This is a genomic window from Pseudomonas sp. GW821-FHT03C07, assembly GCF_059420925.1.
In genome coordinates this window covers 76,795-131,081 of record NZ_JBWKUQ010000018.1, presented here as the reverse complement: position 1 = coordinate 131,081, position 54,287 = coordinate 76,795, and the positions used below count along the sequence as shown (strand labels likewise).

Below are 54,287 nucleotides of genomic sequence, written 5' to 3'. Positions count from 1 at the left end.
TGCAGGTAGGGGTTTTGTTTTTGTGCTGCGCAAATGTCCGGCGCCAGGTCCGGCCTCCTGTGGCGACTGTTCGATCGCCATCGCCAGCAAGCTGGCTCCTACAGGGGGCGGGTGTTCCAGCGCAGGGATGGCGTTGTGCCCGGCCTTTGTAGGAGCCGGCTTGCCGGCGATGGCGGCCGCATAGCCACCGCAAGGCTCAAGGGCCCCATCGCCAGCAAGCTGGCTCCCACAGGGGGCAAGTGTTCCAGCACAGAGATAGCGTCGTGCCCGGTCTTTGTAGGAGCCGGCTTGCCGGCGATGGCGGCCGCATAGGCGCTGCAAGGCTCAAGGGGATTGGCCGCGCCGGAGGTGTTAAAGTCCTGCCTTCGTTTTGAATTCTCCAAGGAAGTCGGCATGCCGGACGCGACCTCACTCAACCCCGCCTTCATGGTGGTGCAGAGCAACAGCCCCGAGGAACTGCGCAGCCTGGTGATCAACGTCATGCGACGTTATCCCCTGGCACCCCTGGAGAACGAAATCGCCCTGGTGCAGAGCAATGGTATCGCCCAGTGGCTGAAACTCGCCCTGGCCGAAGACCCGGAAGACGACGACCAGGGCGGCTGCGGCATCGCCGCCGCCATCGATGTGCAACTGCCCGGCAGCTTTATGTGGCAGCTCTATCGCATGGTCCTGGGCCGCGACGAGATCCCGGCCAAATCCCTGCTCGACAAAGGCCCGTTGACCTGGCGCCTGATGCGCCTGCTGCCGGAGCTGATCGACCAACCGCACTTCGAACCACTGCAGCGCTTCCTCACCCACGACACCGACCTGCGCAAACGCTACCAACTGGCCGAGCGTCTTGCCGATCTGTTCGACCAATATCAGGTCTACCGCGCCGACTGGTTGGAAGACTGGGCCGCCGGCCGCCATCAACTGCGCAGCGGTCGTGGCGAGATCAAGCCGCTACCACCGGCCAATTGCTGGCAGGCCGAGTTATGGCGCGCCTTGCTGATGGATGTCGGCGCATCCGGCATGGCCCAGAGCCGGGCCGGCGTGCACCAGCGCTTTATCGAGCGGATCAACCAGCTAGAAAGCGCGCCACCGGGCCTGCCGCCGCGAGTCATCGTCTTCGGCATCTCCTCGCTACCGGCCCAGGCCCTCGAAGCCCTTGCCGGACTGGCTCGTTTCAGCCAGGTGCTGCTCTGTGTGCACAACCCCTGCCGCCATCACTGGTCCGATATCGTCGCCGACAAGGACCTGCTGCGTAATCAGTACAAACGCCAGAGCCGCAAAGCCGGGATGCCGCTGGCCCTCGACCCGCAAACCCTGCACCAGCACGCGCATCCGCTGCTGGCCGCCTGGGGCAAGCAGGGGCGCGACTACATCAACCTGCTGGACAGCTACGACGATCCCGCCAGCTACCGCGCGGCTTTCCGCGACGGCCGTATCGACCTGTTCAGTGACAGCACGCCGACGACCCTGCTCAATCAATTGCAGGACGATATCCTCGAACTGCGCCCGCTCAACGAAACCCGCGAACACTGGCCGGCCATCCATCTGGCGCAGGACTCATCGATCCGTTTCCACATCGCCCACAGCGCCCAGCGCGAAGTGGAAATCCTCCACGACCAACTGCTCGAACGCTTCAGTGCCGAGCCGGACCTGCGACCGCGTGACATCATTGTCATGGTCCCGGATATCGACAGCTACGCCCCGCATATCCGCGCGGTGTTCGGCCAGCTCGAACGCAACGACCCACGCTTTATCCCCTTCACCCTGGCCGACCAGGGCCAGCGTGGTCGCGATCCATTGCTGATTGCCGTCGAGCACCTGCTCAAGCTGCCTGACAGCCGCTTCCCGGTCAGCGAGATCCTCGACTTGCTGGACGTCCCGGCCTTGCGCGCCCGCTTCAATATGCAAGAGCGTGACCTGCCGACCTTGCATCGCTGGATCGAAGGCGCCGGCGTGCGCTGGGGCATGAACGCCGAACAACGCGCCGGCCTCGGCCTGCCCGACGCGCTGGAGCAGAACAGCTGGCAGTTCGGCCTGCGGCGCATGCTGTTGGGCTACGCGGTCGGCAGCGGCGAGGCTTGCGAAGGCATCGAGCCCTACGACGAGATCGGCGGCCTCGACGCGGCCTTGATTGGTCCGCTGGTGGCCCTGCTCGACGCCTTGGAAATCGCCCACCAGGAACTCTCCGAGCCGGCCCTCCCGCAGCAATGGGGCGAGCGCCTGCACGCACTGATCCAGCTGTTTTTCCTCGCCAGCACCGAGCACGACGACTACCTGCTGATCCAGCTCGAACAACTGCGCGCCGACTGGCTGGAAACCTGCGCGGCGGTGAACCTGGAGGAAGTCCTGCCACTGACCGTGGTCCGCGAAGCCTGGTTGGCCGGTCTCGATCAGGGCCGCCTGTCCCAGCGCTTCCTCGCCGGCGCGGTGAATTTCTGCACCCTGATGCCGATGCGTGCCATTCCGTTCAAGCTGGTCTGCCTGCTGGGTATGAACGACGGCGATTATCCCCGTGCCCAGCCGCCATTGGACTTCGACCTGATGGGCAGCGACTACCGTCCCGGCGACCGTTCACGGCGTGAAGACGACCGCTACCTGTTGCTCGAAGCCCTGCTCTCGGCCCGCAGTCAGCTCTATATCAGCTGGGTCGGTCACAGCATCCGTGACAACAGCGAGCGCCCGGCCTCGGTCCTGATCGGTCAGTTGCGCGACCACCTCGCCGCTGGCTGGCGACTGCCGGACGGTGACGGCGAGCAACTGCTCAACGGCCTGACCCAGGCGCATCCGCTGCAACCCTTCAGCGCCCGTTACTTCCATGACAGCCATGCCGAGCTGTTCAGCTATGCCCGCGAGTGGCAGCAACTGCATGAGGCTCAGAGCCCGAACGAAACGATCAGCGAGCTCGACGCCTATCAGCAGGACGAACCGCTGACCCTGGCCCAGCTCCAGGATTTCCTGCGCAACCCGGTCCGGCACTTTTTCAGCCAGCGTCTGAAGGTCTTCTTCGAAGCGGCCCAGGCTCCACTGGCCGACGAGGAACCGTTCGTGCTCGACGCCCTGCAACGCTACAGCCTCAGTGACAGCTTGCTGCAAGCGGCGCTGCTCCAGGCGGACAACCCGGACCAGGCCCTGCAGCACCAAGCCCAGCGCTTGCAAGCCAGCGGCCTGTTGCCCATGGCCGGCTTCGGTGAATTGTTGCAACATGAACTGATCGAACCGCTGCCGGATTTGCTGCAACGTTATCAACAACTGCTCAGCCTCTGGCCGACCCCACTGACCAGTGCCGTGCCCGTCGCCTTCGACAGCGGCGCCACCCGGGTGGAAGGCTGGCTGAGCGGCCTGCATCAACGCAGTGACGGCGGCCTGCTCGCGGTGACAACCATTCCCAACAGCATCGGCTCGATCAAGACGCGCAAATGGCATCGCCTGACCAAACCTTGGGTCGACCACCTGCTGGCCTGTGCCTGCGAACTGCCGATGACCACCGCGCTGGTAGCCAGCGACGACACCCTGCTGCTGCCACCATTCGAACCGCAGCAAGCCGCCAAGATTCTCGGCAATCTGCTGCTGGCCTGGCAGTCCGGGATGCGCCGTCCGCTACCGGTCGCGGTAAAGACCGCCTTTGCCTGGCTTTCCCAATCGGACCCGCTCAAGGCCCAGGACGCGGCGCGCAAGGCCTATGACGGCGATGGCGTGAACAGCGAGGGCGAGCGTCGGGAAAGCGCGGCCCTGGCCCGCCAGTTCGCCGACTACAACGCGCTGATTGCCAGCGAGGAATTCGAAGGTTGGTGCGATGCGCTCTATCGGCCGCTGTTCGAAGCGCCGTGGCGTTCTCTCGCTGCCGAGGAGGCGCGCTCATGACCGACAACAAGACCCCCCTGGCGCTGGCCTTCCCGCTACGCGGCAGCCAACTGATCGAAGCCAGTGCCGGCACCGGCAAGACCTTCACCATCTCCGCGCTCTACCTGCGCCTGGTCCTTGGCCATGGTGGCGAGGACTCGGGGTTCGGCCGCGAATTGCTGCCGCCGCAGATTCTCGTGGTGACCTTTACCGATGCCGCCACCCAGGAACTGCGCGACCGTATCCGCACCCGCCTGGCGGAAGCCGCGCGGTTCTTTCGCGATGAGATAGCGGCCACCGATGCGCTGATTGCCCAACTGCGCGATGAATACCCGCCTGAACACTGGTCGGCGTGCGCCAACCGCCTGGATATCGCCGCCCAGTGGATGGACGAAGCGGCGGTATCGACGATCCACGGCTGGTGCCAGCGCATGTTGCGTGAACACGCCTTCGACAGCGGCAGCCTGTTTACCCAGACCCTGGAAACCGACCACAGCGAACTGCTTGGCGAAGTGCTGCGCGATTACTGGCGGCTGTTTTGCTACAAGCTGCACGGCGATGCGCTGAACTGGGTCCGGGCCAACTGGGGCGGGCCGGCGGCACTGCTGCCGCGGGTGCGGGCGTTGTTCGGCAGCGAACGGCGCGACGACAACCTGGAGGAACCGGCCGAGTTGATCGAAGCCTGCATCCAGGAGCGTCGCCAGGCCCTGGTGCAGCTCAAGACACCTTGGCGGCAATGGGCCGCCGAACTGCGCGATATCTGCCTGCAAGGCGTGGCGAACAAGAGCGTCGACGGGCGCAAGATGCAGGCGCGCTACTTCGAGCCCTGGTTCGAGAAACTCAGCGCCTGGGCCGTGGACGAGACCCAGGAGCAACTGGATATCGGTACCGGCTTCAGTCGCCTGACCGCCGCCGGCCTGGCCGAAGCCTGGAAGGGCGAGCCACCAAGCCACCCGGCCCTCGACGCCATGTCCGGCTTGAAAGCCAGCCTCGATGCCTTGCCCACGCCGGACGCCGCCGTGCTCGAACACGCCGCCCGCTGGGTCGGCGCGCGCTTCGAGGAAGAGAAACGCCGGCGGGCCGAGATGGGGTTCGACGATATGCTCCTGCGTCTCGACGCGGCGCTCCAGAGCGACGGCGGCGAACGCCTGGCGAGCCTGATCCGCGAACAATTCCCGGTGGCCCTGATCGACGAATTCCAGGACACCGACCCGGTTCAGTACCGGATCTTCGAAAGTATCTACCGCATCGAAGACAACAGTCCCGAGTGCGGCCTGTTCCTGATCGGCGACCCGAAGCAGGCGATCTACGCTTTCCGTGGCGCCGATATCTACACCTACCTGCGAGCGCGCCAGGCCACCCTTGGTCGGCTGCATACCCTGGGTACCAACTTCCGCTCCAGCCAGGCGATGGTCACGGCGGTCAACCACGTCTTCGAGCGCGCCGAGCAACGCGAGCAGGGGCGTGGCGCGTTCCTGTTTCGTCAGGGTGATGAGAACCCGGTACCATTTCTGCCGGTGGCCGCCCAGGGGCGTAAGGAGGTCTTGCAGATCGACGGCCAGCCCGTGGCGGCGCTCAACCTCTGGCAACTGGCGACCGAGCAACCGGTGTCCGGCGCGCTGTATCGCCAGCAGTTGGCTGCGGCCTGCGCCACTCGCATTGTCGAGTTGCTCAACGGTGGCCAACAGCAGCGAACCGGCTTTGTCCGCGACGGCGTGCTCAAGGGCGTGTTGCCCTCCGATATCGCGATCCTGGTGCGTGACGGCAAGGAAGCCCAGGCGGTCCGTGGTGAGCTGGCGAGCCGTGGCGTACGTAGCGTTTACCTCTCGGACAAGGACTCGGTATTCGCCGCCCAGGAGGCCCATGATCTGCTGGCCTGGCTCAAGGCCTGCGCCGAGCCGGATGTCGAGCGCCCGTTGCGGGCAGCCCTGGCCTGCATCACCCTGAACCTGCCACTGGCTGAACTGGAGCGTCTCAACCAGGACGAGTTGGCCTGGGAACAGCGGGTCATGCAGTTCCGTAGATACCGTGAGATCTGGCGCAAGCAGGGCGTGCTGCCGATGCTGCGTCGGCTGATCCATGACTTCCACTTGCCCCAGGCACTGATGACCCGCAGTGACGGCGAGCGGGTGCTGACCAACTTGCTGCACCTGTCCGAACTGCTGCAACAGGCGGCCGCTGAACTCGACGGCGAACAGGCGCTGATCCGCCATCTCGGCGAGCACCTGGCGTCCTCCGGCCAGGCGGGCGAAGAACAGATCCTGCGTCTGGAAAGTGACGAGCAACTGGTCAAGGTGGTGACCATCCACAAGTCCAAGGGCCTGGAATACCCCCTGGTGTTCCTGCCTTTCATCTGCTCGGTCAAACCGGTGGATGGCAGTCGCCTGCCACTGCATTACCACGATGCCGAGCGCAAGGCCCAGGTCAGCCTGAAACCCACTGCCGAGTTGATCGTCCAGGCCGACGACGAGCGCCTGGCCGAAGACCTGCGCCTGCTCTACGTCGCCCTGACCCGGGCCCGACATGCTTGCTGGCTGGGGGTGGCCGATCTCAAGCGCGGTAACCACAACGCTTCAGTACTGCATCTGTCCGCCCTCGGTTATCTGCTCGGTGGTGGTACTGTGTTGGGCGAGTCCGCCGGCCTTGAACGCTGGTTGTTGGACTTGCAGGAAGGTTGCCCGGCATTGGCCAATGAGTCACTGCCAGCGGCCACCGCCGAAACCTTCCAGCCGCCGCGCAATGAAGCGCTCTTGCTTGCCCCACGCCTGCCCAAGCGCAGTGCTTCCGAGTACTGGTGGATCGCCTCCTACAGCGCCTTGCGCATCGGCGAGGCGCAGAGTGCCGATACTGACGAAGCGCCGGAAAGCCCCCAGGCGCAAAAACTCTTCGACGACGAACGCCTCGACCCGGCCGCGCCCCGCGACCTGGTGCCGAGCGGCAGCGATATTCACCGCTTCCCCCGTGGTCCGAACCCCGGCACCTTTCTCCATGGCCTGCTCGAATGGGCCGGTGACGAAGGCTTTAATGCCGACCGCATGCTGATCGAAAAAGCCGTCGCGCCACGCTGCAACCTGCGTGGCTGGAAAGGCTGGATCACGGCCCTGTGCGACTGGCTCGCCGACCTGCTGCAAACCCCTTTAAGCCTGGGCAACGATCAGCCGCCGGTGGTCTTCAGGGAACTGAAGGCCTACCGGGTGGAAATGGAGTTCTGGTTCGCCAGCCACACGGTCGATGTGCTCAAGGTCGACGAACTGGTACGTCGCCACACCCACGGCGGCGTCGCCCGAGCCAAGGCCGAGCCGATCTTGCTCAATGGCATGTTCAAGGGCTTTATCGACCTGACGTTCGAACACCAGGGGCGCTACTACGTGGCGGACTACAAATCCAACTGGCTGGGCGTCGATGACGCGGCTTATACCGAGCAGGCGATGAGCCTGTCGATCCTGGATAACCGTTACGACCTGCAATACGTGCTTTACCTGCTGGCCCTGCATCGCCAGCTCAAGGTGCGGTTGCCGGATTACGACTACGACCGGCATATGGGCGGCGCCTTGTACCTGTTCCTGCGCGGTACCCGGGCGCCGAGCCAGGGGGTGTTTTTCACCCGGCCGCCGCGTGAACTGATCGAGCACCTGGACCTGCTGTTCCAGGGTAAACCAGTACCCCACGGCGAGCCCGTCTGGGAGCAGGGGAGTCTGTTATGAAGCGTTCCTTTTCGGAAATCCTGCCGACCGCGCAGGGCGACGACAGCCTGGCTGAACTGACGCCCCTGAGCCGCGCGGCGGACTTGCTGTTGCTGTTGGAACGCTGGGTTGAACGGGGTTGGTTGCGGGCGCTGGACAAGGCTTTCGTGGCCTTTCTCCACGAGCTTGATCCCGAGGCTGATCCGCTGGTGTTGCTGGCGGCGGCGTTGACCAGCCACCAACTGGGACACGGGCATGTCTGCCTTGATCTGTTCGCCACCTTGCAGGAACCGGACTTCGCCCTGTCGCTGCCGCCGGAAGGCGATGTGCAGGACGGGGCGTTGTTGCTGCCGTCGCAACTGCTGGTGGCCCTGGACGGCGGGCGCTGGTGTCGATCGCTGCAAACCAGCCCGTTGGTGGCGCTGGCGGACGAACCGGGCATCGAGGCCGCGCAGCGTCCGCTGGTGCTCAGCGGACGACGCCTGTACCTGCGCCGTTACTGGGCTTACGAGCGACGTATCGACGAGGCCCTGCGTCGGCGTCTGGCCGAACAGGAAGAAACCCCGGACGACCTGGCGCAACGCCTGACCGCGTTGTTCGGCGCAGCGATGCCCGGCGCCCGCATCGACTGGCAGAAACTCGCCTGTGCCCTGGCCACGCGCGGCGCGTTCAGCATCGTCACCGGTGGCCCCGGTACGGGTAAGACCACCACCGTGGTGCGTTTGCTGGCCTTGCTCCAGGCACCCGCGGTGGCGGCGGGAAAACCCTTGCGTATTCGCCTGGCGGCGCCCACCGGCAAGGCTGCCGCGCGGCTGACCGAGTCCATCAGCGCGCAGGTGCGCTCGCTGGATATCGACGCTGGCGTGCGCGGCAAGATCCCCAGCGACGTCACCACCGTGCACCGCTTATTGGGCAGTCGGCCCGGTACCCGGCACTTCCGCCACCACGCCGGCAACCGCCTGCCGCTGGACGTGCTGGTGGTGGACGAGGCGTCGATGATTGACCTGGAGATGATGGCCAACCTGCTCGACGCCTTGCCTGAGCATGCGCGGTTGGTGCTGTTGGGCGACAAGGACCAACTGGCCTCGGTGGAAGCCGGTGCGGTATTGGGCGACCTCTGCCGGGATGCCGAGGACGGCTGGTACAGCGCACGGACCCGTGGCTGGCTGCAGGCCGTCAGTGGCGAACAACTGGGCGACGGTGGTTTGCAGGAGGACCTCGATGACAGCCATCCGCTGGCCCAGCAGGTGGTGATGTTGCGTCACTCGCGGCGCTTCGGCGAAGGCAGCGGCATCGGCCAGTTGGCCCGTCTGGTCAACCGCCAGGCGGCGGACGAGGCGAGGGAGTTGCTGGCGGCGGGCAGTCACGCGGACCTGTTTGCGTTGGCGCTCAAGGGCGAGCAGGACAGGAAATTCGAACGCCTGGTGCTGGACGGCCAAGGCTCCGGTCCGAAAGGCTACCGGCACTACCTCGGGGTGTTGCACAGCCAGCGTCCCGCCGCCGGCAGCGACCTGGCGGATGCGTGCTGGACCGATTGGGCGCGCACGGTGCTCCAGGCTTTCGACGAGTTCCAGTTGCTCTGTGCCGTGCGCAAGGGTGCCTGGGGCGTCGAAGGTTTGAATCAGCGGATTACCGCGGCGTTGTTCGCCCATCGGCTGATCGACAGCGACCAGCATTGGTACGAAGGCCGCCCAGTGCTGATGACTCGTAACGACTACGGCCTGGGTCTGATGAACGGCGATATCGGCATCGCCTTGAAACTGCCCGAGCGCGACGGGCCCGAGGCCGGCCAGCCGGTGCTGCGCGTGGCCTTCCCGCGCAATGACGGGCAGGGCGGGGTGCGCTTTGTCCTGCCCAGTCGCTTGAACGATGTGGAAACGGTGTACGCCATGACGGTGCACAAGTCCCAGGGCTCGGAGTTCGCGCATACCGCGCTGATCTTGCCGCAGGCGCTGAACCCGGTGCTGACCAAGGAATTGATCTACACCGGGATCACCCGGGCCAAGGACTGGTTCAGCCTGATCGAGCCCCGCAGCGGGGTGTTCGAAGAGGCGGTGGCGCGCAAGGTCAAGCGGCTCAGCGGATTGATGCTGGAGTTGAGTTAGTGGTGTCAGTGCCGGCCTCTTCGCGGGCAAGCTCCGCTCCCACAGTGTCCGTGTCGAGCTCAAGACTTGTGTACGACACAACGCCTGTGGGAGCGGAGCTTGCCCGCGAAGAGGCCCGTGAGGTCACGCGGCATCTCTCAGACTGCCCCTGATGCCAAGGCTTCCAACCCACCCTGCTGCGCGGATCCCTCAATCCCCATGAACCGCCGCACCCGCTCGCCCTGCGACTCCTCGCGAATCGCCCGTGGGCTGGCGTCCAACTGCACCACACCGTTCTCCATGAACACCACCCGATCGGAAATCGACATGGCGAAATCCATTTCATGGGTAACGATCAGCATCGTCATCCCCTCATCCGCCAACTCGCGAATCACCTTCAGTACTTCCCCGACCAGCTCCGGGTCGAGTGCCGAGGTCGGTTCGTCGAACAGCATGATCTGCGGTTCCATCGCCAGCGCCCGGGCAATCGCCACCCGCTGCTGCTGACCCCCGGACAACTGATGCGGGTACTTGCGGGCATGGGCCAGCAGGCCGACCTTGTCGAGCAAGGCGAGGGCCCGCTGTTCGCTCACTTCGCGGGCCACACCGTGGTAGCGCGCCGCGAGGGTGATGTTGTCGAGGATGCAGCGATGGGGGAACAGGTTGAAGTTCTGGAACACCATGCCGATGCGCCGCACACCCTGGCGAATCCGCGGGTTGTTGGGGTGATTGGCGGCAGTGATAAAGCCCTCGCCGAAGAGCACGATCTTGCCCTGGTCGATGCTTTCCAGGCCGTTGATGGTGCGGATCAGCGAGGTTTTGCCCGAGCCGGATGGGCCGATGATGGAAATCACCTGGCCACTGCCGACCGCCAGATCAATGCCCTTGAGTACGGCATGGTTGCCATAGCACTTGTGGATATTCTGCAGGTCCAGCGCCAGCGGGGCACCGCTGAGCGACTGTGCGCGTGGCGATTGGGCCAACGCTGGCTGCGCCGCCCGGAGCCCGGCGAGGGTGCTCTCGTCGAGGGTTTGCGGCTTGCGCTGGCCCAGGTCGAGATGCTGTTCCAGACGCTGCAAGAGCCAACCGAACAGGCTCACGATCAGCACGTAGTACACCGCCACCGCGCCGAGGGTTTCCATCACCAGGAAGTTCTGCGCATAGAGACGCTGACCGACGGTGAGCAGCTCGGTGAGGGAAATCACCGAGACCAGCGAGGTCAGTTTCACCACCGTGATGTATTCGTTGATCAGGGTCGGCAACGAGATACGAAAGGCCTGGGGAATCACGATCAAGCGTTGCAGCCCGAGCACGCCGATGCCCAGGGCGCGGCCGGCTTCCTTCTGGCCCCTGGCGACCGAAATCAGCCCGCCGCGATGGATCTCGGCCATGTACGCAGCTTCCGTGACCACCAACGCGAACAACCCGGAGTAGAACGGGTCGGACAGCACGCCGCCGGTTGCCGGGAACAGCTGTGGCAGGTTGTAGACGAATACCACCAGCACCAGCAGCGGGATGCTGCGAAAGAACCAGACATAGGCCGCTGCCGGGAGGCGCAGCCAGGCCGAGGCGGACAGCTTGGCCGAGGCCAGGAAGAAGCCCAGCAGCATGCCGATAAACCAGGCCAGGGCGCTGAGTTCGACCACCGTGACGCAGGCTTGCCAGAACGCCGGCATCGAGAACAGCGAAAAGAAATAGGGCCAATCGAATTGCATAGATACCTCGGTGTTGCAATGGAGCGATTACTGAGCGATGACATCCTTGTGGGAACGGAGCTTGCCCGCGAAGCTTTTGGCGATCTCACTGGCCTTTTCGCGGGCAAGCTCCGCTCCCACATTAACCACACAGGACTCAAGCCCTGTGGTGGACCTTACTCCGCCGCTTCCAGGCTGTACTTGCTCAGGATGGCCGCGTACTCGCCGCTCTTCTTGGTTTCCTCGAAGGCCTTGAGCAACGCCTGGTACGTCGCGTCATTGCCCTTCTTCACAAAGATCCCGAGGGTCTGCGCATAGATCAGGTGTTCGCTGCTCACCACTACCCGGCCCTTGGTCTTCTCGGCGATCAACTTCGCCGCACCGGCAATTTCCACCTGCGCCTGGACGTTGTTGGACAGCAGCGCCTGGGTGACTTCCGGGGCCGAGGGGTACTCGTTCACGGTGATCGCGCCCTTGCCCTTGGGCACGCAGTAATCAGTCGACAGCTTCTGGAACTGCGCGACCCAGGTGGTGCCCTGTTCCAGGCCGATCTTCAAGCCGCAGAGGTCCTCCGGCGTGCCCGGTTTCAGCGTGCTGTTGCTGGGTACCATGATCGCCGCGCCGGTCTTGGCGTAGGGGATGGTCATGGCCTGGGTCTGGCGTTCCGGCGTGATGTACATGCCGGAAATGATCGCGTCGTAGTGCCCGGCATTGAGGCCGAGGATCAGGCTCGGGAACTTGGTGTCAACGAACTGGGCCTTGGCCTCCAGGTGCTTGGCCAGGGCTTGGGACAACTCCGGATCGGAGCCGACCACGTTCTTGTCGGTGTCATAGGACTCGAATGGCGGGTAGGTGATTTCCATCCCGACTTTCAATTGGCCGGGGGTGGCCGTCGAGGCGAAGGCGGCGCTGGCGCAGAGCAGGCTGGCGGCGATCAGGGTCAGGCGCGTTGTGTTTTTGTGCATGTTCGGTGACTCCGATGGGAAGGCTGGGGTGTGAGGGCTGGGTTCAGGACGGCTGCGACTGGTTTTTCAAATGGCCGAAACTCGACGGCTTGCGCGCTTTTTCCGGCAGGGCGATTTCGCCGTTCGCCACGCGCTTGCGCAGGTACTGGTAGGTCTGCAAGGCCTGGCCGTACATGTGTTCGCCAATGGCGATCGGTTCATAGTCCTGGCTGGCCTGGGTGAAACCCGGCAGCGGCTGGATCAGGGTGTGGAAGTCGCAGGCATAGAACAGCGGGAAGGAATAACGCTCCTCGCTCACCGTGCGCACTCGGTGGGCCGTGGCGACAAAGGCCCCGGCGCTCATGACTTCGAGCATGTCGCCGATATTCACCACGAAGGCTCCGGGCACGGGCGGCGCGTCGATCCACTGGCCCTGGTCGTTCATCACTTCCAGGCCCGGCTTGTCCGCCAGCAGGATGGTGAAGCACTCGTAGTCGGTGTGGGCGCCGATGCCGGGGGCATCCTGGGCGGCATTGTCGAAGGGGTAGTGGATCAGCCGCAGCTTCGACGGCGGTCGGGTGACCAGGGCATCGAAGGTGTTCTCGGCCAGGCCCAGGGCCAGGGCAAAACCGCCGAACAGCTTGCGCCCGAGGGCGAAGACCGCCGCGTAATAGGCTTGCACCGCGTCCTTGAAGCCCGGCAGCGTTGGCCAGTCATTCGGTCCCAGCAGCGGCGTGCCGGCCAGTACCAGTGGATCGTCCGCCGGCACTTCGAAGCCGATGTCGAACGCTTCCTTGTGGTCCGGCTTGCCCTTGGCGTACACCTCTTCGCCTTCCGGGACAAAGCCCTTGTGGGAGGCCGACGTGCCGATGTAATGCTGCATCTTGGTTTCGAACGGCTGGGCGAAATAATCCTTGGCCGCCTGGCGCAGGTTGTCGATCAACCGCGGGTCGATGCCGTGCTCGGTGATGTAGAGGAAGCCCACTTCGCTGGCGGCGGCGCCCAATTGTTCGGCCACCGCCAGGCGGTGTTCGAGCTCGACGCTGAACAGCCCGGCGATATTCACCCGCGGAATACTCTGGAAGTTGGCTTGGACCGGGCGGTTGGGGTTGTTCTCAGGCATGACGCAAGCACCTCACGGATGGGTTGATTGGCTGAAACGCTGGAAATGCTCACGCTCGGTCCGGGCCATCCAGACATTCAGCGACCACAGGTCGGCGACCGGCACATTGGTGAAGGGCAGGTGATGCAGGTAGCCGTCCGCGCCGAATTCCGGGGTCAAGGTGGTGACCGTGTAGCCGCGGGCCTGCTGGGCCCGCCAGATGCTTTCCCAGTGGGCCTGGTGGAAGGCCAGCTCACGGGCGTATTCCGGGGCCGCGGGGTGCGGCACCTGCGGGCCCTGGTCGTAGCCGACCCGGGCCTGGATATGGTGAACGCGCTCGACGAAGGCGCTGAGGTCGTCGGCGGGATCGTCCAGCAGGCGTTCGCAAGTGACGATCCAATGGCTGATGTCACTGGTGAACCGCAGATCGGGCAGTTGCCGGATCAGTTCCAGGGTCAACCAGGGGTTGAACAGCGAGCGCGAGCGGTGGGTTTCGAAGCTGCAGAACTGACCGTGACGTTGCGCCAGGGCCATGGCCTGGCCGAAGAACTCCACCTGCTGTGCCAGAGGCCAGCGGTCGTTGCCGGCCAGCACATTGACGAAGCGTGGTTGCAGCTCGGCGGCCCAGGCCAGTTTACGATCCAGGTCCTGCAGGTGTTCGGCGGGGGCGGCGGCTTGTTCGGGGAGCACGTCGTAGGCGCTGAAGAGCGTGCAGATATAGCCCAACTGGTTGGCCCGTAGAAAGGCGCCGAACTCGCTGCGCGCAGCCGCTTGCAGGGGCAGGCGCGCCTCCATGCCATCAAAGCCGGCGGCCAGCAACTCGTCGAGTGCCTGGGCCTTGCTTGCGGTATAGCCCCAAAGGGTACGGAAAATCTCCAGTTTCATCGGTGCGCCTCAACGAAGCCTTGAACGGTTCGATGCGCGTCACGGTGTCGGGCCGGGACGAGCGGTTACGGCAGTAACAGAGGGCGTTCGTCTAGCCAGTTCTCTGTGGAGCCGGTCTGACATCAGGTCAGGGGAGAGTCTTCCCCCCTGCAGGAGCGTGGTGTCGATCTTAGGCAGCCCATGGCGCGCAGAAGAATAGGAAAGCTCAAATCCATACTTCAGAGATTTATGAACCAATAGCTGGCTATCTAGTACTGCAGATCCATCCTGGCGATCCAAGGGTTGTGCTATCGTTGCGGCATTATTCCTACGTTGTTTTAAGAGAATTCCTTCATGGGCGTGGCTGTCTCGACGACAGAGCGATTTTGGGGTTGGAGACAGTTGTGCCTGTCTGCCCTTCTCTGTTTGTTGACGCACATCGGCTTTGCCCGGGACGCCGCGCCCAGCGACGCTGCCGACCAGCGTGCCCGGGCGGTCACCCAGGTGGTGCTGGGGATTCTCAGCTATGCGCGTTGGCCAGTGGAGCCGACGCAACTGCGCCTGTGCATTGTCGGCCCGACCGAATACACCGACGACCTGGTCAAAGGCACCACCCAGGCCTCCGGGCGACCGGTGCTGGTCCAACGGCTGCTGGCGAGCAGTCCGAGCCTCGGCAGTGCCTGTGATGCCGTCTATATCGGCCAGCTGAGCAGCGAAGAACGCAGCCAACTCTTCAATACCCTGAACGGCCACGCGGTGCTGAGCATCAGTGAGGGCGGCGACCAATGCACCGTCGGCAGCCTCTTCTGCCTGCGGGTCGCGGATAGCCAGGTGTCGTTCGAGGTCAACCTCGACTCGGTCGCGCGCAGTGGCGTGCGCATCCATCCCAGCGTCTTGCAACTCTCGCGGCGCCGGAGCGCCCAGCCATGATCGGCTGGATCCGCTCTGGCACGCGCCCCAGCCTGCGTGCGGTATTGGGGCGCGGACACCTGCTGGCGGCCATGGCCGCGGTGGGCCTGGTGAGTGTCTCGCTGACCTTTCTCGGCGTGCTGGCCCTGCGGGTCTATGCCGACCATAACCTGCAACTGATCGCCCGCTCCATCAGCTACACCGTGGAAGCGGCGGTGGTCTTCAATGACAGCAGCGCGGCCACCGAGGCCCTGGCCCTGATCGCCGAGACCGAAGAGGTGGCCGATGCCGAGGTCTTCGACGCCCATGGCCAACTGTTGGCGCGCTGGCAGCGGCCGGAAACCGGTTTACTCTCCGAGGTGGAGATGCAACTGGCGCGAGTCCTGCTCGAACAACCGATCCGCCTGGCGATTGTGCATCAGGACCGCGAGGTCGGCAGTATCCGCCTGACCGGGCATGGTGGCAGCCTGCTGCGTTTCCTGATCAGTGGACTGCTCGGCATCGTGGTGTGCAGTGCCCTGGCGGCCTGGCTCGGGTTGCACCTGGCCCGGCGTCTGCTGCGGGGCATTATCGGCCCGTTGCGCAGCCTCGCCGACGTGGCTCATGCCGCCCGGATCGAGCGGGCCTTCGACCGGCGCGTGCCGCCAGCGCAAATTGCCGAGCTGGACAACCTGGGCAGCGACTTCAACGCCCTGCTCGACGAGCTGGAGTCCTGGCAGACCCACCTGCGCAGAGAAAACGAATCCCTGGCCCACCAGGCCAGCCACGACAGCCTGACCGGTCTGCCGAACCGGGCCTTTTTCGAAGGCCGGCTGATGCGTGCCCTGCGCAATGCCGCCAAGCAGGGCGAGCGGGTCGGCGTACTGTTTCTCGACAGCGATCGCTTCAAGCAGATCAACGACAACTTCGGTCATGCTGCGGGCGATGCGGTGCTGGTCGCCGTGGCGACGCGGGTGCGTGCGCAACTGCGCGAAGAGGACCTGGTGGCGCGCCTGGGCGGTGACGAGTTCGCCGTACTGCTCACGCCGCTGCACAGGATCGAAGACGCCGAGCGCATTGCCGACAAGATCATTGCCAGCATGGATACTCCCATCGCGGTTCCTGGCGAGGCCCAGGTACTGACCTCGTTGAGTATCGGCATCGCGGTTTATCCCGAGCATGGCGCTACCCCGGGCAGCCTGCTCAGCGCCGCCGACGCGGCGATGTACCATGCCAAACGCCTGGCCCGAGGCGGGCAACACACGGCGGAGTCGGAGCACTCCGCCGCCATTGTTCAAACCAGGAGTTGACCCCTTGCACATCTTGACCCGCCTGACCCTACGCTTTTTCTGCCTGGCCCTGTTCAGCGCGCTGCTGGCGCTGGCTGGTTGCCAGACCGCGCCGCCCAAAGGCCTGAGCAGCGCGCAGATCACCGTGCTCAAGCAACAGGGCTTCAAGCTGACGGACGAGGGCTGGGCCTTCGGTCTGTCGGGCAAGGTGCTGTTCGGTAGCGACCTGGAAGTGTTGAACAAGGAAAGCCACGATATCGTCGAGCGGATCGCCAAGGCGCTGTTGGGCGTGGGGATCGAGCGGGTGCGGGTGGACGGGCATACCGATGCCTCGGGCAAGGACACCTACAACGAGCAACTTTCCGTGCGTCGGGCCAACAGCGTGGCGACGGTGCTGGAGCAGACGGGTATGAAACAGCAGAACATCCAGCTGCGTGGTTTCGGCAGCCGCGTACCGGTGGCCAGCAACAGCACGGCAGAAGGGCGTACCGAGAACCGTCGGGTATCGATTGTGGTGATTGCCGACTGAGTGATGCGCGTCGCGTGAGCGCTGTCCGAGCGCAGCCTTTAGCGACGTGGCGAACCCTGTGATAGTGGTTGAGATAACTGGCTTCCGTCTTTTCTCGGTGCACCTGCATGCGGGTATAAGGATGGGCCCTCTCAGGAGGGAGTCGACTGAGAGGATGCTTCAATGCTGCAAGTTCAATGGGCCAGTCACGCGGCGTCTGTTCCCGCCACACTGTGGGAAAACTGTTTTGGCGGTGTTGAAGGTCGTTGGTGGTACGAGGCCCTGGAAGACGCCGGGCTTGAAGATCAGTTCGAATTTGCCTATGCCATTCTGGAGAAAGACGGTCAGCCCATCGGGCTGGCTCCCACGTTCATCATGAACGTGCCCATGGAGTTGGTCGTCCCGCCCTTGATTGCCAAGGCGCTGAGGGTGATCCCGGCGCTGCGTTACCAGCGCACCCTGTTCGTTGGCTCACCTTGTTCCGACGAGGGCACTATCGGTCTGCTGCCCGGTCATTCGCTGGCGGATGTCGTGGTGCCGCTGCAAGACGCGCTGAGCCAGCGGGCGAAAGCCAAAAATGCCTCGATGACCGTCTGGAAGGACTTTGGCGAAGCGCAGAAACCGGCGTTTGCAGGGCTGTGCGAAGCGCGCGGGCTGTTTCCCATGGTGAGTTTTCCGGGCACCGCGGTCGAACTGGCCCCCGGTGGTTTCGAGGGCTATCTCAAGACGCTCAAGAGCCGCCATCGCTATCTGCTGAAAAAGAAACTCAAGCACGGCCTGGTGCCAGGTGCCTTGAGCGTACGGATCGTGCAGCAGCCGGATGAGGAAACCTTGCAAACCTTGTTCAGCCTCTTTCTGCAAACCTACGAGAAGGGCAAGACCAAGTTCGAAAAGCTCACCTATGAGTTTTTCCAACAGATCGCCCTCAAGCCCGAGTCGCATTTCATTCTGCTGAGCGATGGAACGACCGGCAAGATGGTGGCGTTCATGCTGTGCTTTCTGCTCGGTGACAAGGCGATCAACAAGTTCATCGGCATCGACTACCAGGTGGGCAAACAGGCGCACCTGTATTTCCAGCTATGGGAACAGGCGGTGACGTGGTCCTACAGTGTTGGGGCCACGCGCCTGGACAGCGGCCAAACCGGTTATCGGGTCAAGCGCGAACTCGGTCATCAACTGGTCGCGCTGGACTGCTATTGCCGTCATCGCAACCCGTTGCTGCATCGCGTCTTCGGCGCGGTGGCCAGGGGCATTACCCTGCAAAGCCTGGACCCGGATCTGCAGACCAGCGCCGAGGAACAGTAGGCGCGACGAGTGTCACGCCCGTTCAGGCCGCTCGCAACGGTGTGGTCCAGCGTTCCGAGAGGATCACCCCGCCGAGGGTCAGCGCCCCGCCCAGCAGGTGATACAGCGCCAACGCTTCGTGCAGGACCACGGCGGCGATCAGCGCGGTGATCAGCGGCAGCAGGTTGAAGAACAGGGTGGTCCGGCTCGGCCCGAGGGTCGCCACCGAACGCATCCACGCCAGCGGCGCGAGCATCGAGGCCAGCAGGCAGGCATATAGCACCAGCCCGACGTTGTGCAAGTTCGGCCCGGTCTTCGGCGACAGCCAGAACAGCGGGAACAGCACCAGCACCGCCACCAGCACCTGCAGGTACAGCAGCACCAGGGGCGGTAGGCGCAGCTGCCATTTTTTCAGCAGGGTGCTGTAGATCGCATAGGCCAGGGTGGCGATCAGCATCATCGCGTCGCCCAGATTCACGCCATGGCTCAGCAGCGCCGTCAGGCTGCCGGTTGACACCACCACCAGCACCCCGGCAAACGACAGCAGCGCCCCGGCCAGCGCCCCGGCGGTCAGGCGCTGGCCAAGGCTGAGGATGGCCAGGGTCAACGACATCAAGGGCATCAACGACAGGATGATGCCCATGTTGGTGGCCGAGGTCAGGGTCGCGGCGAAGTACGCCAGGCTTTGGTAGACCGCCATGCCGAGCACCCCGAGCACGAAGACCTTGCCCAGGTTCGGGCGGATCTGGCGCCAGTGGGCCATTACCGGCCTGAGCATGAACGGAGTGAACAACAGGCCCGCCAGCAACCAGCGGTAGAAGCCGATCTCCGCCGGGAAGATCGCGCCGACGGCCATCTTGTTGACCACGGTATTGCCGGCCCAGATAAGGATCGCCAGCAGGGGGAAAGCGTATTGCATGGGGGTTGCAACCAGAATCGTCAATGAGGAGGGATTATCCTCGTGTCTGGATGAGAGCCTATACTTCGATCCGGTCAATCTGCGTTGGAATCCGGACAGCATGGGCAAGCGCTACATCGATATCCCCGATTTTCCTTCTTTGCCGGCCCCGGTGTACTTCCGTTATGCCGAGTTCGGTCCCGATCGCCATGCGGCGGCCCATTGTCATCCCTGGGGTTCCCTCGACTATGTGTCCCACGGGGTCATCCACTACGAAGTGGCCGGCCGGCGCTTTATGTCGCCGTCGCGCTATGCGCTGTGGATACCGCCGAACACCGTGCACAGCTCCCACAACGCCCAGGCGATTGTCTACCGCTCGGTGTACCTGGCCGAGGAGCATTGTCGCGATCTGCCCGCCGAGGCGAGCACCCTGGCCATCAGCGATATTCTCAAGTCGATCCTCAATGACTTCGCTCGGCGCGACGTGAAAATTCCCGACACGCCTGCGGATGTGCGCCTGGCGCAAGTGTTGGTGGACCAATTGCACCAGGCCAAGGTGCAGCATGGTTACCTGCCGTACTCCGACGACCCGGCCTTGCTCAGGGTGTTGGAAGGATTGCAACAGGACCCGGCGGACAATCGCCCGCTGGCGCAGTGGGCCGCGCAGCTGCACGTCAGCGAGAGAACCCTGGCCCGGCTGTTTGTTCGCGAGCTGGGGGTCAGTTTCGGTGAATGGCGCCAACGCCTGCGCTTTATCGGCGCGCTGCAGGCCCTGGAAAGCAGTCGCAGCGTGCAGGAAATGGCCTTCGACCTGGGTTACAGCACGGCCTCTGCGTTTATTGCGATGTTCCAGCGCCAGGCCGGGTGTTCGCCGGAGCAGTACCGGCGTCAGGTGCGCACGGCCTAGCCTGGCGCTGCTGGATGTGTAACAGCGTTTGTCTACACTGAAGGCATGCCGTGCCCTTCGGTACGGTAACAAGGAGAAAACTCCATGAAGATGCTTCGTATCCCATTGTTGTTGATCGGCTTGTTACTTTGCTCGCAGGGCTTTGCGGCAACGGCTCAGCAAAGCAAGATGGCCACTTGCAACGCGGACGCCAAGACCCAGAACCTTGCGGGTGATGCGCGTAAGGCCTTTATGAGTAATTGCCTGAAAGCCGCGCCCGCGGCCGCGGCGGCTACACCCTCCGCCACTCCGGCGGTCATGCCGGCGACCAAGCCGGCGACCGCGGCTGCGCCGGCCAAGGCGCTGACCCCGCAGCAACAAAAGATGAAGGACTGCAACGCCAACCGGCCCCAAGGGCTCAAGGGCGATGCGTACAAGACCTACATCAGTAATTGCCTGAAGAAAAAGTAGTTTCGAACCTGTGCCTGAGCAAGGCTTGCTCGTGATCCGGGCAAGCCCAGCCCCCGCGAAATTTCATGAAGCGGCGATACCTGGCTGTCATAACCGTCCATTAAAATGTCAGGCCGCCGTCCTTCTGGCGTCTGCCGCTGGTCCTCCCAGGCGAACGCTGGCAGACTGCCTGTCTTTTCGCGCCGTTCTTTTTGAGGCTGTATGTCAGCGTTTTCCCAGCGTTACGTAGTCCTGGCCAGTTTGATCCTTGTTTTCGGTGGGTTGTTGCTGGCATTGCCGTTGCGGCTGCTGCCCAGTCTGTTGGCCGGTTTGTTGGTCTTCGAGCTGGTCAACATGCTCACGCCCAAGCTTGAGCACCTGATTGCCGGGCGGCGTGCGCGCTGGCTGGCGGTGGCATTGCTGGGCACCCTGATCGTCAGTGTGTTGAGCCTGATCTTTGCCGGGGCCATCAGTTTCCTGCTGCACGAAGCGGAAAATCCCGGAGCCTCCCTCGGCAAGTTCATGGTGGTGGTGGACAAGGCGCGTGGACAGTTGCCGCCGTTTATCGACGCCTATCTACCGGCCAGTGCGGCCGAGTTCCAGGTCGCGATCGGCGAGTGGCTGAGCAAGCACCTGAGCGATCTGCAACTGGTGGGCAAGGACGCGGCGCATATGTTCGTGACCTTGCTGATCGGCATGGTGCTGGGGGCCATCGTCGCCTTGCAGCATGTGTCGGATATCACCCTGCGCAAACCCCTGGCGGCGGCGCTGTTCGACCGCCTGCGGCTGCTGGTGCAGGCGTTTCGCAATATCGTCTTCGCGCAGATCAAGATCTCGGCGCTGAACACCGCGTTCACCTCGATCTTCCTGGCGGTGATCCTGCCGCTGTTCGGGATCAAGCTGCCGCTGACCAAGACCCTGATCGTGCTGACCTTCCTGCTGGGGCTGTTGCCGGTGATCGGCAACCTGATGTCCAACACCCTGATCACCATCGTCGGCCTGTCGCTGTCGATCTGGGTCGCGGCGGCGGCGTTGGGCTACCTGATGTTTATCCACAAGCTGGAATACTTCCTCAACGCGCGGATCGTCGGCGGGCAGATCAGTGCCAAGTCCTGGGAACTGCTCATGGCCATGCTGGTGTTCGAGGCGGCGTTCGGCCTACCGGGCGTGGTGGCGGGGCCGATCTATTATGCGTACATCAAGAGCGAGCTGAAGCTGGCGGAGTTGGTCTGAGCGACTGGCATCACTTCCCAAGGGCCGGCTTGCCGGCGATGCGGCCGACGGGGCGCGCATCGCCTGTCCGGGCTGTTCAAAGCGGTTTAAGACGAAATATGTCCTACTGCGGCCCACGCAATAAGGTCGGAAAGTAAGGGCTGTATCCGACGCACTCTGTTTAATTTCGCCGAGTTCCCCCACCGCCCTTTTTCCGTAGCATTCCATTCTGAATTGAGCTGTCCGCCGCGCATTTTTCATTCATGCCTACGAAGACGTGTGCGTGCAGGAAAAGTGTCTCTGGACTTGTGCTCAGCCTTTAATCCTCAGATGGAGCTGTTGTTTCCCATGCTTACTCAACTGATTAGCACGTCTGCCGCCGTTGCCTTGATTGCAATGCCCCTGTTGGCAACGGCTGCGCCATCCAGTGAGCCGATCTCGCAATTCGGTGTCCTCGGCACCTATAACCGCTTCAACCTCAAAGGGGCGGGTTTGTCCGAGAAGGACTCGCTGGCCGAGGGCGGTCTGTTCTATAACTTCGGCAACAAGATGAGCGCCGGGGTCGGCTTGATCTATCAGGCCGGTATTGACCTGAAGTCCGGCAAGGACAAGGACGACCAGCTCAAGGATTTCCAGGGGGATGTGGATATAGGCTGGCGTATGGCCCTGGGGGATCGTGACGCCCTCGATGTGATCGGCGGAGGTGGATACGGTCGTACCCGCTACTCGTCAAAAATCGACCGTCACGAGATTGCCCTGGTCGGCCGCTCGCCGTTCCTCAAGGCGGCGATGGGTTATACCCACCACTTTGATTCCACCACCGTGCGCCTGGAGGCGGGCGTGCGTCGGAGCACCGAAAGCGATCTGAAACTCAAGATCAATGGTATGGATGTCGTGACCGCGGACCTGAAGGACCGGACCAATCCCTACGCGGAAGCGAACTTTCTGTTCAACACCCAAGGTTCGTTGCCGATCACGGCGGGGGTTTATTACAGCCAGACCGGGTATCAGTTGAATATCAATAACGACGTGGCCAAGAAGGTCAAACTCCAGCGTGACGAGTTTGGTGCCAAGGTTGGTATCGCGTTCTGAGAAAATACTGAAAACAGCACAAAACCCGGTAGGAGCCAGCTTGCTGGCGATGAGGCCAGTGAGCCTTGCATCGCCTGATCGGCCGCTATCGCCAGCAAGCTGGCTCCTACCGGGGCCGCGTTTTAATTCAGGTCCCAGGGGGTGTCAGCCGTAGCGCTTCTTCGCCTCGATAGCCAGGCCGCTGCCGATGCTGCCGAAGATATTGCCTTCCACATGCCGGGCATTGGGCAACATCGCCGAGACGCTCTGGCGCAGCGCCGGAATAGCGCTGGAACCGCCGGTGAAGAACACCGTATCGACCTGTGCGACACCCACCCCGGCATCGCCGAGCAGTTGGCTGACACTGTTGCGGATCCGCTCCAGCAGGTTGTCGATAGCCGACTCGAACAGGGCCCGGCTCAACTCCACGCTCAAACCCGGCTCGATACGATCCAGCGGCACATGGCGCTGTGCGGCATGGGTCAACTCGATCTTGGTTTCCTCGATTTCCATCGCCAGCCAGTGGCCGGCGCGCTGTTCGATCAGCTTGAACAGGCGATCGATACCGCCGGTGTCCTCGATGTCGTAGCGCATGCTGCCCAGGGCCAGGTGGGTTTTCTGCGAGTACACCGAGTTGATGGTGTGCCAGGTCGCCAGGCTCATGTGATGGCTGGTGGGCATATAGGCGCCACTCTTCATCCGGCTGCCGTAGCCGAACAGTGGCATCACGCCTTGCAAGCTCAGTTGCTTGTCGAAGTCGGTCCCGCCGATGTGCACGCCGCCGGTGGCGAGGATATCGTCGTGACGGTTGTCCAGGTCCCGACGCTCCGGCGACAGGCGCACCAGGGAGAAGTCCGAGGTACCGCCGCCGATGTCGACGATCAGCACCAGTTCTTCACGGTCCAGGGTCGACTCGTAGTCGAAGGCCGCGGCGATCGGCTCGTACTGGAAGGACACTTCCTTGAAACCGAGTTTCTTCGCCACTTCGGCCAGGGTGTCTTCGGCTTCCTGGTCGGCGGCGGGGTCTTCGTCGACGAAGAACACCGGACGACCCAGCACCACCTGCTCGAACTCGCGCCCGGCGGCGGTTTCGGCGCGCAGCTTCAACTGGCCGATAAACAGCCCCAGCAGGTCTTTGAACGGCATTGCGGTGCCGAGCACGCTGGTGTCGTGCTTGATCAGCTTGGAGCCGAGCAGGCTCTTGAGCGAGCGCATCAGCCGGCCTTCGTAGCCTTCCAGGTACTCGTGCAGGGCCAGCCGGCCATAGACCGGGCGGCGCTCCTCGAAATTGAAGAAGACCACCGACGGCAGGGTGATCTTGTCGTCCTCCAGCGCGATCAGCGTTTCCATGCCGGGACGTATCCAGCCGACGGTGGAGTTGGAGGTGCCGAAGTCGATGCCGCAGGCACGAGCCCCAGAGGCGTTGTTCATGGTGTTCGGGTTCCGGTTGCAAAACGGCCGCGCAGTGTATGCCAGTCGCGCCCGGATTCGAAGGCCGGTGATCCGTTAAATAGCGGTTCTTGTAACGTATTGGACTTGAAAGGCGGGCAATCGTCCCCAAACTTGCAGTCATTGGTTCGGTTTGTATCTGTCGATGACAAGAAATGGCAGTGACCGCCGATAAACTTCTGCAGCGCCCCTGAGTCACAGCCTTGAGATCGGTCAATCTTTGTCGCGCCGATGCGCGCATGCTGTGTCTTGCCGAGCGGCGCGATATCGATAACGGATGGTGATCCTTAGATGGACTTCAAAGACTATTACAAGATCCTGGGTGTGGAGCCGACGGCGGACGACAAGACCATCAAGGCCGCGTACCGCAAGCTGGCGCGCAAGTACCACCCGGATGTCAGCAAGGAAAAGGACGCCGAGGCGAAATTCAAGGATGCCTCCGAAGCCTATGAAGCGCTGAAAAGCGCCGACAAGCGCGCCGAGTACGACGACCTGCGTAAATACGGCCAGCACGGCCAGCCGTTCCAGGGCCCGCCGGGTTGGCAGGGCCGTGGCGGTTTTGGTGGCGGCGGCGCGGACACCGGCGACTTCTCGGACTTCTTCAGTTCGATCTTCGGCTCGCGCGGCAATGGTTTTGGTGGTGGACAACCGGGCCGCAGCGCCGGCCGGCGAGGGCAGGACGTGGAACTGGAATTACCGATTTTCCTGGAAGAAAGCCTCTCCAACGAATCGAAGAAGGTCAGTTTCCAGATCCCGCAGCACAATGCCGCCGGGCAGCATGTCAGCAACACCAGCAAGAGCCTGAACGTGAAGATTCCGGCCGGTGTCACCGACGGCGAGCGTATCCGCCTCAAGGGTCAGGGTGCGCCGGGTGTCGGCGGCGGGGCGAATGGCGACCTGTATCTGACGATTCGTTTCGCACCTCACCCCAAATTTGATGTCGAAGGAGAGAACCTGATCATTACCCTGCCGCTGGCCCCCTGGGAGCTGGCGTTGGGCGCCGAGGTCGCGGTGCCGACCCTGACCGGCAAGATCAACCTCAAGGTCCCGGCGGGTAGCCAGAACGGCCAGCGCATGCGGGCCAAGGGCCATGGGTTGTTGAACAAGGCCGGGCAGCGCGGTTATCTGTTCGTGCAACTCAAGGCGGTCATGCCCCGGCAGAACGACGATGCCGTCAAGGCGTTGTGGCAGGAACTGGCGAAAAAGGCCGCCTTCGACCCGAGAGAGCAATGGAGTAGCTAATCATGAGCAGCCCCTTGACCGTTCAACTGGATATGCAGGCTTTTTGTGAGGTGACCCAATTGCCGGTTGCCTACGTGATCGAAATCGTCGAACACGGCATTCTTGAACCTCAGGGGCGTTCGCCCGAGGCTTGGCGTTTTGGCGATGAAGCGCCGGCGATTGCGCGCCGCGCGGTGAAGCTGCATCGGGACCTGGAGCTGGAGTGGGAGGGTGTCGCGCTGGCGCTGGACCTGCTGGCGGAAGTGCAGTTGCTGCGGGCGGAGAACCAGATGTTGCGCCAGCGCCTGGGGCGCTTTGTGCACGAGTGAATGGGGTCTGTATCCAGTAGCCGGGTGAATGGCCGCCTACGGCGGATCGCTGGCAAGCCAGCTCCCACAGGGGGCGGTGTCGGACAAGGAATTTGTGGAGGGCACAAATTCCTCCCACAGGGGGCGGTGTCGGACAAGGGATTTGTGGAGGGCACAAATCCCTCCCACAGGGGGCGGTGTCGGACAAGGAATTTGTGGAGGGCACAAATTCCTCCCACAGGGGGGCGGTGTCGGACGAGGAATTTGTGGTGGGTACAAATCCCTTGTGGGAGCCGGCTTGCCGGCGATGAACGATGACGCGGTGTACCTGATGGATCGCGTCGCTAGGCCCGCGAGATCCTGGGCAGGACCACGGTAAAGCGTGTCCCGTCTGCGGCGCTGGAGCTGACCTCTATCGTGCCCTGATGGGCGGTCACCACTTCCTTGGCGATATACAGCCCCAAGCCCAGGCTGGTGGCGGTACCCGGCTGGCCGATCTCTTCGCTGGCGCTACGCACCAACGGGTCGAAGATCGTTGCCAGGGCTTCCGGCGGAATCGGGGTGCCGAAGTTGTGCATGGTCAGGCTGACGGCCTCCGCCCCCCCTTCCAGGCTCAGGGTCAGCGGCCGATGGCTGGCACCATGTTGCAAGGCATTGCCGATCAGGTTCTGCAGCAGTTGCTCGATGCGTCCCCGATCCCACACCCCGTGTACATCGCCTTCCACTTTCAGCAGCGGCAGGCAATCCGGCTGTCCGGCCCAGGCTTCATTGATCACGGCCTTCGCCGCACTGCTCAGGTCCATCGGCGCCGGGTCGATGGGCAGGCTGCTGCCCAGGCGGCTGCGAACGAACTCCAGCAGGTCGCTGATCATGCTGCCCATATGTTGGGTGCCGCGCTTGATGCTGGCGACATACACCAGGCCGTCGGCATCCAGGCGGGTCTTGCGCACCAGCATTTCGGTGGACATGCTCACGGCCTGCAAGGGCGCGCGCAGGTCATGGCCGAGAATGGCGAGGAAAATATCCCGTGAACGGTTCACCTGTTCGGCGTAGGCGGCGGTGGATTCGGTCAGGGCTTCGTCGATGGCTTCGTTGAAGCGAATCATCTCCTGGAAATGCTCCAGTTCCGGCGAGGCCAGGCTGTTGACCCAGCGGCGAATCACGCAGGCGCGCAGGTGCCGGAACTCCGAGGTCATCTGCATCAGGTCGAAACCGGCGGTGTGGCGCAGTTCACCATGGCTGGCGGCAGCGATGTCCAGGCTCGGGCTGCTGTCCGGGCTGTCGCCCTTGGACTTGGCGGTCTGTTCGCTGGCGCTCTGCTGGGTTTGCATGTCCCGGGCGGCGGCCAGCAGGATCGATTTGGCGTGGTCGCGCAAGTCGCCCCGGCCCATGGCCGCCGCCGCTGGGGTCAGGGTTTTGGCGAACTGTTCCCACTCATCGACGATGCTGTCGACCTGCTGCACGATAAAGGTGGATAGGTGCATGCTCGTTATCTCGAAAGGGTACTCGCCAGGTTAACGGCTAGCTTAGCGCCTTTGCGTCCCATTGGCGGGTAGAAAAGGCATTCTGGCCGTGCCTGGCTCCCGCGAGGCTCAGAACAGGAAGTAGCGTTGTGCCATTGGCAGCACGTCCGCCGGCTCGCACCACAGCAGCACACCATCGGCCTTGACCTGGTAGGTCTGCGGGTCGACGTCGATGTGCGGCAGGTAGTCGTTGTGGATCAGGTCGGTTTTCTGCACGTCGCGGCAACCTTTGACCACGGCGATCTTTTTCTTCAAGCCCAGGCTCTGGGGAATACCCGCGGCCTGCGCCGCCTGGCTGATAAAGGTCAGGCTGGTGGCGTGCAATGAGCCGCCGTAGCTGGCGAACATCGGCCGGTAGTGCACCGGCTGCGGCGTCGGGATCGAGGCGTTGGCATCGCCCATGAGGCTGGCGGCAATCGCCCCGCCTTTGAGGATCAGCGTCGGTTTCACACCGAAGAACGCCGGGCGCCAGAGCACCAGGTCGGCCCATTTGCCCACTTCGATCGAACCCACTTCATGGCTGATGCCGTGGGTGATCGCCGGGTTGATGGTGTATTTGGCGATATAGCGCTTGACCCGGAAGTTGCTGTTGCCGTCACCGTCGCCCGGCAGCGGGCCGCGTTGTTTCTTCATTTTGTCGGCGGTCTGCCAGGTCCGTGTGATGACTTCCCCGACCCGGCCCATGGCCTGGCTGTCGGAGCTGATCATCGAGAACGCGCCGAGGTCGTGGAGGATGTCTTCGGCGGCGATGGTCTCCCGGCGGATGCGGCTCTCGGCAAACGCCACGTCCTCGGCGATGCTCGGGTCGAGGTGATGGCAGACCATCAGCATGTCGAGGTGTTCGTCGATGGTGTTGCGGGTAAATGGCCGGGTCGGGTTGGTCGAGCTGGGCAGTACGTTGGGGAAGCCGCAGGCCTTGATGATGTCTGGCGCATGGCCGCCGCCCGCGCCTTCGGTGTGATAGGTGTGGATGGTGCGGCCCTTGAACGCGGCGAGGGTGGTTTCGACAAAGCCGGACTCGTTGAGGGTGTCGGTGTGGATCGCCACCTGCACGTCGTACTGGTCGGCCACGCTCAGGCAGTTGTCGATGGCGGCCGGCGTGGTACCCCAGTCTTCATGGAGCTTGAGGCCGATGGCGCCGGCCTCGACCTGCTCGATCAGCGGCTGCGGCAGGCTGGCGTTGCCCTTGCCGGTGAAGCCGATGTTCATCGGGAAGGCGTCGGCGGCCTGGAGCATGCGTGCCAGGTGCCAGGGCCCGGAGGTGCAGGTGGTGGCGTTGGTGCCGGTGGCCGGTCCGGTGCCGCCACCGATCATGGTGGTGACGCCGCTCATCAGCGCTTCTTCGATCTGCTGCGGGCAGATGAAGTGGATATGGGTGTCGATGCCACCGGCGGTGAGGATCATGCCTTCGCCGGCAATGACTTCGGTGCTGGCGCCGACGGCGATGGTCACGTCGGGCTGGATGTCCGGGTTGCCGGCCTTGCCGATGGCGGCGATGCGACCGTCCTTGAGGCCGACGTCGGCCTTGACGATGCCCCAGTGGTCGATGATCAGGGCGTTGGTGATCAGGGTGTCGACGACTTCGGCGGCCAGCAACTGGCCCTGGCCCATGCCGTCGCGGATGACCTTGCCGCCGCCGAATTTTACTTCTTCACCGTAGGTGGTGAAGTCCTTTTCCACTTCGATCCACAGTTCGGTGTCGGCCAGGCGCACCTTGTCGCCGACGGTGGGGCCGAACATGTCGGCGTAGGCTTGTCTGGAAATCTTCATCGTGGATCCTTGTAGAAAGGGCGAGCGTTCATCCGGGTGTCAGGTGTTCGACGTGTCGGCGAGGGCGAACTTGAGTCCGTCTTCGCGGGCAAGCTCCGCTCCCACACTGCCCGTGTTGAACTCAAGACTCGGGTACGACATAACACTTGTGGGAGCGGAGCTTGCCCGCGAAGACGTCAGTGCGGGCAACACCTCAGTCAAGGTCGCCCATGACCCGCCCGGCAAACCCGAACACCCGCCGCAACCCCGCCAGCTCCACCAACTCGACATCCCGGCTCTGCCCCGGTTCGAAACGCACGGCGGTGCCGGCCGGGATATTCAGGCGCATGCCGCGGCTGGCGGGGCGATCGAAGCTCAAGGCGTCGTTGGTCTCGAAAAAATGATAGTGCGAGCCGACCTGGATCGGTCGGTCGCCGCTGTTCGCCACAGTCAGGCTGAGGGTCCGGCGCCCGACATTGAGTTCGATGTCGCCGGGCTGGATCTGATATTCGCCAGGAATCATTCGGGTTGTCCCAGGGTCTTGAAGTAAATGGCGGTGGCCTTGTAGCGACCATCCGGTGTGGCGCAGTAGTTCGGCAGTTCGCCGACCCGGGTGTAACCCAGGGCGCTGTAGAAGGCTTCGGCCTCGGAGCCGGCCTCGGTGTCGAGATGCAGCAGGCCGCGCTTGTGTTGTTTCGCTGTCTGCTCCAGGGCCTGGATCAGTTGCTGGCCGAGGCCGCGATGGCGGGCTTCGCTGTACACCAGCAGTTTTTGCACCTCGGCGCGGTTCAGGCCATTGGCCTTCTGGCACAGGCTCAGTTGCACGCTGGCCAGTACCTGTTCGTCACGCACCACCACCCAGAGCAGCAGGCTGCCATCCTGCAACGCGGTTTGCACCGTGTCGAAGTAGTCGCGGGCCTGGCCGGCGTCGAGATCGGCCATGAAACCCACGCTGGCGCCGTGGCGAACGGCGTCCAGCAGCAAATCGATCAAACCCTGGCGGTAGTGCGCAAAGCTTTCGTTATTCACACGACGCAGTTGGGCGGCGTTCATGGCGGGTTACTCCTGGTTGACGGCAGGCGGCAGGGCGCCCGGATTCAGGGTCAGTTGCATGAAGGTCAGGTCCAGCCAACGGCCGAACTTCACCCCCACCTGGGGCATTTGTCCGGTAATGGCAAAGCCCTGGCGTTCATGCAAACGAATGGAAGCACGGTTGCCGCTTTCGATGGCGGCGACCATCACATGTTTATCACAGCCACGGGCGCGCTCGATCAGCGCCGTCATCAGCTGCGGGCCGAGGCCATTGCCACGCTGGTCGCTGCGCACGTAGACCGAGTGTTCGACGGTGTGGCGGAAGCCCTCGAAGGGCCGCCAGTCGCCGAAGGAGGCATAGCCGAGCACGGTGTTGCTGCTGTCGACGATCACCAGGATCGGATAACCCTGGCCTTGACGGGCGCTGAACCAGGCCTGGCGATTGCCCAGGTCCACCGGTTGTTCGTTCCAGATGGCCGTGGTGCTCAGCACCGCATCGTTGTAGATGTCGCGGATCGCCGGCAGGTCGGCGTGGGCGGCATCACGAATAACGTAAGACATGGGCGGCCTCAGGCAATGGGTTGGTGGACGGTGACCAGCTTGGTGCCATCGGGGAAGGTGGCTTCGACCTGGATCTCCGGGATCATTTCCGGGATGCCCTCCATCACGTGTTCACGGCTGAGCAGGGTGGTGCCGTAGTGCATCAGTTCGGCCACGGTCCGGCCGTCGCGGGCACCTTCGAGCAGGGCCGCGGAGATGTAGGCCATGGCTTCCGGATAGTTCAGTTTCACCCCGCGGGCCAGGCGCCGTTCGGCCACCAGACCAGCGGTGAAAATCAGCAGTTTGTCTTTTTCGCGGGGTGTCAGGTCCATGGTTCGGGGTCCGTTGGCAGGCAGTCAAAGAGGGTTGGCATATTCAGGTGTTCCAGATCCTTGGTGGCACGGCTGTGCGCCCCAGCAGAGCCGGGCGCAACAGCCGCCACAGCTCGATCAGCCAGGCGCGGGCCTGCAGCGCCTCACTGGCCAGGCAACGTGCCATCAGCAGGCCAGGCAACTGGGTCAGATCACCGCGTACTCGCGTGGGGACTGAACGGCAGCGTTCGAGCAATTCGTTGTCGATCTCGCCGGTCACCAACAAAGTGGCGAAGACCGGCTGGCCGTCGAGGCCGATGGGGGAATCGAGCAGGCCATCACCGCCCTGGATACGTTGGCGTTCGTGCCAGAGCAGCTTACCGTCGCGGCGGATATCCAACTGCGACTGGTAATGCCCGAGGTCGAAACGTTCGCCGCTGGCGGGACGACCGAGGGCGACCATGTCCCAGTAGAACAACCGGGCGTCGCCTTCAAGGTCAATGCCGGTACGCAGTTCAGCCTGGGCGGCGCTGAACACGATGGTTTCCTGGGGCAGCCATTCCAGGGTCGCGCCGGCGGCGACCTTCAGCTCCAGGGTCTGGTAGGCCGGCCCGGCGGCGCGGTACCACTTGGCTGCGCCGGGGCTGGTCAGTTGCGCCCAGGCATCGGCTTCGACGCGGGCACTGATCGCCAGCCGGTCGCCGCCGGCAATGCCGCCCGGCGGGTGGACGATGATGTGCTGGCAGACTTGCGGACCTTCGGCGTACAGGTGTTTCTGCACCCGCAACGGCCCCAGGTGGCGCCGTGTGACCGGTCGCGTGCAATCGCCGAAGCGGGCGTAGCCGAGTTCCAGCTCGGCGTGCCAGCTGGGGGTGAACAGGGCGTGAGTGGCAGCTGAATTCATGGTTTCTAATTATCGTCGGGACGTTACAGGTTAGATCGTAACCAGTCCGCGCACACCTTCGGCGTCCATATTTTCTCCGCGGCCTTGCTGGACAATCTCGCCCCGGGACATCACCAGGTACTGATCGGCCAGTTCGGCGGCGAAATCGTAGAACTGCTCCACCAGCAGGATCGCCATGTCGCCGCGGGCGGCGAGCTGCTTGATCACTGCGCCGATCTCCTTGATCACCGACGGCTGGATACCTTCGGTGGGTTCGTCGAGGATCAGCAGGCGTGGGCGGCTGGCCAGCGCCCGACCGATGGCCAGCTGTTGCTGTTGGCCGCCGGATAGGTCGCCGCCACGGCGTTGCTTCATTTGCAGCAGGACCGGGAACAGTTCGTAGATGAAAGCCGGGACTTCCCGGGCCTCGGCGGCGGGGAAGCGTGACAGGCCCATCAGCAGGTTTTCTTCCACGCTCAGGCGGCCGAAAATTTCCCGGCCCTGGGGCACGTAGGCAATGCCGGCGTGAACCCGTTGGTGGGGCTTGAAGTGGGTGATGGCTTGGCCTTCCCATTGCACGGCCCCTTCCTTGGCGGGCAGCAGGCCCATCAGGCATTTGAGCAGGGTGGTCTTGCCCACGCCGTTGCGGCCCAGCAAGCAGGTGACTTCGCCGACTTTCACGTCAAAGGACAGGCCCCGCAGGATGTGGCTGCCGCCGTAGTATTGGTGCAGTTTGTCGACTTGCAGCATGTTCAAATTCCCCTAAAAACCCTGTAGGAGCAGCCGGTCGACGCTCGATTGCTCGCGAAAAAACCGAGAGCGACGCGTTCATCCAGACAGCACGCGTTATCGTTGACGTCCATCGCGAGCAAGCTCGTTCCTACCTAAAAGCCGATCCCATAAGGTTCAGCGGCCGAGGTAGACCTCGATCACCCGCTCGTTCTCCTGCACCTGCTCCAGCGACCCCTCGGCCAGCACGCTGCCCTGGTGCAGCACGGTGACATGGTCGGCAATCGCGCCGACAAAGCCCATGTCGTGCTCCACCACCATCAGCGAATGCTTGCCGGCCAGGCTCTTGAACAGCTCGGCGGTGAATTCGGTCTCGGCATCGGTCATGCCCGCCACCGGCTCGTCGAGCAGCAACAGTTGCGGGTCCTGCACCAGCAGCATGCCGATTTCCAGGAACTGCTTCTGGCCGTGGGACAGCAAGCCGGCCGGGCGCTTGACCGAGCCGCTCAGACGAATGGTTTCCAGGACCTGGGCAATGCCATCCTTCTGCTCGCCGCTCAAGCGCGCCCGCAGGCTGGCCCACACCGACTTGTCGGTCTTCTGCGCCAGTTCCAGGTTCTCGAACACCGTCAGCGCTTCGAACACCGTCGGCTTCTGGAACTTGCGGCCGATCCCGGCCTGGGCAATCTGCACTTCGCTCATCGCCGACAGGTCCAGGGTTTCGCCGAACCAGGCCTTGCCGTGGCTGGGCCGGGTCTTGCCGGTGATCACGTCCATCAGGGTGGTCTTGCCCGCGCCATTGGGACCGATGATGCAGCGCAGTTCGCCGACGCCGATGTACAGGTTGAGGTTGTTCAGGGCCTTGAAACCATCGAAGCTGACGCTGATGTCCTCCAGGGTCAGGAGGGTGCCGTGGCGGGTGTCCAGGCCGTCGCTCCTGGCCTGACCGAGACCGATGGCATCGCGGCTGCTGCCGGCATCCTTGTTCGGTTCAAGGATCGGTTCGAGCATGAATTCGGCGGTCGCGGTGACTCTCATTGTTCGCCCCTTTTCTTCAGCAGCCCGATCACGCCCTTGGGCAGATACAGGGTCACGAGGATAAACAGTGCGCCGAGGAAGAACAGCCAGTACTCAGGGAAGGCCACGGTGAACCAGCTCTTCATGCCGTTGACCATGCCCGCGCCGAGCAACGGACCGATCAGGCTGCCGCGCCCGCCGAGGGCCACCCACACGGCGGCCTCGATGGAGTTGGTCGGCGACATTTCGCTGGGGTTGATGATCCCCACCTGCGGTACATACAGCGCCCCGGCCAGGCCGCATAACACGGCGCTCAAGACCCAGACGAAGAGCTTGAAACCCCGGGGATCGTAGCCGCAGAACATCAGCCGGTTTTCCGCATCGCGCAGTGCAGTCAGGACCCGACCGAACTTGCTCCGGGCCAGGCGCCAGCCGCTGTAGAGGCTGGCGACCAGCAAGACCACGGTGGCGAAGAACAGCACCGCGCGGGTGCCCGGCTCGGTGATGCCGAACCCCAGGATGCTGCGGAAGTTGGTGAAGCCGTTGTTGCCGCCGAAACCGGTCTCGTTACGAAAGAACAAGAGCATCCCGGCGAAGGTCAGGGCCTGGGTCATGATCGAGAAGTACACGCCCTTGATCCGCGAGCGGAAGGCGAAGAAACCGAACACCAGCGCCAGCAGCCCGGGCGCCAGCACCACCAGGCACAGGGCCCAGAGGAAGTGGCTGGTGCCGGTCCAGTACCAGGGCAGTTCGGTCCAGGACAGGAAGGTCATGAACGCCGGCAGTTCGTCGCCGGACGCCTGGCGCATCAGGTACATGCCCATGGCATAGCCGCCGAGGGCGAAGAACAGGCCATGGCCCAGGGACAACAGGCCGGCGTAGCCCCAGACCAGGTCCAGAGCCAGAGCGACGATGGCGTAGCAGAGAATCTTGCCCACCAGCGTCAGGCTGTAGGCCGAGATGTGGAACAGGTTCTCCGGCGGCAGCAGCGACAGCAGCGGCAAGGCCAGCAGCAGCGCCAGCACGATCACGCCGACGGCAATCGTCAGCCCGGGCCCGGCTTTTTGTGTCGCGGTGAGCATCAGGGGCTGGTTCATCAATCGATCACCCGTCCTTTCAGTGCGAAGAGTCCTTGCGGGCGTTTCTGGATAAACAGAATGATCAGCGCGAGGATCAGGATCTTGCCCAGCACCGCGCCGATCTGCGGTTCGAGGATCTTGTTGGCGATCCCCAGACCGAAGGCGGCCATGACGCTACCGGCCAACTGGCCGACCCCGCCGAGCACCACCACCAGGAACGAGTCGATGATGTAGCTCTGGCCCAGGTCCGGACCGACGTTGCCGATCTGGCTCAGGGCGACGCCGCCCAAACCGGCGATGCCGGAGCCGAGGCCGAAGGCGAGCATGTCCACCCGTCCGGTGGGTACGCCGCAGCAGGCGGCCATGTTGCGGTTCTGGGTAACGGCACGGACGTTCAGGCCCAGGCGGGTCTTGTTCAGCAGCAGCCAGGTGAGGGCCACGACGAACAGCGCGAAGGCGATGATCACCAGGCGGTTGTAAGGCAGGACCAGGTTGGGCAGCACCTGGATGCCGCCGGAGAGCCAGGCCGGGTTGGCCACCTCGACGTTCTGCGCGCCGAACAGCAGGCGGACCAGTTGGATCAGCATCAGGCTGATGCCCCAGGTGGCGAGCAGGGTTTCCAGTGGCCGCCCGTAGAGATGGCGGATGATCGTGCGTTCCAGGGCCATGCCGATCCCGGCGGTGACGAAGAATGCCACCGGCAGCGCCACCAGCGGGTAGAGCTCGATGGCTTGGGGCAGGAAGCGCTGGAACAGCAATTGCACGACGTAGGTGGCGTAGGCGCCGAGCATGAGCATTTCGCCGTGGGCCATATTGATCACCCCGAGCAGGCCGAAGGTGATCGCCAGGCCGAGGGCGGCCAGCAGCAGGATCGAACCCAGGGACAAGCCGCTGAAGGCCTGGCCGAGCCATTCGCCGATCATCAGCTTGCGTTTGACTTGCGCCAGGCTGGTTTCGGCGGCGGTATGCACGCCGGCGTCGGCTTCGACTCCAGGTTGCAGCAGGCCTTCGAGGCGGGTGCGGGCCAGTGGGTCGCCGCTGGCACCGAGCAGGCGCACGGCGGCCAGGCGTACCGCCGGGTCGCTGTCGACCAGTTGCAGATTGGCCAGGGCCAGGCTCAGGGCGGCGTGGACTTCGGCGTTGGTCTCGCCGGCCAGTTGCTGGTCGAGGAATTTCAGTTGCGCCGGCTTGGCGCTTTTTTGCAGTTGCTGGGCGGCGGCCAGGCGGACCTTGGCATCGGCGGCGAGCAGTTGCTGGGCGGCGACGGCGGTGTCAATCAGGCCGCGCAAGCGGTTGTTCAGGCGCAGGGTCCTGGTTTCTCCGTTGAGCGTCAATTGACCACTTTGCAAGGCGTTGATCAGCTCGATGCGCGCCGGCTCCGGGTGCGCGGCCCAGGTTTCCAGCAGGGCGGCCTGTTGGCTGGAGTCGGCGGCGGCAAAGTCTTCGGCATCGCCGGCGTGGGCGGCCATCGGCAACAGCAGTGCCAGGGCGAGGAGAAAGCGGTATAGGGCAGTGGGCATAGCAATGGCCTTGCATAAGACCTTGTAGGAGCCGGCTTGCCGGCGATGAGGCCCGCAAGTCTTGCATCGACCGTCCGGCCGCCATCGCCGGCAAGCCGGCTCCTACAGGGGGATTGGGTCGGCCCGCGAATACCTGCCGGGTCGACCGTCAGCGGTTACTCAGTTGCTCTTCACCGCATAATCCGGCTTCTTGTCGTTACCCGGGATAAACGGGCTCCACGGCTGGGCGCGGATCGGCCCCTTGGTCTGCCAGACCACGTTGAACTGACCGTCGGCCTGGATCTCGCCGATCATCACCGGCTTGTGCAGGTGATGGTTGGTCGGGTCCATGGTCAGGGTGTAGCCCGACGGTGCGGCGAAGGTCTGGCCGGCCAGGGCCGCACGCACTTTGTCGACGTCGGTGGACTTGGCTTTCTCCGCCGCCTGGGCCCACATGTGGATACCGACGTAGGTGGCTTCCATCGGGTCGTTGGTCACGGCTTTGTCGGCGCCCGGGAGGTTTTTCTTCTTGGCGTAGGCCTTCCAGTCGGCGACGAATTTTTTGTTCACCGGGTTATCCACCGACTCGAAGTAGTTCCACGCCGCCAGGTTGCCCACCAGCGGCTTGGTGTCGATACCGCGCAGTTCTTCCTCACCCACGGAGAAGGCCACCACCGGTACGTCGGTGGCTTTCAGACCCTGGTTGGCCAGTTCCTTGTAGAACGGCACGTTGGAGTCGCCGTTGACAGTGGAGATGACGGCAGTCTTGCCGCCAGCGGAGAATTTCTTGATGTTGGCGACGATGGTCTGGTAATCGGCGTGGCCGAACGGGGTGTAGACCTCTTCGATATCCTTGTCCGCCACCCCTTTGGAGTGCAGGAACGAACGCAGGATCTTGTTGGTGGTGCGCGGGTAGACGTAGTCGGTGCCGAGCAGGAAGAAGCGCTTGGCCGCGCCACCGTCTTCGCTCATCAGGTATTCCACCGCCGGGATCGCCTGCTGGTTCGGCGCCGCGCCGGTGTAGAACACGTTCGGCGACATTTCTTCGCCTTCATACTGCACCGGGTAGAACAGCAGGCCGTTGAGTTCTTCGAACACTGGCAGCACCGATTTGCGCGACACCGAAGTCCAGCAGCCGAACACCACGGCGACCTTGTCCTGGGTCAGCAACTGACGGCTCTTTTCGGCGAACAGCGGCCAGTTGGAGGCCGGGTCGACCACCACCGGTTCGAGCATCTTGCCGTTGACCCCGCCCTTGGCGTTGATCTCATCGATGGTCATCAGCGCCATGTCTTTGAGCGAGGTTTCGGAGATGGCCATGGTGCCGGACAGCGAGTGCAGGATGCCGACCTTGATGGTCTCGGCAGCCTGGACGGTCCAGGTCATGCCCATGGCGGCAATGGATGCCGTCAGTGTGAAAGCCTTGATCAAGCTACGACGCTTCATTGGTGCGATCTCCAGATGTTGAAAGTTTTTTGCTTGGCAGATGCAGACACTGAAGGGGCTTTTGCAAAGGCTGTGCCTAGTCGGAGAAAGGCAGGAAACAGTCGTGTTTGAGCGGTGCTGGTCTGAACAGTCGCACCACGCGGGGGCGACATGGGCGTTGCGGTGCGCGGGGTGTGCCAGATTGGTGCTGATGCCCTCTTCGCGAGCAAGCTCAGCTCCCACCGGGGGCGTGTCGATCCATTATTTTGTGAACGACTCGGAACCTGTGGGAGCTGAGCTTGCTCGCGAAGAGGCCTTCACCGGCGGCGCATCAACCCGATGAAAAACAACCCGCCAATGGCCGCCGTGGCCACCCCGATGGGCAGGTCTTCCGGAGCGATCAGGGTCCGCGCCGCGACATCGACCCAGACCAGGAACAGGCTCCCCAGCAGCGCCGACACCGGCAGCAGGCGCCGGTGTTCCGCGCCCACCAGGTAGCGGGCGATATGCGGCACCATCAAGCCGACAAAACCGATGGAGCCGCTGATGGAAACCAGTACGCCAGTCATCAGCGAGGCGATCAGGAACACCTTCAGGCGGACATTGCGTGGGCTCAGGCCGAGGGTCACGGCGGTCTGTTCGCCGGCCATCAGGGCGTTCAATGGCCGGGCCATGCTCACCAGCAACAGCAACCCCAGCAGCACGCTCGCCGCCGGTATCGGCAGCAGTTCCCAGCGTGCCAGGCCGAGGCCGCCGAGCATCCAGAACAACACCGCGGAGCTGGCCCGATGGTCGCCGAGAAACAGCAGCAGGTTGGCCAGCGCCATCATCACGAAGGACACCGCGACCCCGCACAGCAGCAGTCGGTCACTGTCCAGCCGGCCGTTGCGACTGGCGATGGCGAGCACCGCCAGCATACTGCCCAGGGCACCGATAAAGGCGGCAATGGGCAAGGTCAGCAGGCCGACGATTTCGCCCACATGGAGGACCACGATCACCGCGCCGAGGGTTGCCCCGGAAGTCACTCCGAGCAGATGCGGATCGGCCAGGGGATTGCGGGTGACCGCCTGCAACACCGCGCCGATCAGCGCCAGCCCGGCGCCCACCAGCGCGCCGAGGAGCATGCGCGGCACGCGGATCAGCCAGACGATAGGTTCCTGTCCGGTGCTCCAGTTCACCTCGCCCAGGCCCAGGGCCTTGTACAAGAGAATCCGCCAGACCACCTCCACCGGTACCCGTGCCGGTCCGAAGCCCAGTGAGAGGACGCAGGACAGCAGCAACAAAGCGCCGAGGACAGTCAGCAACAAGCCATAGCGGCGGCTCATCATTGCGGGTGGAACGCCTTGGCCAGGGTTTCGATGGCCTTGACGTTATCGATACCCGGCGTCGCCTCGACATATGGAATGACCACGAAACGCTTGTGACGGATGGCATCCACCGATTGCAGCGCCGGGTTGCTTTCGAGGAAATGCTGCTTCTGTTCGGCGGTGACTTCGCTGTAGTCGACGATGACGATGACCTGGGGATTCTTCTCCACCACGCTTTCCCAGTTGACCCGAGTCCAGCTGGCATCGACGTCGTCGAGGACGTTGCGTCCGCCCGCGGCGTCGATCAGCGCCTGGGGCATGGCCAGGCGCCCGGAGGTCATGGCGCGGTCTTCACCGCTGTCATAGAGGAATACCCGTGGACGGTCGTCCGGCAGGCTTTTCTGCACCGCGGCCAGCCGCGCCTGCATCGCGCCGATCAGGGCATTGGCGCGGTCCTGCACGTCGAAGATCCGGCCCAGATTGCGCAGGTCGTTGTAGGTGTCGTCGAGGCTGGCGCCCGGGCGTTTCATCACCAAGGCGCAGGACTCGGTCAGCTCGTAGACGTTGATGCCCAGGGGCGTCAGTGTCGCCGGGGTAACGGCGCCGCCGACGTTCATGCCGTAGTCCCAGCCGGCGAAGAAGAAATCGACGTTGGCATTGAGCAGGGTTTCCACCGACGGGTACTTGGTTGCCAGTTCCGGCAGGCCGTCGAGGGTCTTGGCCATTTGCGCGGTGACCGATTTCCAGCCGCTGATTCCACTGTAGCCGGCCATGCGTGGCTTGAGGCCGAGGGCGAGCATCATCTGGGTCATGTTGATGTCATGGCTGACCGCGTGTTTCGGCGCCTCCTTGAAGGTCACCTCGCGGTTGCAGCTCTGGATCGTCAACGGGTAATGCGTTGGCTCGGCCAGGGCGACCACGGACGTGAACAGTGAACCGAGGCAAAGCGCCAGGTGCGGTAGCTTCATGGTTGGGTTATCCAGGTGATTCGTGGGTAGCCGGAGCGGGGGTGGCTATCGATCAGCGCTTCGACGCCAAAGACCTCGCGCAGCAGCTCGGCGGTCAGGACTTCGGCGGGTGTGCCGCTGGCGACGATGCGTCCGTGCTGGAGCACATACAGCCGGTCGCAGAACGCCGCGGCCAGGTTGAGGTCGTGGATGCTGGCGAGGGCGCCGATCTTCAACTGCCTGACCAGGCGCAACAGCTCCAGCTGGAAGCGTGGGTCGAGGTGGTTGGTCGGTTCGTCGAGGATCAGCAATTGTGGTTGCTGGGTCAGGGCGCGGGCGAGGATCACGCGTTGTTTTTCACCGCCGGAGAGGGTGGCGAAGGCGTGCTCCTCGAAGCCCAGCATGCCTACCAGTTCGAGGGACTGGCGGACCAGTCGGCGGTCGGACTCGGTGTCGCCGTCGAAGAGTTTCTGGTGCGGAGTGCGGCCCATGGCGACCACTTCTTCAACGGTCAGGCCAAAGGCGTCGGGGAATTCCTGGAGTACCACGGCGATGCGCTGGGCGCACCAGCGGGGCGATTGTTTCCAGACGTTCTGCTGTTCGAGCAGGACCTCGCCGTGTTCCGGTTGGCTGAAGCGATAGGCGCAACGCAGCAGGCTGGTCTTGCCGCTGCCATTGGGACCGATCAGGCCGACAAACTCACCGGCCGCCACCCGCAGATTGGCATCACGCAGTTGGAACGGGTGATGGCAGTGGCTACGGCCCTGGGGTGTCCAGGCGAGATCGATGAGGGTCAGCGAGGTCATTCGTTACTCATTGTCGGGGAATACACGCAAACCCCTTGTAGGAGCCGGCTTGCCGGCGATGGCGGCCGAAAGACCGAGGCAAGGCTTGCAGGCCTCATCGCCGGCAAGCTGGCTCCTACAAGTTCGTGGCGCACATTGTAACAATGTGCGGTTGCAATATTTTCGCATTAAAAGCCTACAGATTCCCCTGGCGTGCCTCTCGATCTTTTCAGGTTGAAGGTGAAGCGGCTTCAGGTTCGCCCTTGAAGCGTGAAGGCAACGCGCGGTCCAGCAGCCAGACGACGAGCAGCGAAACACCGACCAGGGGAAACAGGATCGCCAGGGCGAACATGATCACCAGGGCGGTTTTCCAGCGCGGCAGATCGTGGCGCAGCGGCGGTACGCCGAGACCACCTTGTGGGCGGCGTTTCCACCACATCACCACACCGCTGACGGCACTGAGCAAAATCATCAGGCACACCATCAGCATCACGAGCTGATTGATCGTCCCGAACAGCTTGCCTTCATGCAGCATCACGCCCATCTCTGTGGCCCGCGCGACATTGCCGTAGTGTTGCCAGCGCACATCGGCCAGGACCGTGCCGCTGTACTGATCGATGTGCAGGGTGGCGTCGTTGCGCGGGTCGTCGGCGAACACGGCGATGGTGAACACACCTTCGGCAGTCGTCGGCAGGGTGATGCTGTAGCCGGGTTCGACCTGGCGCGTGGTGGCGATGTCCACCACCTGTTGCAGGCTGATGCCCGGTGCCGCCGGGCCGCTCGCGGCGGCGCCGTGGTTCATGTGTTCGGCGTGGTCGCCGGACATTGGCATCGGCGTGTTTTCCAGGGCCCAGGGCACGGTTTGGCGGGTCGCGTCGTTGAGGCTGCGGGCCTCGCGGTCGGACTTGGGCATGTTGTTCCACATGGCGTCGGGAAACTGGTTCCAGACCTCGGCGTACTGCTTGCCCCAAACGCCGGTCCAGGTCATGCCGCTGAGCAGCATGAACAACAGCAATCCGGCGCCCCAGAAGCCGCTGACGGCATGCAGGTCGCGCCAGACGATGCGTCCGCGCTGGTTCAGGCGCGGCCAGAGCACGCCGGCGCTGGAACGGCCCCGTGGCCACCAGAGGTAGAGGCCGGACACCACCAGCATCACCCCCCAGCCGGCGGCCAGTTCCACCAGGCGGTCGCCGAGCGTACCGATCATCAACTCGCCGTGCAGGGCGCGGGCGACGGCTTGCAGATTGAGCTTGGCATCCTGCTCGCCGAGGACGTTGCCGCGATAGGGGTCGAGGAACACGTTGAGCTCGCGACCGTCGCGCAGCAGCACGAACTGCGCACTGCGTTCGGCGTTGATCGGCGGCAGGTACTGCTTGATCCGCACCTGTGGATAAGCCATCTCGATGCGGCGTAATTGATCGTCGGCGCTGAGGCTGTGCTGACCGCTCCGGACCGTCATCAGGTCGCTGTACAGCAGCGGGTCGAGTTGCGGTTTGAACAGGTAGATGATCCCGGTCAGGGCCAACAGGACCATGAACGGGGCGACGAACAGCCCGGCATAGAAGTGCCAGCGCCAGGCCAGGTTGTAGAAGGAAATTTTAGGTTGGCTCATCAGGAGCGCTCCACAAGGTTTGATTGTTTTGGTTCGTCCGTTGCCGTGGTTCCCGACACCACAATCAACACGGCCGCCGCCCTGCTACTGTGCTTTACAGTTCAGGCGGGCCGGGTGAGAAGGTCGGGTGTCGTGGCTTAATGGAACGCGGGCGGAGCGCGGGTGCGGGCACCCGGGAAGATGCTTTGCCGGGCATGGCCCAGGCGGGTCTGGGTGACGACGGCGGCCGTGGGCCGGGGGCCGTCAAGGGCGGCGAAGCTCAGAGTCTGCGGCAGTGCCGGGCAACTGAACAGCAGGCTGCAATAACCGCATTTTTCCCATAGTGCGTGGTGCTCGGCGCTGGGGGCGTGGTGCTCGTCGGCGCTTGGCGCCATGGCCGCGCCTGCCTGCCCGGGCATCTCCATCGACATGGACATGCCCATCGACATGGACATGCGGTGATCCATCGGCATCGCCTGGGAAATCAGCGGTCCGATAAAGATCATCAACATGGCGAACAGGCTCAGCCAACTGCCGCGTGCTTGTGCGCGGGAGCGGGGTGACCTGAGGCGTGGGGCGTGCATGGCGTTCAACGGCGTCGTCGATTATTGAGCGTGCGCGTGGTCCATGTGCATCTCGTCCGTCCCGGCCGGCGGCTGTTTCTGCACCGATACCTCGACGGTCACAGCGCCGGCCTTTTCAAAGTGCAGCGTCAGCGGGAAGTGCTTGCCATCGTGCAACAGGCTGCGCTCCTTGAGGTCCAGCAACATCACATGATAGGCCATGGGTGCGAATTTCACTTCGCCGCCGGCGGGCACGTCGACGTTGGCGACCTGCTGCATTTTCATCAGGTCGAGTTGCATCACGTGCTCATGCAGTTCGGCTTTGCCGGCGATGGGACTGTCGACACCGGTCAGGCGGTCGGCCGTGGTGCCCGGGTTGTGGATCACGAAATAGGCCGCCACCGTCGGCGCGTTGGGTGGCAGTTCCTGGGACCAGGGATGGCTGATTTCCAGGTCACCGACCTTGAATTCATGGGCATGGGCAAAGCAGGCGGGCAGCATCAGGGCGGCCAGCAACAGGGCATTCTTGAACATGGTTGTTCTCCATAACGATTCATGACGCACACGGACTGTGGGTGTGAATCAGGCTAGCGGAGAAGCCCTGGGATTGAGCGAGGGCCATTGCTGGCGTGGGGTAGGGGTGTCGATCTGGAGGGTGGGGCGCGTCGGGTGGCTTTCGTCCTGTGCCACCGGCAATTGTGGAACATGGCCGGGCAATGCCAGCAGCGAGGCGAAGCCTGCACAGCACCAGCAGTGCTGCATATTGGAATGGTCGTCGTTCTGCGGGGCTTGTTGTTCCAGCTTGCCGAGGTCGATGGCCACCAGCCGGGTACCATTGGCCGAGCAGAAACTGCCCCACAACAGTTGCTCCGCGATCGGGTCTTGCGAGGCTTGCGCCATGGCTCCGGACATCGGCATCGCGAGCAGATTGAACAGCACTGCAAAGCAGGCGATCCAGGCAATGGCTAGCCGTTGTCGGGGCATGGAAGGATTTCCGTGAGTGTTTTCAAACAGTGGGTTATTTAGCCTGAACGCCCTTCATAAGTAAAAGTACGAGCTGCGGTGAAAGGTCGCAAGTATGCGTAGGAATCTATCTTGGTGGCGTTGTGCGAAAGTGTAGTCGCTAGCCATCAGGTTGCCGGGACGGCATGGACCTCGATATTGACGCCCAGTGTGGTGCGAATCGCCGCAAAGATGGCGGCCAGGTTATCCATGCTCGGATTGCCCTTGGCCGAGAGCATGCGGTGCAGGCTTTTGCTCGGCTTGTCGGTTTCCTTGGCCAGCTCCTCGAAGCCCATGGTGGCGTTGACCAGGTCACGCAGGATCACCCGTGCGATCTCGGGCTCGCCATTGAGAAACAGGGTGGCGGCTTCATCCAGAAGTGCCTGGGCAAAGGCAGGGTCACGTTGCGCCCGATCGGCGATGGTCTGTTTGAAGCTGCGAGTAAGTGCCATTCAGTGTTACCTCGTTTTCGGTGCGGCTTTTTTACGGCGCTGGTATTCGGCAATGAGCGCTTTGGCTTGCTTGATGTCGCTGCTCTGGCTGGATTTGTGACCGCCGCCAAACAGGATGATCAGCCGTTTGCCTTCCTGGATCAGATAGATCCGGTAGCCCGGACCCCAATCGATACGGTATTCACCCAGGCCGTCGAACCACTTGATGTTGGAGGTGTTGCCCATCTGCATGCGAAGAATTGCAGTGGATACCTTCGTGGCGGCCTGCACATCCAATGACGCGAACCAGTTTTCGAATGGGTTGGCCTGGTTGTCCCGAATATATTCTTCGACCTCGATCATTGCGCTCTAAAGGTAACCTAAAGGTTACTATATTTACAAGCTGATGATCGTGATCTATTGAGCAGTGCTTGCCAACGCCGCGAGTGTTTCACCAAGCGTCTGGAACTCCCGATCCACCGACGGCAATGCCGGCCGCTGGAGAATCAGCACCGGTATCCGGCGTTCCCGGGCCACCTGCAGCTTGGGTTCGGTTGCGCTGCTGCCGCTGTTCTTGCTGATCAGTACGTCGATGGCGCGGCGCTCGAACAAGCTGCGCTCGTCTTCCAGCAGGAACGGCCCACGTGCGCCGATCACTTCGCAGCGGGCGTTGCCGGGATATTCATCGAGGGCGCGCAGGGTCCAGAACTGTCCGGCGGGAATTTCTTCAATATGTTGCAGAGGCTCGCGGCCGAGGGTGAACAGCGGACGCTGGAAGGGCTTGAGGGCTTCGACCAGATCCGCCCAGTCGGCCACTTCGCGCCAGTCGTCGCCGGGTTCTGCGACCCAGGCCGGACGTCGTAGCGCCCAACAAGGTATGCCGCTCAAGCGGGCAGCAGTGGCGGCGTTGCTGCTGATTTGCGCGGCGTAGGGATGGGTGGCGTCCAGCAGCAGGTCGATACCTTCTTCCTGGATAAATTGCGCCAGGCCCTGGGCACCGCCATAACCGCCGACCCGGACCTGGCACTGCAAGTCCGTCGGCACCCGCCCGACTCCCGCCAGGCTGTAGATATGTTCCGGGCCCAGGGTCCGGGCAATCGCCAGCGCCTCGGTGACGCCGCCGAGCAGCAACAGGCGTTTCATGACAACACTCCGGCATGACCGACAATGCCGCCCTGGCGATCGATGGCAAAGACCTCCACCTGTACCTGCGCGGGGACCACGCTGCGGGCGAAGTCGCGGGCGCGCTGGCAGACCGCATCGCCGAGGGCGATGCCGGCGGCGCTGGCCATGGCCAGCGCCTGCTGGCTGGTGTTGGCCTGGACAATCGTCGTCTGCAAGGCCTGATCGGCGCCGACCTCGGCAGCCCATTCGGCCAGTTGCGGCAGGTCGATGCTCGAATGCCGGCTGTGCAGGTCCATATGCCCGGCCGCCAGTTTGCTGATCTTGCCGAAACCGCCGCACAGGCTCAGTTTGTCCACCGGCACCTTGCGCAGGTGCTTGAGCACAGCGCCGACAAAGTCGCCCATTTCGATCAGGGCGATTTCCGGCAAGTTGTAGACGCGGCGCATGGTGTCCTCGCTGGCGTTGCCGGTGCAGGCGGCGATATGCAGGTAGCCGTTGGTCTTGGCGACGTCGATGCCCTGGTGGATCGAGGCGATATAGGCCGCGCAGGAAAAAGGCCGGACGATACCGCTGGTGCCGAGGATCGACAGGCCGCCGAGAATGCCCAGCCGTGGGTTCATGGTTTTCAGTGCCAGGGCCTCGCCGTCGCGGACATTGACGGTGACCGCGAAACCGCCGGCATAGCCCGACTCGTCAGCCAGTTGTCGCAGATGGTCAGTGATCATCTTGCGTGGCACCGGGTTGATCGCCGGTTCGCCGACGGCCAGGACCAGGCCGGGGCGGGTGACGGTACCGACGCCGACGCCGGCATAAAACTGCACGCCGGGTTCGGCGAGCAGTCGCACTTGCGAGTAGAGCAGGGCGCCGTGGGTGACATCCGGGTCGTCACCGGCATCCTTGAGCGTACCGGCTTCGGCACCCTCGGCATGGCGGCGACAGAACTCCAGGCGCATATCCACGCGCTTGCCCTTGGGCAAGGTGATTTGCACCGCGTCACAGCTGACGCCACTGAGCAGCAGGCGTGCCGCCGCCAGGGCGGTGGCGGTGGCGCAACTGCCGGTGGTCAGGCCGCTGCGCAGGGGCGCGGGTTGTTCGGCGGTTTCCTCACGCATGACGCTTGCCCTCTGTAGGAGCGAGCTTGCTCGCGATGCTGGTCCAGGCACCCTTGGCTATCAGGTTCCCCGCGTTATCGTTGAGGCCCATCGCCAGCAAGCGCGCGCCTACAGTGCCAGAGCTGTTCACGGCTTGAGCACATCGAGCAAAGTGATCGGCAAGGCCTGGCGCCAGGTGTCGAAATCCCCCAGCGGTTGGGCCTGGGCGATATGAATGCGCGTCAGTTCGCCGCCATGGGCCTGACGCCAGCTCATCAACAGCAGTTCGCTTTGCAGGGTCACGGCATTCGCCACCAGCCGTCCTCCCGGCTTGAGCCGCGCCCAGCAGCTGTCCAGCACCCCGGGGCGGGTGACACCGCCGCCGATAAAGATCGCGTCCGGCGGCTCCAATCCTTCCAGGGCCTCGGGTGCGCTGCCGCGAATCAATTGCAGGCCCGGTACGCCGAGGCGCTCACGGTTGCGCTCGATCAACTGCTGGCGGCCGCTGTCGGCCTCGATGGCAATGGCCCGGCAACTGGGGTGGGCGCGCATCCATTCGATACCGATGGAGCCGCTGCCCGCGCCGACATCCCACAACAGTTCAGCGGGCACCGGGGCCAGGCGGGCGAGGGTGATGGCGCGAACATCGCGCTTGGTCAGTTGCCCATCATGTTCGAACGCCGTGTCCGGCAGTCCACCGATATGCGACAGACGCGGTGTGCCGGGGACCGCCAGGCATTCGATGGCGACCAGGTTCAGGTCGGCCACGAACGGGTCGTTCCAGTCCTCGGCCAGTCCATCGATCCGCCGTTCCGCCGGACCACCGAGGTGTTCCAGCACACTGATCCGGCTCGGACCGAAACCTCGTTCGCGCAACAGCGCGGCAATCGCGGCGGGACTCAGGCCGTCATTGCTCAGCACCAGCAAGCGCAAGCCGCTGTGCAGATGTGCGCTGAGTGTGGCCAGCGGACGGGCGACCAGCGAGAGCGTCACCACGTCCTGCAGGGCCCAACCCATACGGGCAGCGGCCAGCGAACAGGAGGAGGGCGCCGACAGCACGCGCATTTCCTCGGCGGCGACCCGGCGCGCCAGGCTGGCGCCGACACCGAACAGCATCGGATCACCGCTGGCGAGCACGCAGGTCGGTTCGCCGCGCAGGGCCAACACGGGTTCCAGTGAAAACGGGCTCGGCCAGACCAGCCGCTCGGCGCGGATGGAGTCCGGCAGCAGGTCGAGCTGGCGCTGGCCGCCGAATACCCGCGCCGCCGCGGACAGGGCTTCGCGGGCCTGTTGACCCAGGCCACTGAAGCCGTCTTCACCGATTCCCACGATTGTCAGCCAAGGCGCCATCTAAAATCCTCAAAACACAGCGGTTCCGACGGGCAGGCTTTTCATGCCATCGGACAAAGCAGGCATAATACCGCGCCTGCGAGGGCGAAATGCTCTTCGATAGCAACCTCTACCTTTCCTTCACTACCGGCCGTCCCTTGAACCAACGCCCGCCCACCACCGCTATTCGCCCCTCGGCCTGCCCGGGGTTGTTACGTATCGTCCCGGCGCTGGACGGCGGTATCTGCCGGATCAAGCTGGCCGGCGGGGTGATCGGCAGCGCCCAGGCCCAGGCGCTGGCCCGTGCCGCCGAGCGTTATGCCGGTGGCGTGATCGAAGCGACCAATCGGGCCAACCTGCAGATTCGTGGCATCGGCGCGCAACAGGCCGAGCTGATCGACGAATTGCTCGACGCCGGCCTCGGCCCGACCACGCCAGCGGGCGACGATGTACGCAACCTGATGCTCAGCCCGAGCGCGGGAATCGACCGTCAGTTGTTGATCGACACCCGGCCCCTGGCCGGGCAGATCCTGGCGACCTTGCAGACTCAGCCGCGCTTTCATGAACTGTCGGCCAAGTTCGCGCTGCAACTGGACGGTGGCGAAGCCCTGGCAATGCTGGAGCATCCACACGACCTGTGGCTGTCGGCGCTGCTGCTGGGCGACCAGCCGTACCTGGCGTTTGGCCTGGCCGGCTGTCCGGCCAACGACCTGCCATTGGCCGCCGTGCCCCTGGCCGAAGGGCATGCGCTGGTGGTGGCGGTGCTGGAGCTGTTCCTCGATCTGGCCCGCCCCGAGCAGACGCGCATGCGCCATTTGCTGGCTGAAGTCGCGCCGGCTGAATTCCTCGCTCAATTGAGCCAACGGCTTGGTTTTACACCGGCGGCGGTCCCGTCCTGGCAGCGAGTCGCTGCTCCCGGCCTGCGGCATATCGGCACTTATCCACAGCGCCAGCCGGGGCGTGTTTGCATTGGCGCGATGGCGCCCCTGGGCCGGCTTGACGCGACGATGCTCGACGGCGTGGCCCGGCTGGCCAGTGAGTTTGGCGATGCCAGCCTGCGCCTGACCCCCTGGCAGAGCCTGTTGTTGCCCAATATCCGCAGCGAAGACGCGGCAACCGTCAGCGCACAATTGCAGCGCCTCGGCTTGTTGTGCGACGCCGCCGACGCCCTGGCGCAACTGATCGCCTGCACCGGCTCGGCCGGCTGCGGCAAGGGCCTGGCCGACACCAAGGCCGACGCCCGCCGCCTGGCGCGGCAGCTGCAAGAGCAACCCCTGGGCGTGCACCTGTCCGGCTGCGCGCGTTCCTGCGCGGCGGCTCATGTGGCGCCGGCCACCTTGCTGGCGGCTGCGCCGGGCCATTACCACCTCTATTTCCGCGATGCCGCGCACCCGGGCTTTGGCCGGCTGCACGCCCGCGACCTTACTATTGATGCGGCGGGCGCCCTGCTGGCAGCCCGCTCACGGAGCAACACCGATGATTGATTACATCCGCGACGGTCAGGAGATCTATCGCAACTCCTTCGCGATCATTCGCGCGGAAGCCAACCTGGCGCGTATTCCCGCGGACCTGGAAAAGCTCGCCGTGCGGGTGATCCACGCCTGCGGCATGGTCGATGCCATCGACGGTCTGCAATTTTCCCCGGGCGCCGGCAAGGCCGGGCGTGAGGCCTTGGCGGCTGGCGCGGCGATTCTCTGCGATGCGCGGATGGTCAGCGAGGGCGTGACCCGTGCGCGCCTGCCGGCCAACAATCCGGTGATCTGCACCCTGCGCGACGAGCGCGTGCCCGAGTTGGCGCAAGCGCTGGGCAATACCCGCTCGGCGGCGGCGCTGGAGCTGTGGCGGCCGTATCTGGAGGGCAGCGTGGTGGTGATCGGCAACGCGCCGACAGCGCTGTTCTACCTGCTGGAAATGCTCGATGCCGGGGCGCCGAAACCGGCGTTGATCCTCGGCTTTCCGGTGGGCTTTGTCGGCGCCGCCGAATCCAAGGCGATGCTTGCGGCTGACAGCCGTGGCGTGCCGTTCGTGATCATGCAAGGTCGGCTCGGTGGCAGCGCCATGGCCGCCGCGGCAGTGAATGCCCTCGCTACGGAGATTGAATGATGCAGCAGCCTGGACGTCTGATCGGCCTCGGCGTGGGCCCCGGTGACCCGGAACTGATTACGCTCAAGGCCTTGCGCCTGCTGCGCGAGTCGCCGGTGGTGGCGTATTTCGTCGCCAAGGGCAAGAAAGGCAATGCGTTCGGCATTATCGAGGGGTACTTGCAGGAGGCCCAGAGGCTGCTGCCGCTGGTCTACCCGGTGACCACCGAGGCGCTACCCGCGCCCTTGTCCTATGAGCAGGTGATCAGCGACTTCTACGACGAAGCCAGTCTGGAAGTGGCCGCACACCTGGAGGCCGGCCGCGATGTGGCGGTGATCTGCGAAGGCGACCCGTTCTTCTACGGCTCCTACATGTACCTGCACGACCGCTTGGCCGAGCGTTATGAGGCCGAAGTGATTCCTGGCGTGTGCTCGATGCTCGGGGGCGCCTCGGTGCTCGGCGTGCCGCTGGTATACCGCAACCAGAGCCTGTCGGTCTTGTCCGGCGTGCTGCCCCATGACGAACTCAAGCGCCGCCTGGCCGATGCCGACGCGGCGGTGATCATGAAGCTGGGGCGCAACTTTCCCAAGGTTCGCCAGGTGCTGGAAGAGTTGGGCCTGGCTGGCCGCGCCTTATATGTGGAGCGCGCGACCATGGCCAATCAGAAGATCGTGCCGCTCGATCAGGTCGAGCCGATGTCCTCGCCGTACTTCTCGCTGATCATCGTGCCCGGCGAACGGTGGCAGGGATGAGCCGCGCGCAACCGGCCATTGTCATTCTCGGCAATGGCAGCCTGGCGACGGCCCGGCGGCTGCAACGGATTTACCCGGATGCGCTGGTCTATGGGCTGGCGGAGCGGGTCGACGGCGCGGATCGGCTGTACCACGAGTTTGGCGCGACGATGCGCCAGCTTTATCAGCAGGACACCCCGATCATTGCCCTGTGCGCCGCCGGTATCGTCATTCGCACGCTGGCCCCGGTGCTATTGGAGAAAGGCGCCGAACCGCCGGTGCTGGCCGTGGCCGAGGACGGCAGCGCCGTGGTGCCGCTGTTGGGTGGGCTGGGCGGGGTGAATGTCATGGCCCGGGAAATGGCTGCCGGTCTCGGTATCGCGGCGGCGATCACCACCAGCGGCGAGCTGCGTTTCGGCACCTGCCTGCTGAACCCGCCGAGTGGTTATGCCCTGGGCGACCTGGAACTGGGCAAGCGTTTTGTCTCGGACCTGCTGGCCGGCGAAAGCGTGCGTATCGAAGGCGCGGCACCCTGGTTGGCAGAGGCGAATTTGCCGGAGGATCGCCAGGCGCGCCTGTCGATTCATGTCGGCAGCGCCGAGCGGGTGCCGGCGGCCAATGAATTGCTGATTTATCCGCGCAGCGTGCTGGTGGCGGTCACGGCTCGTGTGCCGGAACTGGTCAGCGCGGTTTGCGATGCTCTGCATGGCGCGAATATCGCCCGGCAGTCGCTGGCCTGCCTGTTGGCGGCGGACAGCGAGATGGCCAGCCCCGTGTTGCGTGAAGCGGCAGTCGAGCTGGGCGTGCCCTTGCGTTTTGTCGCCTCGACCGGCTCGGTCGCTGAAATGGCACAACAGGCGATACCGCAATTGCTAGCGCCGATCTCCGTCAGCGAGGGCTTGGCGATCGCGGTCGCCAGCCAGCCATTGGCGCCGGAGCGGATCGGTCGTCCACGCGGTCGCCTGGCGGTGATCGGCCTCGGTCCTGGCGCCGCCGAACTGATGGTCCCGGCGGTGAAGGCCGAGCTGGCAAAGGCCAACGACGTACTGGGTTATGAAACCTACGTGCGCATGGCTGGCCCGTTCCGCGCCGATCAGGTGCTGCATTGCACCGATAACCGCGAAGAGATGCAGCGTGCCCGGCATGCTTTCGAACTGGCGGCCCAGGGCCGTTCGGTGGTGGTGGTGTCGTCCGGCGATCCGGGCGTGTTCGCCATGGCGGCGGCGGTGCTCGAAGCCCTGCACGAATCCACTGACCCGAGCTGGCACAGCGTCGACCTGGAAATCCTCCCCGGGGTCTCCGCCTCGCTGGCGACGGCGGCTCAGGCTGGTGCGCCGTTGGGGCATGATTTCTGTGTGATGTCGCTCTCGGACAACCTCAAGCCCTGGGCCGTCATCGAGAAGCGCCTCGACCTGGCGGCCCAGGCCGATCTGGCCCTGGCCTTCTACAACCCGATCTCGCGCTCCCGCCCCTGGCAGTTGGGCCGCGCCCTGGAGATCGTCGCCGGGCATCGCACGGCGCAGACGCCGGTGGTGCTGGGACGGGATATCGGTCGGCCGGGACAGACCTTGCGGGTGACCACCCTGGGTGAGTTGACGCCGGACCAGGTGGACATGCGTACCCTGGTCATCATCGGTTCCTCCACCACCTGTGTTTTCCCTCGTGCCGAGGGTGGCGAGTGGGTGTACACCCCGCGCTGGTACGGTGAAAAGCCTCGCTCTTGAGGAGCGCTGTGCTCAGGGCAGCAGATACCCGCGTACCCCGGTAAAGATGATCTGCGCCGCCAGGGCGCAGACGAACAGCCCCATCAGACGGCTGACGATCTGCAAGCCCTGGTCGCCGAGGATGCGTTCGATCCGGTTGGACAGGTACAACACTACGCCGACGGTCAGGCTCGCCAGGGCGATACTGACGATGGCCGAGAGCTTGTCATCCCAGTGCGGCTGGCTGACCCCCATGACCAGCAGGGCACCGATGGTGCCGGGGCCGACGGTCAGGGGGATGGTCAGCGGGACGATGGTCACGTCCTGCTGCACATTGTCGGTCTGCACCGCCGATTTACCCTGGGCCATGCCCAACGCCGAAATAAACAGCACACTGCCCGCGCCGATGCGGAAGGCATCCACGGTGATGCCGAAGACGCTGAAGATCACCCGCCCGAACAGATACAGCAGCACGCTGGACACCAGCGTCGCCAATGCGACCTTCCAGGCCAGGCGTCGCCGCTCCTTGCTGGAGTAACCACGGGTCAGGCTGATAAAGCAGGACAGGACGAAGAACGGGCTGTAGAGCACCAGCATCTTCAGGTAAACGCTGAATAACACGTGGAGCATGGTTTGGGCTCGCAACGGAGGAGGGCGACGGCAGTCTATCAGGCGTTGCGCACGCTGTCGGCTGTGTCCGGGAGCCGGCCGGGCCGATCGTTATGGGCGGGGCGTGGCCTCGCCGTCAGGGCGTCGGGACCTGGGTCTGCTGGTGCGCGCGCTCGGCCACCCAGTGCTCCACCAACTCACGCAATTGCGACAGCTCCACCGGCTTGGCCATATGCCCGTCCATCCCGGCCTGGCGCGCGCGCTCCTTGTGCTCGGTGAGAATGTGCGCGGTCAGCGCCACCACCGGGGTGCGCACGCGCTGGTTGCCGACTTCCCAGGCACGTAACTGCTGGGTGGCGGAAAAACCGTCGAGGATCGGCATCTCGCAGTCCATCAGCACCAGGTCGTAGTGCTGGGCTTTCATCGCCCGCAGGGCCTCTTCGCCATTGCTGGCGGTGTCGGGCTTGAGGTTGAGCTTGCCGAGCATGCCGCGAATCACTTTGGTGGAGATGCTGTTGTCTTCGGCCACCAGGATGCGGAAGTCGCTCGGTACGGCGATCGGTTCCACCGCCTCGGGGCTTGCCGCGGGCGTCGGCGTCGGCCCCGGTCCTGGCCATTTGTCGCGCTGGGCCAGTTCGTCCGCCAGGGTGGTCTTGAGGGTGTAGCCAGCCACAGGCTTGGCGAGGATGCGCTTGACCCCGGCATTGCGCGCGATGATTTTGCTCGGCGCGTTGCTGATGCCGGTGAGCATGATCAGCAGGATATCGTGGTTCAGGCTTGGGTCTTCCTTGATCTTCGCCGCCAGTTGCATGCCGGTCATGCCGGGCATGTTCTGGTCCAGCAGCACCGCGTCGAAGTAGTCGCGCAGGTGGGCCTTGGTCCGCAGCAGCGCCAGGGCTTCCTTGCCCGACGGCACGGCGCTGACATTCAGGCCCCAGGCGCTGCATTGCTGCACCAGCACCTTGCGGCAAGTGTCGTTGTCGTCGACCACCAGCACCCGCGCGCCGCGCAGCGGACCGTCAAGGTCCGAGGTCGGATTCTCCAGGTGCAGCGGGTCCAGGGGTAAGGTCAGCCACAGGGTACTGCCCTGGTGGGTGCCGCTCTTGATGCCGAACTCGCCTTGCATCAGTTGCACCAGCTGGCGGGCGATCACCAGCCCGAGGTTGCCACCCAGACGGGTCGCGGCGAGGAAGTTCTTGCTCTGCAGTTCGGCGTGGAGCAGGGCATCGCGTTCTTCGTCGCCCATCGGCACGCCGCTGTCCTGGACCGCGATGCGCAGGCGCGGCTGGCCGCTGCGTTCGTCGAGGGCGACGACGATCAGGATCTCGCCCTCGTCGGTTTTCTTCAGGGCGTGTTCCAGCAGGCTGAGTAGAGTCTGGCGCAGGCGCGTCGGGTCACCGCTGATCACTCGGGGGACCTGGGGCTGGATAAAACTGATCAGCTCGACATTCTGCTGCTCGGCCCTGGCGCGGAAAATACTCAGGCAGTCATCGATCAGGGCGTTGAGGTCGAACTGCACGTCATCCAGTTCGATCTGC

Annotated in this window: 49 protein-coding genes (1 of these 49 running past the window's edge); 17 read left to right on the top strand and 32 right to left on the bottom strand. The window is 63.9% G+C overall.

Annotated elements, in window-relative coordinates; all coding sequences use genetic code 11:
• Positions 1–393: 393 nt before the first annotated feature.
• From recC to recD, 3 genes are read left to right on the top strand one after another with little or no spacing between them, the layout of a single operon-like run.
• Positions 394–3,852, top strand: a complete 3,459-nt coding sequence (recC, locus tag AC07VG_RS26790; RefSeq protein ID WP_495022194.1) for an exodeoxyribonuclease V subunit gamma — start codon at positions 394–396, stop codon at positions 3,850–3,852.
• A complete protein-coding gene (gene recB / locus AC07VG_RS26785; RefSeq protein ID WP_495022193.1) occupies positions 3,849–7,535 on the top strand; it encodes an exodeoxyribonuclease V subunit beta in 3,687 nt (1,228 codons plus the stop codon). The genes recC and recB overlap by 4 nt, the downstream gene beginning before the upstream one ends.
• Complete coding sequence (gene recD / locus AC07VG_RS26780; RefSeq protein WP_495022192.1) at positions 7,532–9,619, top strand: exodeoxyribonuclease V subunit alpha; 2,088 nt, start codon at positions 7,532–7,534, stop codon at positions 9,617–9,619. Before recB ends, recD begins: the two co-directional genes overlap by 4 nt.
• 137 nt (positions 9,620–9,756) lie before the next feature.
• Here the strand turns inward: recD and AC07VG_RS26775 are convergent, their stop codons facing one another.
• From AC07VG_RS26775 to AC07VG_RS26760, 4 genes are all read right to left on the bottom strand, one after another.
• Positions 9,757–11,313, bottom strand: a complete 1,557-nt coding sequence (locus AC07VG_RS26775) for an amino acid ABC transporter permease/ATP-binding protein (protein WP_495003515.1) — start codon at positions 11,311–11,313, stop codon at positions 9,757–9,759.
• A gap of 155 nt (positions 11,314–11,468) precedes the next feature.
• A complete protein-coding gene (locus AC07VG_RS26770) occupies positions 11,469–12,257 on the bottom strand; it encodes an ABC transporter substrate-binding protein (RefSeq protein WP_495003516.1) in 789 nt (262 codons plus the stop codon).
• A 43-nt stretch (positions 12,258–12,300) separates the two neighbouring features.
• Positions 12,301–13,359: an isopenicillin N synthase family dioxygenase gene (locus AC07VG_RS26765; RefSeq protein WP_495003517.1), complete on the bottom strand. Its 1,059-nt coding sequence runs from the start codon at positions 13,357–13,359 to the stop codon at positions 12,301–12,303.
• Between the two features lie 12 nt (positions 13,360–13,371).
• The gene (locus AC07VG_RS26760; RefSeq protein ID WP_495003518.1) at positions 13,372–14,223 is read right to left on the bottom strand and encodes a sugar phosphate isomerase/epimerase family protein; all 852 of its coding nucleotides are present in this window, start codon (positions 14,221–14,223) and stop codon (positions 13,372–13,374) included.
• 333 nt (positions 14,224–14,556) lie between these two features.
• Between AC07VG_RS26760 and yfiR the strand changes: the two genes are divergently transcribed.
• The 4 genes from yfiR (at position 14,557) to AC07VG_RS26740 (ending at position 18,192) form a co-directional block, all read left to right on the top strand.
• Complete coding sequence (gene yfiR / locus AC07VG_RS26755) at positions 14,557–15,132, top strand: regulatory sequestration protein YfiR (protein ID WP_495003519.1); 576 nt, start codon at positions 14,557–14,559, stop codon at positions 15,130–15,132.
• Positions 15,129–16,400 (top strand): diguanylate cyclase DgcN/YfiN, encoded by a 1,272-nt coding sequence (gene dgcN / locus AC07VG_RS26750; protein WP_495003520.1) that lies wholly within the window; start codon positions 15,129–15,131, stop codon positions 16,398–16,400. Before yfiR ends, dgcN begins: the two co-directional genes overlap by 4 nt.
• Before the next feature lie 10 nt (positions 16,401–16,410).
• Positions 16,411–16,908, top strand: coding sequence for an outer membrane lipoprotein YfiB (yfiB, locus tag AC07VG_RS26745; RefSeq protein WP_495003599.1), 498 nt, complete (start codon positions 16,411–16,413; stop codon positions 16,906–16,908).
• Between the two features lie 162 nt (positions 16,909–17,070).
• On the top strand, positions 17,071–18,192 hold the full coding sequence (locus AC07VG_RS26740) for a peptidogalycan biosysnthesis protein (protein ID WP_495022191.1): 1,122 nt from the start codon (positions 17,071–17,073) through the stop codon (positions 18,190–18,192).
• Between the two features lie 22 nt (positions 18,193–18,214).
• On the opposite strand, the gene AC07VG_RS26735 is transcribed toward AC07VG_RS26740, so the two are convergent.
• Positions 18,215–19,090, bottom strand: coding sequence for a DMT family transporter (locus AC07VG_RS26735; RefSeq protein ID WP_495003522.1), 876 nt, complete (start codon positions 19,088–19,090; stop codon positions 18,215–18,217).
• Between the two features lie 100 nt (positions 19,091–19,190).
• On the opposite strand from AC07VG_RS26735, the gene AC07VG_RS26730 reads away from it, so the two are divergent.
• The 4 genes from AC07VG_RS26730 (at position 19,191) to AC07VG_RS26715 (ending at position 22,709) form a co-directional block, all read left to right on the top strand.
• Positions 19,191–19,976 carry an AraC family transcriptional regulator gene (locus AC07VG_RS26730; protein ID WP_495003600.1) on the top strand — a complete coding sequence of 262 codons (786 nt, stop codon included), beginning with the start codon at positions 19,191–19,193 and terminating at the stop codon, positions 19,974–19,976.
• 84 nt (positions 19,977–20,060) lie between these two features.
• Positions 20,061–20,426, top strand: a complete 366-nt coding sequence (locus tag AC07VG_RS26725) for a PsiF family protein (RefSeq protein ID WP_495022190.1) — start codon at positions 20,061–20,063, stop codon at positions 20,424–20,426.
• A gap of 201 nt (positions 20,427–20,627) precedes the next feature.
• Entirely contained in the window at positions 20,628–21,638 is a 1,011-nt protein-coding gene (locus AC07VG_RS26720) for an AI-2E family transporter (RefSeq protein WP_495003524.1), read from the top strand.
• Between the two features lie 327 nt (positions 21,639–21,965).
• The gene (locus tag AC07VG_RS26715) at positions 21,966–22,709 is read left to right on the top strand and encodes an outer membrane beta-barrel protein (protein WP_495022189.1); all 744 of its coding nucleotides are present in this window, start codon (positions 21,966–21,968) and stop codon (positions 22,707–22,709) included.
• A gap of 144 nt (positions 22,710–22,853) precedes the next feature.
• On the opposite strand, the gene AC07VG_RS26710 is transcribed toward AC07VG_RS26715, so the two are convergent.
• A complete protein-coding gene (locus AC07VG_RS26710; protein WP_495003526.1) occupies positions 22,854–24,119 on the bottom strand; it encodes an Hsp70 family protein in 1,266 nt (421 codons plus the stop codon).
• Positions 24,120–24,428: 309 nt separating this feature from the next.
• Here AC07VG_RS26710 and AC07VG_RS26705 point away from each other — a divergent pair, with 309 nt between their 5' ends.
• Positions 24,429–25,379, top strand: coding sequence for a DnaJ C-terminal domain-containing protein (locus AC07VG_RS26705; RefSeq protein WP_495003527.1), 951 nt, complete (start codon positions 24,429–24,431; stop codon positions 25,377–25,379).
• A 2-nt stretch (positions 25,380–25,381) separates the two neighbouring features.
• Complete coding sequence (locus AC07VG_RS26700; protein WP_495003528.1) at positions 25,382–25,687, top strand: chaperone modulator CbpM; 306 nt, start codon at positions 25,382–25,384, stop codon at positions 25,685–25,687.
• A gap of 323 nt (positions 25,688–26,010) precedes the next feature.
• Here the strand turns inward: AC07VG_RS26700 and AC07VG_RS26695 are convergent, their stop codons facing one another.
• The 24 genes from AC07VG_RS26695 to cbiE form a co-directional block, all read right to left on the bottom strand.
• On the bottom strand, positions 26,011–27,150 hold the full coding sequence (locus tag AC07VG_RS26695) for a sensor histidine kinase (RefSeq protein ID WP_495003529.1): 1,140 nt from the start codon (positions 27,148–27,150) through the stop codon (positions 26,011–26,013).
• A 108-nt stretch (positions 27,151–27,258) separates the two neighbouring features.
• Positions 27,259–28,959, bottom strand: coding sequence for an urease subunit alpha (gene ureC / locus AC07VG_RS26690; protein ID WP_495003530.1), 1,701 nt, complete (start codon positions 28,957–28,959; stop codon positions 27,259–27,261).
• A 193-nt stretch (positions 28,960–29,152) separates the two neighbouring features.
• A complete protein-coding gene (locus tag AC07VG_RS26685) occupies positions 29,153–29,461 on the bottom strand; it encodes an urease subunit beta (protein WP_495003531.1) in 309 nt (102 codons plus the stop codon).
• Positions 29,458–29,991, bottom strand: a complete 534-nt coding sequence (locus AC07VG_RS26680; RefSeq protein WP_495003532.1) for a GNAT family N-acetyltransferase — start codon at positions 29,989–29,991, stop codon at positions 29,458–29,460. The genes AC07VG_RS26685 and AC07VG_RS26680 overlap by 4 nt, the downstream gene beginning before the upstream one ends.
• A gap of 6 nt (positions 29,992–29,997) precedes the next feature.
• Positions 29,998–30,531, bottom strand: coding sequence for a GNAT family N-acetyltransferase (locus AC07VG_RS26675; RefSeq protein WP_495003533.1), 534 nt, complete (start codon positions 30,529–30,531; stop codon positions 29,998–30,000).
• 8 nt (positions 30,532–30,539) lie between these two features.
• Positions 30,540–30,842, bottom strand: a complete 303-nt coding sequence (gene ureA / locus AC07VG_RS26670) for an urease subunit gamma (protein WP_495003534.1) — start codon at positions 30,840–30,842, stop codon at positions 30,540–30,542.
• A 43-nt stretch (positions 30,843–30,885) separates the two neighbouring features.
• Positions 30,886–31,725 carry an urease accessory protein UreD gene (locus AC07VG_RS26665; RefSeq protein ID WP_495003535.1) on the bottom strand — a complete coding sequence of 280 codons (840 nt, stop codon included), beginning with the start codon at positions 31,723–31,725 and terminating at the stop codon, positions 30,886–30,888.
• A gap of 30 nt (positions 31,726–31,755) precedes the next feature.
• Entirely contained in the window at positions 31,756–32,454 is a 699-nt protein-coding gene (gene urtE / locus AC07VG_RS26660) for an urea ABC transporter ATP-binding subunit UrtE (protein WP_495003536.1), read from the bottom strand.
• Between the two features lie 156 nt (positions 32,455–32,610).
• Positions 32,611–33,471 carry an urea ABC transporter ATP-binding protein UrtD gene (gene urtD, locus AC07VG_RS26655; RefSeq protein WP_495003537.1) on the bottom strand — a complete coding sequence of 287 codons (861 nt, stop codon included), beginning with the start codon at positions 33,469–33,471 and terminating at the stop codon, positions 32,611–32,613.
• Positions 33,468–34,547 carry an urea ABC transporter permease subunit UrtC gene (urtC, locus tag AC07VG_RS26650; RefSeq protein WP_495003538.1) on the bottom strand — a complete coding sequence of 360 codons (1,080 nt, stop codon included), beginning with the start codon at positions 34,545–34,547 and terminating at the stop codon, positions 33,468–33,470. The genes urtD and urtC overlap by 4 nt, the downstream gene beginning before the upstream one ends.
• Positions 34,547–36,049, bottom strand: coding sequence for an urea ABC transporter permease subunit UrtB (urtB, locus tag AC07VG_RS26645; protein ID WP_495003539.1), 1,503 nt, complete (start codon positions 36,047–36,049; stop codon positions 34,547–34,549). Before urtB ends, urtC begins: the two co-directional genes overlap by 1 nt.
• Positions 36,050–36,208: 159 nt before the next feature.
• Positions 36,209–37,474, bottom strand: a complete 1,266-nt coding sequence (urtA, locus tag AC07VG_RS26640; protein ID WP_152741566.1) for an urea ABC transporter substrate-binding protein — start codon at positions 37,472–37,474, stop codon at positions 36,209–36,211.
• A gap of 296 nt (positions 37,475–37,770) precedes the next feature.
• Positions 37,771–38,781 carry a FecCD family ABC transporter permease gene (locus AC07VG_RS26635; RefSeq protein WP_495003540.1) on the bottom strand — a complete coding sequence of 337 codons (1,011 nt, stop codon included), beginning with the start codon at positions 38,779–38,781 and terminating at the stop codon, positions 37,771–37,773.
• Positions 38,778–39,728 carry an ABC transporter substrate-binding protein gene (locus AC07VG_RS26630; protein ID WP_495022188.1) on the bottom strand — a complete coding sequence of 317 codons (951 nt, stop codon included), beginning with the start codon at positions 39,726–39,728 and terminating at the stop codon, positions 38,778–38,780. The genes AC07VG_RS26635 and AC07VG_RS26630 overlap by 4 nt, the downstream gene beginning before the upstream one ends.
• Complete coding sequence (locus AC07VG_RS26625) at positions 39,725–40,513, bottom strand: ABC transporter ATP-binding protein (RefSeq protein WP_495022187.1); 789 nt, start codon at positions 40,511–40,513, stop codon at positions 39,725–39,727. The genes AC07VG_RS26630 and AC07VG_RS26625 overlap by 4 nt, the downstream gene beginning before the upstream one ends.
• A 208-nt stretch (positions 40,514–40,721) precedes the next feature.
• Positions 40,722–42,104: a PepSY-associated TM helix domain-containing protein gene (locus AC07VG_RS26620; protein ID WP_495003543.1), complete on the bottom strand. Its 1,383-nt coding sequence runs from the start codon at positions 42,102–42,104 to the stop codon at positions 40,722–40,724.
• A 137-nt stretch (positions 42,105–42,241) separates the two neighbouring features.
• Positions 42,242–42,667, bottom strand: a complete 426-nt coding sequence (locus AC07VG_RS26615) for a DUF2946 domain-containing protein (RefSeq protein ID WP_495022186.1) — start codon at positions 42,665–42,667, stop codon at positions 42,242–42,244.
• Positions 42,668–42,688: 21 nt separating this feature from the next.
• Positions 42,689–43,180, bottom strand: coding sequence for a copper chaperone PCu(A)C (locus tag AC07VG_RS26610; RefSeq protein ID WP_495003545.1), 492 nt, complete (start codon positions 43,178–43,180; stop codon positions 42,689–42,691).
• A gap of 48 nt (positions 43,181–43,228) precedes the next feature.
• Complete coding sequence (locus AC07VG_RS26605; protein WP_495022185.1) at positions 43,229–43,630, bottom strand: DUF2946 domain-containing protein; 402 nt, start codon at positions 43,628–43,630, stop codon at positions 43,229–43,231.
• Positions 43,631–43,776: 146 nt separating this feature from the next.
• Positions 43,777–44,100 (bottom strand): helix-turn-helix domain-containing transcriptional regulator, encoded by a 324-nt coding sequence (locus tag AC07VG_RS26600; RefSeq protein WP_495003547.1) that lies wholly within the window; start codon positions 44,098–44,100, stop codon positions 43,777–43,779.
• Positions 44,101–44,106: 6 nt separating this feature from the next.
• Positions 44,107–44,442, bottom strand: a complete 336-nt coding sequence (locus AC07VG_RS26595; protein WP_495022184.1) for a type II toxin-antitoxin system RelE/ParE family toxin — start codon at positions 44,440–44,442, stop codon at positions 44,107–44,109.
• Between the two features lie 54 nt (positions 44,443–44,496).
• Positions 44,497–45,222 (bottom strand): cobalt-precorrin-6A reductase, encoded by a 726-nt coding sequence (locus AC07VG_RS26590; protein ID WP_495003548.1) that lies wholly within the window; start codon positions 45,220–45,222, stop codon positions 44,497–44,499.
• Positions 45,219–46,316 (bottom strand): cobalt-precorrin-5B (C(1))-methyltransferase, encoded by a 1,098-nt coding sequence (locus tag AC07VG_RS26585; protein WP_495022183.1) that lies wholly within the window; start codon positions 46,314–46,316, stop codon positions 45,219–45,221. The genes AC07VG_RS26590 and AC07VG_RS26585 overlap by 4 nt, the downstream gene beginning before the upstream one ends.
• Before the next feature lie 126 nt (positions 46,317–46,442).
• Positions 46,443–47,645, bottom strand: a complete 1,203-nt coding sequence (gene cbiE, locus AC07VG_RS26580; protein WP_495022182.1) for a precorrin-6y C5,15-methyltransferase (decarboxylating) subunit CbiE — start codon at positions 47,643–47,645, stop codon at positions 46,443–46,445.
• Positions 47,646–47,782: 137 nt separating this feature from the next.
• Here cbiE and cobG point away from each other — a divergent pair, with 137 nt between their 5' ends.
• From cobG to cobJ, 4 genes are read left to right on the top strand one after another with little or no spacing between them, the layout of a single operon-like run.
• Positions 47,783–49,108: a precorrin-3B synthase gene (cobG, locus tag AC07VG_RS26575; protein WP_495022198.1), complete on the top strand. Its 1,326-nt coding sequence runs from the start codon at positions 47,783–47,785 to the stop codon at positions 49,106–49,108.
• Entirely contained in the window at positions 49,101–49,727 is a 627-nt protein-coding gene (locus AC07VG_RS26570) for a precorrin-8X methylmutase (RefSeq protein ID WP_495003551.1), read from the top strand. The genes cobG and AC07VG_RS26570 overlap by 8 nt, the downstream gene beginning before the upstream one ends.
• Complete coding sequence (locus tag AC07VG_RS26565) at positions 49,727–50,458, top strand: precorrin-2 C(20)-methyltransferase (protein ID WP_495022197.1); 732 nt, start codon at positions 49,727–49,729, stop codon at positions 50,456–50,458. Before AC07VG_RS26570 ends, AC07VG_RS26565 begins: the two co-directional genes overlap by 1 nt.
• The gene (gene cobJ / locus AC07VG_RS26560) at positions 50,455–52,161 is read left to right on the top strand and encodes a precorrin-3B C(17)-methyltransferase (RefSeq protein ID WP_495003552.1); all 1,707 of its coding nucleotides are present in this window, start codon (positions 50,455–50,457) and stop codon (positions 52,159–52,161) included. The genes AC07VG_RS26565 and cobJ overlap by 4 nt, the downstream gene beginning before the upstream one ends.
• 12 nt (positions 52,162–52,173) lie before the next feature.
• Here cobJ and AC07VG_RS26555 read toward each other — a convergent pair whose 3' ends face one another.
• Complete coding sequence (locus AC07VG_RS26555; protein ID WP_495003553.1) at positions 52,174–52,770, bottom strand: MarC family protein; 597 nt, start codon at positions 52,768–52,770, stop codon at positions 52,174–52,176.
• A 115-nt stretch (positions 52,771–52,885) separates the two neighbouring features.
• On the bottom strand, positions 52,886–54,287 hold the 3' portion of the coding sequence (locus AC07VG_RS26550; RefSeq protein ID WP_495003554.1) for a hybrid sensor histidine kinase/response regulator. 1,385 nt of this gene lie beyond the right edge of the window; 1,402 of the gene's 2,787 nt are visible here — the last part of the coding sequence; its start codon lies off the right edge, out of view; its stop codon occupies positions 52,886–52,888.

Coding starts and splice junctions, on each gene's coding strand:
- recC (WP_495022194.1), top strand. CDS start 394: ATGCCGGACGCGACCTCACTCAACCCCGCCTTCATGGTGGTGCAGAGC.
- recB (WP_495022193.1), top strand. CDS start 3,849: ATGACCGACAACAAGACCCCCCTGGCGCTGGCCTTCCCGCTACGCGGC.
- recD (WP_495022192.1), top strand. CDS start 7,532: ATGAAGCGTTCCTTTTCGGAAATCCTGCCGACCGCGCAGGGCGACGAC.
- AC07VG_RS26775 (WP_495003515.1), bottom strand. CDS start 11,313: ATGCAATTCGATTGGCCCTATTTCTTTTCGCTGTTCTCGATGCCGGCG.
- AC07VG_RS26770 (WP_495003516.1), bottom strand. CDS start 12,257: ATGCACAAAAACACAACGCGCCTGACCCTGATCGCCGCCAGCCTGCTC.
- AC07VG_RS26765 (WP_495003517.1), bottom strand. CDS start 13,359: ATGCCTGAGAACAACCCCAACCGCCCGGTCCAAGCCAACTTCCAGAGT.
- AC07VG_RS26760 (WP_495003518.1), bottom strand. CDS start 14,223: ATGAAACTGGAGATTTTCCGTACCCTTTGGGGCTATACCGCAAGCAAG.
- yfiR (WP_495003519.1), top strand. CDS start 14,557: ATGGGCGTGGCTGTCTCGACGACAGAGCGATTTTGGGGTTGGAGACAG.
- dgcN (WP_495003520.1), top strand. CDS start 15,129: ATGATCGGCTGGATCCGCTCTGGCACGCGCCCCAGCCTGCGTGCGGTA.
- AC07VG_RS26740 (WP_495022191.1), top strand. CDS start 17,071: ATGCTGCAAGTTCAATGGGCCAGTCACGCGGCGTCTGTTCCCGCCACA.
- AC07VG_RS26735 (WP_495003522.1), bottom strand. CDS start 19,090: ATGCAATACGCTTTCCCCCTGCTGGCGATCCTTATCTGGGCCGGCAAT.
- AC07VG_RS26730 (WP_495003600.1), top strand. CDS start 19,191: ATGGGCAAGCGCTACATCGATATCCCCGATTTTCCTTCTTTGCCGGCC.
- AC07VG_RS26725 (WP_495022190.1), top strand. CDS start 20,061: ATGAAGATGCTTCGTATCCCATTGTTGTTGATCGGCTTGTTACTTTGC.
- AC07VG_RS26720 (WP_495003524.1), top strand. CDS start 20,628: ATGTCAGCGTTTTCCCAGCGTTACGTAGTCCTGGCCAGTTTGATCCTT.
- AC07VG_RS26715 (WP_495022189.1), top strand. CDS start 21,966: ATGCTTACTCAACTGATTAGCACGTCTGCCGCCGTTGCCTTGATTGCA.
- AC07VG_RS26710 (WP_495003526.1), bottom strand. CDS start 24,119: ATGAACAACGCCTCTGGGGCTCGTGCCTGCGGCATCGACTTCGGCACC.
- AC07VG_RS26705 (WP_495003527.1), top strand. CDS start 24,429: ATGGACTTCAAAGACTATTACAAGATCCTGGGTGTGGAGCCGACGGCG.
- AC07VG_RS26700 (WP_495003528.1), top strand. CDS start 25,382: ATGAGCAGCCCCTTGACCGTTCAACTGGATATGCAGGCTTTTTGTGAG.
- AC07VG_RS26695 (WP_495003529.1), bottom strand. CDS start 27,150: ATGCACCTATCCACCTTTATCGTGCAGCAGGTCGACAGCATCGTCGAT.
- ureC (WP_495003530.1), bottom strand. CDS start 28,959: ATGAAGATTTCCAGACAAGCCTACGCCGACATGTTCGGCCCCACCGTC.
- AC07VG_RS26685 (WP_495003531.1), bottom strand. CDS start 29,461: ATGATTCCTGGCGAATATCAGATCCAGCCCGGCGACATCGAACTCAAT.
- AC07VG_RS26680 (WP_495003532.1), bottom strand. CDS start 29,991: ATGAACGCCGCCCAACTGCGTCGTGTGAATAACGAAAGCTTTGCGCAC.
- AC07VG_RS26675 (WP_495003533.1), bottom strand. CDS start 30,531: ATGTCTTACGTTATTCGTGATGCCGCCCACGCCGACCTGCCGGCGATC.
- ureA (WP_495003534.1), bottom strand. CDS start 30,842: ATGGACCTGACACCCCGCGAAAAAGACAAACTGCTGATTTTCACCGCT.
- AC07VG_RS26665 (WP_495003535.1), bottom strand. CDS start 31,725: ATGAATTCAGCTGCCACTCACGCCCTGTTCACCCCCAGCTGGCACGCC.
- urtE (WP_495003536.1), bottom strand. CDS start 32,454: ATGCTGCAAGTCGACAAACTGCACCAATACTACGGCGGCAGCCACATC.
- urtD (WP_495003537.1), bottom strand. CDS start 33,471: ATGAGAGTCACCGCGACCGCCGAATTCATGCTCGAACCGATCCTTGAA.
- urtC (WP_495003538.1), bottom strand. CDS start 34,547: ATGAACCAGCCCCTGATGCTCACCGCGACACAAAAAGCCGGGCCCGGG.
- urtB (WP_495003539.1), bottom strand. CDS start 36,049: ATGCCCACTGCCCTATACCGCTTTCTCCTCGCCCTGGCACTGCTGTTG.
- urtA (WP_152741566.1), bottom strand. CDS start 37,474: ATGAAGCGTCGTAGCTTGATCAAGGCTTTCACACTGACGGCATCCATT.
- AC07VG_RS26635 (WP_495003540.1), bottom strand. CDS start 38,781: ATGATGAGCCGCCGCTATGGCTTGTTGCTGACTGTCCTCGGCGCTTTG.
- AC07VG_RS26630 (WP_495022188.1), bottom strand. CDS start 39,728: ATGAAGCTACCGCACCTGGCGCTTTGCCTCGGTTCACTGTTCACGTCC.
- AC07VG_RS26625 (WP_495022187.1), bottom strand. CDS start 40,513: ATGACCTCGCTGACCCTCATCGATCTCGCCTGGACACCCCAGGGCCGT.
- AC07VG_RS26620 (WP_495003543.1), bottom strand. CDS start 42,104: ATGAGCCAACCTAAAATTTCCTTCTACAACCTGGCCTGGCGCTGGCAC.
- AC07VG_RS26615 (WP_495022186.1), bottom strand. CDS start 42,667: ATGCACGCCCCACGCCTCAGGTCACCCCGCTCCCGCGCACAAGCACGC.
- AC07VG_RS26610 (WP_495003545.1), bottom strand. CDS start 43,180: ATGTTCAAGAATGCCCTGTTGCTGGCCGCCCTGATGCTGCCCGCCTGC.
- AC07VG_RS26605 (WP_495022185.1), bottom strand. CDS start 43,630: ATGCCCCGACAACGGCTAGCCATTGCCTGGATCGCCTGCTTTGCAGTG.
- AC07VG_RS26600 (WP_495003547.1), bottom strand. CDS start 44,100: ATGGCACTTACTCGCAGCTTCAAACAGACCATCGCCGATCGGGCGCAA.
- AC07VG_RS26595 (WP_495022184.1), bottom strand. CDS start 44,442: ATGATCGAGGTCGAAGAATATATTCGGGACAACCAGGCCAACCCATTC.
- AC07VG_RS26590 (WP_495003548.1), bottom strand. CDS start 45,222: ATGAAACGCCTGTTGCTGCTCGGCGGCGTCACCGAGGCGCTGGCGATT.
- AC07VG_RS26585 (WP_495022183.1), bottom strand. CDS start 46,316: ATGCGTGAGGAAACCGCCGAACAACCCGCGCCCCTGCGCAGCGGCCTG.
- cbiE (WP_495022182.1), bottom strand. CDS start 47,645: ATGGCGCCTTGGCTGACAATCGTGGGAATCGGTGAAGACGGCTTCAGT.
- AC07VG_RS26570 (WP_495003551.1), top strand. CDS start 49,101: ATGATTGATTACATCCGCGACGGTCAGGAGATCTATCGCAACTCCTTC.
- AC07VG_RS26565 (WP_495022197.1), top strand. CDS start 49,727: ATGCAGCAGCCTGGACGTCTGATCGGCCTCGGCGTGGGCCCCGGTGAC.
- cobJ (WP_495003552.1), top strand. CDS start 50,455: ATGAGCCGCGCGCAACCGGCCATTGTCATTCTCGGCAATGGCAGCCTG.
- AC07VG_RS26555 (WP_495003553.1), bottom strand. CDS start 52,770: ATGCTCCACGTGTTATTCAGCGTTTACCTGAAGATGCTGGTGCTCTAC.